Source organism: Cobetia sp. 4B, from assembly GCF_018831605.1.
Lineage (GTDB): Bacteria > Pseudomonadota > Gammaproteobacteria > Pseudomonadales > Halomonadaceae > Cobetia > Cobetia amphilecti.
In genome coordinates this window covers 918844-976212 of sequence record NZ_CP059843.1, presented here as the reverse complement: position 1 = coordinate 976212, position 57369 = coordinate 918844, and the positions used below count along the sequence as shown (strand labels likewise).

50 protein-coding genes and 1 tRNA gene (1 of these 51 only partly in view) are annotated in these 57369 nt (G+C 64.4%); 25 read left to right on the top strand and 26 right to left on the bottom strand.

Annotated features, from left to right (window positions below; genetic code table 11):
* The 5 genes from mrdA to H2O77_RS04125 all read right to left on the bottom strand — a co-directional run.
* Positions 1-1151 carry the 5' portion of a penicillin-binding protein 2 gene (gene mrdA, locus H2O77_RS04145; protein ID WP_215823973.1) on the bottom strand. The gene continues 796 nt to the left of window position 1, outside the view, so 1151 of the gene's 1947 nt are visible here — the first part of the coding sequence; the start codon lies at positions 1149-1151; its stop codon lies beyond the left edge, outside the window.
* 42 nt (positions 1152-1193) lie between these two features.
* Positions 1194-1661 (bottom strand): 23S rRNA (pseudouridine(1915)-N(3))-methyltransferase RlmH, encoded by a 468-nt coding sequence (gene rlmH, locus H2O77_RS04140; protein WP_043331959.1) that lies wholly within the window; start codon positions 1659-1661, stop codon positions 1194-1196.
* Between the two features lie 145 nt (positions 1662-1806).
* Positions 1807-2166 carry a ribosome silencing factor gene (gene rsfS / locus H2O77_RS04135; RefSeq protein WP_043331961.1) on the bottom strand — a complete coding sequence of 120 codons (360 nt, stop codon included), beginning with the start codon at positions 2164-2166 and terminating at the stop codon, positions 1807-1809.
* 230 nt (positions 2167-2396) lie between these two features.
* Entirely contained in the window at positions 2397-3032 is a 636-nt protein-coding gene (gene nadD, locus H2O77_RS04130; protein ID WP_107336631.1) for a nicotinate-nucleotide adenylyltransferase, read from the bottom strand.
* Positions 3033-3271: 239 nt separating this feature from the next.
* A complete protein-coding gene (locus H2O77_RS04125) occupies positions 3272-4555 on the bottom strand; it encodes a glutamate-5-semialdehyde dehydrogenase (protein WP_215823972.1) in 1284 nt (427 codons plus the stop codon).
* Between the two features lie 348 nt (positions 4556-4903).
* Between H2O77_RS04125 and H2O77_RS04120 the strand changes: the two genes are divergently transcribed.
* The 4 genes from H2O77_RS04120 to H2O77_RS04105 all read left to right on the top strand — a co-directional run bounded on the left by H2O77_RS04120 (position 4904) and on the right by H2O77_RS04105 (position 9365).
* Complete coding sequence (locus tag H2O77_RS04120) at positions 4904-5935, top strand: hypothetical protein (protein ID WP_215823971.1); 1032 nt, start codon at positions 4904-4906, stop codon at positions 5933-5935.
* The gene (locus H2O77_RS04115) at positions 5935-6894 is read left to right on the top strand and encodes a diguanylate cyclase (RefSeq protein WP_052384343.1); all 960 of its coding nucleotides are present in this window, start codon (positions 5935-5937) and stop codon (positions 6892-6894) included. The genes H2O77_RS04120 and H2O77_RS04115 overlap by 1 nt, the downstream gene beginning before the upstream one ends.
* Positions 6891-8363 (top strand): bifunctional DedA family/phosphatase PAP2 family protein, encoded by a 1473-nt coding sequence (locus tag H2O77_RS04110; protein WP_240548707.1) that lies wholly within the window; start codon positions 6891-6893, stop codon positions 8361-8363. The genes H2O77_RS04115 and H2O77_RS04110 overlap by 4 nt, the downstream gene beginning before the upstream one ends.
* 123 nt (positions 8364-8486) lie before the next feature.
* Positions 8487-9365 (top strand): DMT family transporter, encoded by an 879-nt coding sequence (locus tag H2O77_RS04105; RefSeq protein WP_215823970.1) that lies wholly within the window; start codon positions 8487-8489, stop codon positions 9363-9365.
* 143 nt (positions 9366-9508) lie between these two features.
* Here H2O77_RS04105 and H2O77_RS04100 read toward each other — a convergent pair whose 3' ends face one another.
* From H2O77_RS04100 to mpl, 3 genes are all read right to left on the bottom strand, one after another.
* Complete coding sequence (locus H2O77_RS04100) at positions 9509-10138, bottom strand: LysE family translocator (protein WP_213113369.1); 630 nt, start codon at positions 10136-10138, stop codon at positions 9509-9511.
* Between the two features lie 85 nt (positions 10139-10223).
* Positions 10224-10877, bottom strand: a complete 654-nt coding sequence (locus H2O77_RS04095; protein ID WP_215823969.1) for a flavin prenyltransferase UbiX — start codon at positions 10875-10877, stop codon at positions 10224-10226.
* Positions 10874-12316 carry a UDP-N-acetylmuramate:L-alanyl-gamma-D-glutamyl-meso-diaminopimelate ligase gene (gene mpl, locus H2O77_RS04090; RefSeq protein WP_215823968.1) on the bottom strand — a complete coding sequence of 481 codons (1443 nt, stop codon included), beginning with the start codon at positions 12314-12316 and terminating at the stop codon, positions 10874-10876. Before mpl ends, H2O77_RS04095 begins: the two co-directional genes overlap by 4 nt.
* A 194-nt stretch (positions 12317-12510) precedes the next feature.
* Here mpl and H2O77_RS04085 point away from each other — a divergent pair, with 194 nt between their 5' ends.
* A complete protein-coding gene (locus H2O77_RS04085; protein WP_043331973.1) occupies positions 12511-13773 on the top strand; it encodes a 6-phosphofructokinase in 1263 nt (420 codons plus the stop codon).
* A gap of 154 nt (positions 13774-13927) precedes the next feature.
* On the opposite strand, the gene H2O77_RS04080 is transcribed toward H2O77_RS04085, so the two are convergent.
* Positions 13928-14584: an NAD-dependent epimerase/dehydratase family protein gene (locus H2O77_RS04080; protein ID WP_215823967.1), complete on the bottom strand. Its 657-nt coding sequence runs from the start codon at positions 14582-14584 to the stop codon at positions 13928-13930.
* 47 nt (positions 14585-14631) lie between these two features.
* Positions 14632-16359 carry a bifunctional protein-serine/threonine kinase/phosphatase gene (locus H2O77_RS04075; protein ID WP_043331977.1) on the bottom strand — a complete coding sequence of 576 codons (1728 nt, stop codon included), beginning with the start codon at positions 16357-16359 and terminating at the stop codon, positions 14632-14634.
* A 266-nt stretch (positions 16360-16625) separates the two neighbouring features.
* On the opposite strand from H2O77_RS04075, the gene ppa reads away from it, so the two are divergent.
* Entirely contained in the window at positions 16626-17156 is a 531-nt protein-coding gene (ppa, locus tag H2O77_RS04070) for an inorganic diphosphatase (protein ID WP_043331979.1), read from the top strand.
* Positions 17157-17290: 134 nt separating this feature from the next.
* Here ppa and H2O77_RS04065 read toward each other — a convergent pair whose 3' ends face one another.
* On the bottom strand, positions 17291-18394 hold the full coding sequence (locus tag H2O77_RS04065; protein ID WP_043331981.1) for a DUF2333 family protein: 1104 nt from the start codon (positions 18392-18394) through the stop codon (positions 17291-17293).
* A 528-nt stretch (positions 18395-18922) separates the two neighbouring features.
* Between H2O77_RS04065 and dsbD the strand changes: the two genes are divergently transcribed.
* The 8 genes from dsbD (at position 18923) to purH (ending at position 27838) form a co-directional block, all read left to right on the top strand.
* A complete protein-coding gene (dsbD, locus tag H2O77_RS04060) occupies positions 18923-20950 on the top strand; it encodes a protein-disulfide reductase DsbD (protein ID WP_240548706.1) in 2028 nt (675 codons plus the stop codon).
* Positions 20951-21206: 256 nt separating this feature from the next.
* Positions 21207-21647 carry a type II 3-dehydroquinate dehydratase gene (aroQ, locus tag H2O77_RS04055; RefSeq protein ID WP_043331983.1) on the top strand — a complete coding sequence of 147 codons (441 nt, stop codon included), beginning with the start codon at positions 21207-21209 and terminating at the stop codon, positions 21645-21647.
* Between the two features lie 173 nt (positions 21648-21820).
* A complete protein-coding gene (gene accB / locus H2O77_RS04050) occupies positions 21821-22294 on the top strand; it encodes an acetyl-CoA carboxylase biotin carboxyl carrier protein (RefSeq protein ID WP_043331985.1) in 474 nt (157 codons plus the stop codon).
* Between the two features lie 19 nt (positions 22295-22313).
* A complete protein-coding gene (gene accC / locus H2O77_RS04045; RefSeq protein WP_043331987.1) occupies positions 22314-23654 on the top strand; it encodes an acetyl-CoA carboxylase biotin carboxylase subunit in 1341 nt (446 codons plus the stop codon).
* A gap of 123 nt (positions 23655-23777) precedes the next feature.
* Positions 23778-24692, top strand: a complete 915-nt coding sequence (gene prmA / locus H2O77_RS04040) for a 50S ribosomal protein L11 methyltransferase (RefSeq protein WP_215823966.1) — start codon at positions 23778-23780, stop codon at positions 24690-24692.
* Between the two features lie 178 nt (positions 24693-24870).
* On the top strand, positions 24871-25905 hold the full coding sequence (dusB, locus tag H2O77_RS04035; RefSeq protein WP_215823965.1) for a tRNA dihydrouridine synthase DusB: 1035 nt from the start codon (positions 24871-24873) through the stop codon (positions 25903-25905).
* 47 nt (positions 25906-25952) lie between these two features.
* Entirely contained in the window at positions 25953-26198 is a 246-nt protein-coding gene (gene fis / locus H2O77_RS04030; protein ID WP_225348107.1) for a DNA-binding transcriptional regulator Fis, read from the top strand.
* 62 nt (positions 26199-26260) lie between these two features.
* Positions 26261-27838: a bifunctional phosphoribosylaminoimidazolecarboxamide formyltransferase/IMP cyclohydrolase gene (gene purH, locus H2O77_RS04025; RefSeq protein WP_215823964.1), complete on the top strand. Its 1578-nt coding sequence runs from the start codon at positions 26261-26263 to the stop codon at positions 27836-27838.
* Between the two features lie 120 nt (positions 27839-27958).
* Here the strand turns inward: purH and H2O77_RS04020 are convergent, their stop codons facing one another.
* Positions 27959-29050: an amidohydrolase family protein gene (locus H2O77_RS04020; protein WP_215823963.1), complete on the bottom strand. Its 1092-nt coding sequence runs from the start codon at positions 29048-29050 to the stop codon at positions 27959-27961.
* Positions 29051-29111: 61 nt separating this feature from the next.
* On the bottom strand, positions 29112-29351 hold the full coding sequence (locus H2O77_RS04015) for a DUF2061 domain-containing protein (protein WP_215823962.1): 240 nt from the start codon (positions 29349-29351) through the stop codon (positions 29112-29114).
* A 350-nt stretch (positions 29352-29701) separates the two neighbouring features.
* Here H2O77_RS04015 and glsB point away from each other — a divergent pair, with 350 nt between their 5' ends.
* The gene (gene glsB / locus H2O77_RS04010) at positions 29702-30643 is read left to right on the top strand and encodes a glutaminase B (RefSeq protein ID WP_054555045.1); all 942 of its coding nucleotides are present in this window, start codon (positions 29702-29704) and stop codon (positions 30641-30643) included.
* A 666-nt stretch (positions 30644-31309) separates the two neighbouring features.
* Here glsB and H2O77_RS04005 read toward each other — a convergent pair.
* The 6 genes from H2O77_RS04005 to H2O77_RS03980 all read right to left on the bottom strand — a co-directional run bounded on the left by H2O77_RS04005 (position 31310) and on the right by H2O77_RS03980 (position 36563).
* Complete coding sequence (locus tag H2O77_RS04005; protein ID WP_043332412.1) at positions 31310-32767, bottom strand: NAD-dependent succinate-semialdehyde dehydrogenase; 1458 nt, start codon at positions 32765-32767, stop codon at positions 31310-31312.
* Between the two features lie 98 nt (positions 32768-32865).
* Positions 32866-33210, bottom strand: a complete 345-nt coding sequence (locus H2O77_RS04000; RefSeq protein ID WP_215823961.1) for a hypothetical protein — start codon at positions 33208-33210, stop codon at positions 32866-32868.
* A gap of 109 nt (positions 33211-33319) precedes the next feature.
* Positions 33320-33724, bottom strand: a complete 405-nt coding sequence (gene folX / locus H2O77_RS03995) for a dihydroneopterin triphosphate 2'-epimerase (protein WP_043332416.1) — start codon at positions 33722-33724, stop codon at positions 33320-33322.
* Between the two features lie 86 nt (positions 33725-33810).
* Positions 33811-34362, bottom strand: a complete 552-nt coding sequence (gene folE, locus H2O77_RS03990) for a GTP cyclohydrolase I FolE (RefSeq protein WP_043332418.1) — start codon at positions 34360-34362, stop codon at positions 33811-33813.
* Positions 34363-34677: 315 nt separating this feature from the next.
* Positions 34678-35775, bottom strand: a complete 1098-nt coding sequence (locus H2O77_RS03985; RefSeq protein WP_215823960.1) for a serine/threonine protein kinase — start codon at positions 35773-35775, stop codon at positions 34678-34680.
* Between the two features lie 182 nt (positions 35776-35957).
* The gene (locus H2O77_RS03980; RefSeq protein WP_215823959.1) at positions 35958-36563 is read right to left on the bottom strand and encodes a ComF family protein; all 606 of its coding nucleotides are present in this window, start codon (positions 36561-36563) and stop codon (positions 35958-35960) included.
* A 426-nt stretch (positions 36564-36989) separates the two neighbouring features.
* Here H2O77_RS03980 and bioB point away from each other — a divergent pair, with 426 nt between their 5' ends.
* From bioB to H2O77_RS03950, 6 genes are all read left to right on the top strand, one after another.
* Positions 36990-38168, top strand: coding sequence for a biotin synthase BioB (gene bioB / locus H2O77_RS03975; protein WP_215823958.1), 1179 nt, complete (start codon positions 36990-36992; stop codon positions 38166-38168).
* 6 nt (positions 38169-38174) lie between these two features.
* A complete protein-coding gene (locus H2O77_RS03970; RefSeq protein WP_240548705.1) occupies positions 38175-39533 on the top strand; it encodes an 8-amino-7-oxononanoate synthase in 1359 nt (452 codons plus the stop codon).
* Complete coding sequence (locus H2O77_RS03965; RefSeq protein WP_215823957.1) at positions 39530-40333, top strand: alpha/beta fold hydrolase; 804 nt, start codon at positions 39530-39532, stop codon at positions 40331-40333. The genes H2O77_RS03970 and H2O77_RS03965 overlap by 4 nt, the downstream gene beginning before the upstream one ends.
* A gap of 1 nt (position 40334) precedes the next feature.
* Positions 40335-41195: a methyltransferase domain-containing protein gene (locus H2O77_RS03960; RefSeq protein WP_215823956.1), complete on the top strand. Its 861-nt coding sequence runs from the start codon at positions 40335-40337 to the stop codon at positions 41193-41195.
* A 52-nt stretch (positions 41196-41247) separates the two neighbouring features.
* Positions 41248-42036 (top strand): dethiobiotin synthase, encoded by a 789-nt coding sequence (gene bioD / locus H2O77_RS03955; protein ID WP_215823955.1) that lies wholly within the window; start codon positions 41248-41250, stop codon positions 42034-42036.
* 99 nt (positions 42037-42135) lie between these two features.
* Positions 42136-42220 (top strand) — tRNA-Leu (locus H2O77_RS03950).
* A gap of 238 nt (positions 42221-42458) precedes the next feature.
* On the opposite strand, the gene H2O77_RS03945 is transcribed toward H2O77_RS03950, so the two are convergent.
* Both H2O77_RS03945 and H2O77_RS03940 read right to left on the bottom strand, forming a co-directional pair.
* Complete coding sequence (locus H2O77_RS03945; protein WP_215823954.1) at positions 42459-42830, bottom strand: hypothetical protein; 372 nt, start codon at positions 42828-42830, stop codon at positions 42459-42461.
* Between the two features lie 134 nt (positions 42831-42964).
* On the bottom strand, positions 42965-43351 hold the full coding sequence (locus H2O77_RS03940) for a YnfA family protein (RefSeq protein WP_318527676.1): 387 nt from the start codon (positions 43349-43351) through the stop codon (positions 42965-42967).
* Between the two features lie 171 nt (positions 43352-43522).
* Between H2O77_RS03940 and H2O77_RS03935 the strand changes: the two genes are divergently transcribed.
* Complete coding sequence (locus H2O77_RS03935) at positions 43523-43975, top strand: nucleoside diphosphate kinase regulator (RefSeq protein WP_153635215.1); 453 nt, start codon at positions 43523-43525, stop codon at positions 43973-43975.
* Between the two features lie 221 nt (positions 43976-44196).
* Complete coding sequence (locus tag H2O77_RS03930) at positions 44197-44742, top strand: Mpo1-like protein (RefSeq protein ID WP_153635214.1); 546 nt, start codon at positions 44197-44199, stop codon at positions 44740-44742.
* 138 nt (positions 44743-44880) lie between these two features.
* On the opposite strand, the gene H2O77_RS03925 is transcribed toward H2O77_RS03930, so the two are convergent.
* The 5 genes from H2O77_RS03925 to H2O77_RS03905 form a co-directional block, all read right to left on the bottom strand.
* Entirely contained in the window at positions 44881-46710 is a 1830-nt protein-coding gene (locus H2O77_RS03925) for an acyl-CoA dehydrogenase C-terminal domain-containing protein (RefSeq protein WP_215823953.1), read from the bottom strand.
* Between the two features lie 323 nt (positions 46711-47033).
* Positions 47034-48239 (bottom strand): uroporphyrinogen-III C-methyltransferase, encoded by a 1206-nt coding sequence (gene cobA / locus H2O77_RS03920; protein ID WP_346428199.1) that lies wholly within the window; start codon positions 48237-48239, stop codon positions 47034-47036.
* 248 nt (positions 48240-48487) lie between these two features.
* Complete coding sequence (gene serS / locus H2O77_RS03915; RefSeq protein ID WP_043332430.1) at positions 48488-49765, bottom strand: serine--tRNA ligase; 1278 nt, start codon at positions 49763-49765, stop codon at positions 48488-48490.
* 131 nt (positions 49766-49896) lie between these two features.
* Positions 49897-50274 (bottom strand): fluoride efflux transporter CrcB, encoded by a 378-nt coding sequence (gene crcB, locus H2O77_RS03910; RefSeq protein ID WP_215823952.1) that lies wholly within the window; start codon positions 50272-50274, stop codon positions 49897-49899.
* 255 nt (positions 50275-50529) lie between these two features.
* A complete protein-coding gene (locus H2O77_RS03905) occupies positions 50530-51414 on the bottom strand; it encodes a hypothetical protein (protein ID WP_131431404.1) in 885 nt (294 codons plus the stop codon).
* Between the two features lie 358 nt (positions 51415-51772).
* Here H2O77_RS03905 and H2O77_RS03900 point away from each other — a divergent pair, with 358 nt between their 5' ends.
* The gene (locus H2O77_RS03900; protein WP_215823951.1) at positions 51773-55015 is read left to right on the top strand and encodes an FAD-binding and (Fe-S)-binding domain-containing protein; all 3243 of its coding nucleotides are present in this window, start codon (positions 51773-51775) and stop codon (positions 55013-55015) included.
* Between the two features lie 280 nt (positions 55016-55295).
* A complete protein-coding gene (locus H2O77_RS03895) occupies positions 55296-57233 on the top strand; it encodes a sodium:proton antiporter (protein ID WP_215823950.1) in 1938 nt (645 codons plus the stop codon).
* The last annotated feature ends 136 nt before the right edge of the window (positions 57234-57369 follow it).

Sequence of the window (57369 nt, the reverse complement as noted above, 5' to 3'; positions counted from 1 at the left end):
ACCGCAATGCCACGCCGCATGTTGACGCGCCCATGCCCCCAGCGCAGCCAGTTGCGATACTTGTGGCTGTCATTGGGCAGCTGGAAATAGCCGGGATCGTAGAAGGTGGTGCTGGTGGTGATGGCACCGTTCTCCAGCCCCGCCAGCGACATGAAGGGCTTCACGGTCGAGGCCGGCGGGTACTGGCCGCGAATGGCACGATTGAACAGCGGCAGGTCGATATCATTCTGCAGCGCGCGATAGCTCTTGACGCTGATGCCGGTGACGAATTCATTGGAATTGAAGCCCGGCACGGAGGCCATCGCCAGGATGTCGCCCGTCTTAGGCTCGATAGCCACGATGGCACCACGCCGCCCCTTGAGCAGCCGATAGGCGAGATCCTGTAGGCCGCGGTCGATGGTCAGCGTCAGGTCCTTGCCCGGCACCGGGTCGATCCGCGACAGCTCACGCAGCACACGACCCCGCGCATTGGTTTCCACCTTGCGCAGGCCCGCCTGACCGTGCAGCTCCTCTTCATAGAAGCGCTCGATGCCGGTCTTGCCGATGAAGTGGGTGCCCGAATAGTTGCCCTTGTCGAGGGTCTTGAGCTCGGCCTGATTGATGCGCCCCACGTATCCCAGGGTATGCGACAGCGGCTTGGCGTCCGGGTAGTAGCGCAGCAGCTGCGCCTCGACCTCGACGCCGGGCAGGCGATAGCGATTGACGGCCAGACGCGCGATCTGCTCCTGACTCAATTCACTCATCAACAGGGCGGGCTGATAGGGGCGTTGACGCTGACGCGAGCGTTCCTTGAAGTCTTCGACTTCATCGGGCGGCAGATCGAGAATCTCGACCAGGCGCTCAAGCGTCGTCTCGAGATCACCGGCGCGTTCGCGCACGATGGTGAGATTGTAGTTGGGACGGTTTTCGGCGAGCAGCTGACCATTGCGGTCATAGATCAAGCCGCGCGTGGGCGGCAAGGGCTCGACACGCACACGGTTCTTGTCCGAGCGCGTCGTATAGATGTCGTGTTCCACGACCTGCAGGAAGAGCAGCCGCGCCAGCAGACATCCGGCCAGCACCAGCACAAGGCCGGCAGCCACGATGCTGCGAAGGCGAAAGATCCGCACTTCCTGTTGAGGATTCTTTATCGTCGCCCGGCGTTGGCGCATGGCGGGTCTCGCAACCAGTGTCGTGTCGCAAGCGGCAGGCGCTTACCGGTGATAGGGGTGCCCGACCAGCAATGTCCAGGCGCGGTAAAGCTGTTCCGCCAGCACGATGCGCACCAGGGGGTGCGGCAGCGTCAGTGCCGAGAGCGACCAGCGCTGATCGGCACGTGCCAGCAGGCGTGGGTCGAGCCCATCCGGACCACCGATGAGGATGGCCACGTCTCGCCCTCCCAGCCGCCAATCATCGGCATGCTGGGCAAGCTGCTCGGTACTCCAGGCCTTACCTAGGACATCAAGGGCGACAACATGTTCATTTCCCTTGAGTTTTTCAAGCATCCGGTCGCCTTCACTGGCCATGGCACGGGCGATGTCCGCATTCTTGCCGCGATTGCCGGGCGCCAGCTCGATGAACTCAAGCGAAAAATCCCGCGGCATGCGCTTGAGATATTCCCGGCTACCCTTCTCCACCCAGTCCGGCATCTTCTGCCCGACCGCCAAAACTCGGATCTTCATGTCCTGTCCCGTGCTGTGTCAGAACGACGGGCGAGCCCGCAGTCCTTCCATCGGATACTCCCTGCCCGCGACATCGCGACCGGCAAGGACGTAACGCGCGGTTGGCATGTCCCGACGAGCAACCCGTCGGGTCAGGCTGGCAGGATCAGTGGCTCTGCTCGTACTCTTCACGCGTTTCGCGGGGCAGATCGCTCCACAGGCGCTCGAGGTCGTACAGGGCACGGGTTTCGGCCAGCATGACGTGGACGACGACATCGCCCAGATCCAGCAGCACCCAGTCGGAGCCGTTGTCGCCTTCACAGCCCAGCGGCTTGACGCCGGCTTCTTTCACGGTGACCTGCACGTTGTTGGCCAGCGCGGAGATATGGCGGCTGGACGTACCGGTCGCGATCACCATCACATCGGTGACGCTGGTCAGCTTGGAGACATTGATCTCGCTGATTTCCTGGGCCTTGAGTTCTTCAAGGGCGTCGACAACCAGGTTTTTAAGAGCTTCGGTCTGCATGATTCCTCGGGAGTTTGTTCGGCAGGGGGCGCATTCTACCCGTTGGCGATGCGCGCGCCTATGGGCATCGTCATTTACTCGCCAAAGGGGCGCCACGCACGGCGATGCGGGATCGCGGCAGCGACGCCCCTCTCATGATGCCACGCTCGCACGCGACAAGACGTTCAGAGCCACAACGCTCAGCTCGATGATGGGCACAGCTCGATGATGGACTCGGGCTGATGATGGGCTCAGGTCGATGACGGACAATAGAGGCCATGCGCCTCGATATGACGGATCACCGCTTCCGGCAGCAGATAGCGCACGCTGTCACCCAGCGCGAGACGCTCGCGCACGAAGGTGGCACTGATGGCCATGCGCGTCGGCAGCGACAGGCGCAACAGGTGGCCACCCGGGCGTGCCATCAAGGCCGCCACCGAGTCGACCTCGCGCCCCTGGATCAACGCTTCGAGCGCCCGGGGCAGCGGTGCATCATGGTCCGGCCGCTCGATCACCACCACATGGGCATCATCGAACAGACGATCGGCGGCATGCCACTCCCCGAGCTTGAGGAAGGCGTCATGGCCGATGGCCATCACCAGCCGCGCCTGCGGGCCATATTCGGCGCGCAGACTGGCCAGGGTGTCGGCACTGTAGGAAGGCCCATCGCGCAGCAGCTCACGCCCATCGGCCTTGAGGCCCGGCTCTGCCTCTATCGCGGCTTCCAGCATCGCCAGCCGCTGGTCACTGCTGACGCCGGGCGCGGCGCGATGCGGCGGCTGATGCGATGGCACCAGCAGCACATGGTCCAGCCCCAGCGCTTCGCGCAGCTCGATGGCACTGCGCAGATGGCCGTGATGGATGGGATCGAAGGTACCGCCGAGCATGGCGACACGCGGTACCGGGCCGAGGCAGCCCTCGAAGCCCGGCTCCGCTGCCGTGTCAGTCCTTGAGCGCGAATCATGTGCCGACTCGGTGCCGTGATGCACGGCCTCACGCTCCTGCGCGAGACCATCGGCATTCAAGGGGCGCTGGGTATCCTCCAGCGCCTCGGGCGACAGGGCCTGCTCGTTCGTCAAGGTCTGCTCGGACGCAACCTGACCCTCGGCGGGTGAGACCTGGTCCTTCACTGGCGAATCTGCCCATCACCGAACACGATGTACTTGCGGGTCGTCAGGCCCTCAAGCCCGACCGGGCCACGCGCATGCAGCTTGTCGGTGGAGATGCCGATCTCGGCGCCTAGGCCATATTCGAAGCCATCGGCGAAGCGGGTAGAGGCGTTGACCATCACCGAGCTGGAATCGACTTCCGCCATGAAACGGCGCGCCAGCGCATAGTTCTCGGTGATGATGGCCTCGGTGTGCCCGGAGCTGTGACGTTCGATATGCGCCATCGCCTCATCGACGCCATCCACGACGCGAATCGCCAGAATCGGCGCCAGGTATTCGGTGTCCCAGTCTTCCGCACTGGCGGCCACGGCCTGCGGCAGCACTTCGCAGGTGCGCTCGCAACCGCGAATCTCGACTTCATGTGCCGCCAGACGCTCGGCGATACGCGGCAGGACCTCGGCGGCAACCGGCGCATCGACCAACAGAGTCTCCATGGTGTTGCAGGTGCCGTAGCGGTGGGTCTTGGCGTTCTCGGCGATCCGGACCGCCATCGCCAGGTCAGCCGTGGCATCGATATAGACGTGGCAGATGCCATCGAGGTGCTTGATGACCGGCACGCGCGCATCACGCGAGATACGCGAGATGAGGCTCTTGCCACCGCGCGGAATGATGACGTCGACGAACTCGGGCATCGCGATCAGCTCACCGACCGCGGCGCGGTCCGTGGTGGCGACGACCTGCACTGCCGTGGCCGGCAGTTCGGAGAGCACCAACGCCTCGCTGATGATCTCGCTCAGCGCACGGTTGCTGGACGCGGCCTCGGAGCCACCGCGCAGGATGCAGGCATTGCCGGACTTCAGGCACAGGCTGGCCGCCTCGATGGTCACATTGGGGCGTGACTCGAAGATGATGCCGATCACGCCCAGCGGCACGCGCATGTGACCGACCTGAATGCCGCTCGGACGCGAGCGCAGCCCATCGACCTCGCCGACCGGGTCCGGCAGCGCCGCGACCTGCTCGAGCCCTTCGATCATGCCGTCGATACGTGCCGGCGTCAGCGCGAGACGATCGACCATCGCCTCCGAGAGCCCATTGGCGCGTGCACGCGTCAGGTCCTCGGCATTGGCCTCTGCCAGTGTCTCGCGACGCTCATCGATCAGACGCGCCATGGTCTGCAGAGCACGATTCTTGATGCCGCTGTCGACGCGACGCATCACGACGCTTGCCGCGCGCGCTGCGTGCCCCAGACGATTCATGTACGCCACGACGTCCGTGGTGTCGTGCTTGCCCTGCTCACTCATGTGCCTAATCTCGCTGGTTGTCAGTGTCCACGTGCTCATTTCATCATCGGCCGGGCCCCGCGAGGGCATTCCCCAGAGAAGCCTCGACATGAAGCCCTGACGTACAGCCCGACGTGAAGGCCTGAGGTGAAGGCCAGACGTGGTGGTCGTATGTGAAAGCCTCAGAGGCGTAGACACTTTTGTCACTCGCCGTTTGGGGTATGCTGCCATTATTGCAGACGACGTTGCATGATCGGAGCACCGTCGCATCTTGCAAACGTGCAGGCAATGCCCACGTCACAGACCGTTCGGCCAGGGAATTCGGCCGATTTCGCGCCATCCACGGCAAAGGTGCCAATATAAGTCACCATGGAGATCAAGTTCAAAGTCCGTATCAGTCAGTTCGTCTGTCTGCTCGGCTCTGTATTGCTGCTGCTGGAAGCGGCACGACAGATCAGTATCGGCCTGACGCTCACTGCCCTGTTGCTGGCGGTGGGTGGCACGATGTTGCTGGTGGTCTCTCTCGCCCACGAGCTGTTCACCCTCCGCTGGTTCCGCACGCTGGTGATGCTCAGCGTCGCGCTGATCATGAGTGCGCTGGTACTGCTGGCCCCGCAGCAACACCTGATGTGGCTGTGGGGCTTTGCCGTCCTGCTGCTCTATCCGCGCCCGCGCTGGCTGGCACCGGCCTGCGCACTGATCGGGCTGGTCACCACCTGGCTGGCGCTCGCTCAGCTGGGCAGCGACTGGCTGAGTCTGGGCATCGGCATCACCGCGACCCTGATGGCACTCGGTGCCATCGGTGGACGGCGCCAGCAGCAGGTCTGGATGCAGCTGGAGCGTCGTGGTCGGCGTGATTCCAGCCGCGCGATCTGGTCACAATACCAGCTGAAGCGCGACCTGCCGCGGGAAATTGCCCGTGCCGATCGCGAGGACATCCATATCGAATTGATCCTGCTCGCACCGGTCAAGACCGGTCGTCTGGCCAATCGTCGCCTGATGAACACCCTTGACAGTGCCGCGCTACCACATGAGACCCGCTACCAGCTCGATGACGGGGCACTGGCCGTCTTGCTGGTCACCCGCGGCGAGCGCATGGCCAGCCTGCGCCGTCGTCAGTTGATCGAGCATCTCGCGATGCCGATTCGCGCTCGCGTGCAGCCTCTCAACGACAGTGACCCCAGTGCGCTGGACCTCAAGCGCCTCAGCGCCCACCTGAGCGATGAACCGCAGCCGATCACCCTGCTGCCGCCACTGCCTCGCAAGCCTGCCGACGCCGATGCCTCGTCAGACGAAACCTCGACAGACAACGCCCCGTCAGACCATGGGCGAGACACCCTCAAACCGGCCAGCGCGGCAGACAAGGTCGCCGTGGCACCGTCGCGGGGGAATGATCACTGATGTCTCCTCTGCACAGCCTGGCCCATCGCGAGCGTCGCGAACTCGCCAATCGCAAGACACTGATCATGCTGCTGGCCGCCGCGGTGATCGCCACCTATGCCCTGTGGCGCTATCTGGTGGGCGATTTCGAGCATATCCTGACGCCGGTGCTGGCCACCTTGCTGATGGCGATTGCCGCCGGCCTCAATCACCTCGATGATGAGCAGCCGCTGCCTTCCTATCTGACGCTGATCGCCAGCTACCTGATGCTGGCACTCGAGGCGCCGGGCACCTATCCGGGCATGTCGCTGTGGCTGGGGCTGCCCAGCGTGCTGACACTGCTGCTGTTGCCCCTGGCACCGGCGATGCTGCTCAATCTGGTGCTGGCGCCACTGTGGCTATGGCTATTGGGCCAGCAGGAAGACAACTTCGGCGAGATACTGCGCTACCTGTGTCTGCTGCTGGTGGCCAGCCAGCCGTTCGTCATCAACAGCCTGCAGGCGGGGGTCATGAGCCTGACCGCCAGCGAGGAAACCGAGTGCAACGCCTTCAATGCCCGCACCGGTCAGCAACGACTGATCAGTGAGGCGGCGCGTGCGCGGGCGCTGGACCAACCGTTCAGCATTCTGGTCGTCTATCTGCCGCAACTGGACATGCTCGGCGAGCAGTTCGGCGAAGACAGGCGCGTCGAATGCCTGGCGATGGCCTGCGACGTGATGCAGGAGGTCTCGCGCCAGGGCGACCTGCTGTGTCGCAGCGACAAGTCGTCCTTCTGGCTGATGCTGCCCAATACCGGCGAGGCGGGAGCGCTGATCATGCGCGAGCGCCTGACCGCGGCGCTGGCAGCGGCCACACAGCCGGAAACCGGCTCCATCATTGCCCGCGCGCGCCTGGTGACGTACAAGGCCGATGACACCACCCAGAAACTCGAGCAACGCCTGCTGGCCAGCCAGCTTGCCCTGATGGATCTCAATGAATGAGCGACACCCTTGCGTCACTGCTGCATTGGCTGAACCCCAGTGTGATGATCGACACCCTGATGACCACGCTGAGCGATCACCCGGCAGCCCTTGTCGCCGTCATCGGCCTGGTCTCACTGCTTGAATCTCTCGCCATCATCGGCCTGCTGGTGCCGGGCGTGGTCATTCTCACCGCCGGCGCCTCCCTGGCCGGCCATCTCGAACTCTCGCTGCCGATATTGCTGGCCGCCGGGGCGCTGGGCGCCATCATCGGCGATGGCGTGAGCTTCTGGCTGGGCATCCGCTATCGCGATCAACTGCCCGGCCGCTGGCCCTTCTCGCGCCATCCCGAGTGGATCGAGCACGGTCAGCAGTTCTTTCATCGCCACGGCAGCTGGTCGATCGCCTTCGGGCGCTTCGTCGGCCCGGTGCGCCCGATCATCCCGCTGGTCGCCGGCATGCTCGACATGCCGCCGGCGCGCTTCTTCCTGGTCAATGGCCTCTCGGCGCTGGCCTGGGCACCGGCCTACCTGCTGCCGGGCTATCTGCTGGGCCAGACCTGGCAGTCACTGTTCACCCTGCCGGAAGGGGCCGACGGCCTGCTGGTCGGCCTGGCCAGCGGCCTGATCGCCTGTGCCTTCGCCTTCTCCTTCCTGCGTCGTCAGCTGGGCCGCGAGGGCCGCCTCTATCATTGGCTGGCTCGTCGCATGCGTCGCAGCCCTTCCGGGCGGCGTCTGTGGTGGCAGCTGCGTCATCCCGACCCCGAGGGCGAGTTTCCGCTCGCCTCGATGGCGCTGCTGATCTTCGCGGTGATCAGCGTGCCCGCCATGAGCCTGGCGGTGCTGGCCCATCCCGAGCCGTGGTGGATCGACCGCGTGGCCGCCTCGCTGGCCGCAAGCCTCACCTCACTGATGCCCGAGGACTGGCTGCGCGAGGCAAGCCTCGGGCTGTCTCGCCTCGCCGATGGCACCGGCCTGGCGGCGCTCGTGGCTCCGTGGCTAGTGTGGCTGCTGCTCAAGGGTCGCCACGCAGTGTGGTTGCATCTGACGGCCGCCTGGCTGGGCATCGCCAGCGCCAATACCGTGCTCAAGCACCTGATCCAGCGCCCGCGACCGGATACCCCCGCCTTCCTGGAAGGGTCGATGTCGTTCCCCAGCGCCCATGCCGCCGGCAGCGTGGCGGTGTTCGGACTGGCCGCCGCCTTCATAGCCGAGCGCCAGCCCTCCTCGCGACGTCGCTGGATCTACTGGGCAGCCATCGCCGCCTGTACGCTCGTCGGCCTGTCACGCATCACGCTTGGCGTCCATTACCTCAGCGATGTGCTGGGCGGTGCCTGTCTGGGGCTGCTGGTCTGTGCACTGGTGCGCATCAGCTATCCCGCCTTCGTGCGCCAGCCCTCGGCACCCCTGGAATCGCCAGCCCCGCTGCTGTGGTTGAGCATGGCGAGCCTGCTGCTGTTGGCGGCACGCTTCGTCTGGCTGCCGCTCTAGTCTGTCGCGATCAGACTGCTGCCGCTCAGGCCGTCGCGATAACGTTGCCGTGATAGCGCTGTAAACCGATGAGCCGCCTGAGATGGCGGCTTTTTCACTACCCCCCTGATGACGAGGAACCTCATGCCCGGCCCTGCTGCCCCTCCCACCAACCAGCCCCAGGCGCTGATGTCGATTCATCTCGGCATCGCGCTGCTCGGCGGTACGGCGCTGTTCTCGAAAGGCGTGCCCCTCTCGGCGCTCGATATCACCACCTGGCGCAGCCTGCTGGCGGGGCTGTTCCTGCTGTGGCTGGCACGCCTGAAGTGGCATGTCTCGCTGCGTCTGAGCGGGCGCGACTGGGCCTTGCTGGGCATCGCCGCCGCGCTGATGGCCGCGCACTGGGTGAGCTACTTTCACTCGATGCAGGTGTCTTCCGTGGCCACCGGCATGCTGGCGCTGTTCACCTATCCCATCTTCATCGTGCTGCTGGAGCCCTGGGTGGAAGGCACGCGCCTGAAAGCGAAGGACCTGGCGGCAGCGGGGCTGGTCTGCATCGGCGTCTGGCTGCTCGTCCCCGGCGGCGACAGCAGCGCGCAGGGCGACAGCCTGGCGGGAGTGTTATGGGGCGTGTTCTCGGGCCTGTTGTTCGCGGCGCGCAATCTGCTGGTGCGCTACCGTCTCAGCCACCTCAATCCGGTACTGTCGATGAGCCTGCAGGCGCTGGGTGTCGTGGTGCTGACGCTGCCGTTCGTCTCCGGCGAGATCATGGATGCCAGCCCCTCGACGGGGATCGCCATGCTGGTGCTGGCCATCGTCTTCACGGCAGCGCCGCATGCACTGATGACCTTCGCCCTCGGTGGCCTCAAGGCCAAGACCGTCGGCATGATCGGCTGCCTGCAACCCGTCTACGGCGTGCTGCTGGCGTGGTTGATTCTCGGCGAGGTGCCCACCTGGCTGACGCTGGTCGGCGGCAGCTTCATCGTGGCGGCGGCAGCACTTGAGACACTGCGTCGCAGCTGAATCGAAGTCACAGCTGAACCGAAGTCGCAGCTGAATCAGCGCCGCAGCTGAACCAAAGCCACGCCCCTGAATGCATCAAGGCCCGCCAATGGCGGGCCTTGATGTGTTTTCAAGCTGCAATGCCTGACTCAGTCATGCCGACATCAACCGGTCGCGAGCCAGATTCCCACACCGATCATCAGCGTACCGGCCACGCGGTTCATCAGGCGCACACGCGAGCCACGCCCCAGCCAGCGCGCCAGGCTGCTGCCACCGCCGGCGTAGAGCAACAGGCAGGTGAATTCCAGCGTCAGGATGATGCCGACCAGCGCGATCAGCTGCGGCGCCAGCGGCAGGCTGGCATCCAGAAATGGCGGCAACAGGGCGATGAAGAACGCCCAGCCCTTGGGGTTGGCAATCGCCGTCACGAACCCCTGAACCGCCAGTTCACGGCGCGAGGCGCGCGGTGCCGCCGCATCCTCCCCTGCTACCCCCAGGGCCAGGCGGCCACGTGAACGCCACATCTGGATCCCCAACCAGGCCAGATAGGCGCCCCCCGCCAGCTTGAAGGCCGAGAACACCATCGGATAGCGCAGCATGATGGTCGCGACGCCGATCACCGCCGACACCGCCACCAGCCCGACGCCCAGCAGTTCGCCCACCATCATCCACAGGGTGCGCTTGACGCCCTGGGTCATGCCCAGGGTCATCGCCAGCGTCATGCACATGCCCGGCGTCAGCGAGACCAGAAAGAACGTCGGCACGAACACCGACAACAATGACCAATTCAGCATTCCCTGCTCTCCTTGCACAGTCTGATGCAGTGCCAGAGGGATGCCTCTGACAAGCTCTCACCCGAGCGGATCGACTGACCGCCCCTCAATCGCCGCTGACATGCCCCTCGCCCCAGCGCGGCATCAGCGTATGCGAGATTCCCAGCTGGTTGAGAATGCGCGCGACGATGAAATCGATCATGTCATCGAGGGTCTGCGGACGATGATAGAAGCCGGGCGCGGCGGGCAGGATGACGGCGCCCATGCGCGTCAGACTCAGCATGTGTTCGAGATGGATGGCCGAGAACGGCGTCTCGCGCGGCACCAGAATCAGCGTGCGACGCTCCTTGAGTGCCACGTCGGCGGCGCGCTCGATCAGGTTGTTGCTGGCCCCGGTCGCGATCGCGGACAGCGAGCCGGTGGAACACGGACACACCACCATGGCGCTCGGCGCGCCGGAGCCGGAGGCCACCGGGGCCATCCAGTCCTCGCGTCCGAAGCAGCGAATCTGGCCGGGCCTGGCGGCGTAGCGCTGCGTGAGCACCTCGGTGAGACGCGCCGGGCGTGCCGGCAGCTCCTCGTCGGTCTCGGTGGCGATCACCATGTGCGCCGCCTTGGAGACCATCACCATCACTTCATGACCGGCCGCGACCAGACACTCGATCAGGCGCAGGCCGTACTGGGCGCCGGAGGCCCCGGTCAGCGCGACGGTGACCGCCGACTTGAACTCGCCCTCTGGGGCTGTCGCTTGCGTTTTCATGCTTCACCTTCACGTGTTGCCAGCGCCGCAAGAAGGCGCTCGTGGATACCGCCGAAGCCGCCATTGGACATCACCACCACCCAGTCGCCGGCGCGGGATTGATTGGCGATCTTCGCGATCAGGGTGTCGAGGTCCTGCTCGACCTCCGCCTCCACGCCGAGCGCGCGGCACTCGCTGACCGTCTCCTCCAACGACCAGCCGAGGCTGGGGCCCGCGAACCAGCTGACGCGGTCGGCCGCGGTCACTGAAGCCGGCAGACGCGCCTTCATGGTGCCGAGCTTCATGGTATTGGAGCGCGGTTCGATCACCGCCCACAGGCGACCGCCCTGCCCTTCGGCCGCAACGCCCGGCGCCAGGCCCTCGAGCGTGGTGGCGATGGCGGTCGGGTGGTGCGCGAAGTCATCGATGACCTTGACGCCTGCCACCTCACCGCGCAGCTCCTGGCGACGCCTGGGCGGCGCGAAACGCGCGAGCGCCTCCAGTGCCACCTCGAGACTCACGCCGCATTCGACGGCCGCGGCCACGGCGGCGCAGGCATTGGCCACGTTGTGGCGTCCGCGCATCGCCCACTGGCACTCGACGAAGCGATTCGTCTCGCCTGAGTCATCGACCGGCGGTGCCAGCGCGAAGTGGCTGCCATCGGCACTGATCAGGCGATAGCGCCAGTCGCCACCGGCATTCTCGATACCGCTCTCATCGCCGAAGCGCGTCACCGGCGTCCAGCAGCCTTGATCCAGCACGCGCTCCAGCGCCTCGGCTCCGGCGACGGCGTCCGCCGCGACCACCAGCTTGCCGCCAGCCGGCACGGTACGTACCAGATGGTGGAACTGACGCTCGATGGCGGCGAGATCCGGGAAGATATCGGCGTGATCGAACTCGAGGTTGTTGAGCACGGCGATGCGCGGACGGTAATGCACGAACTTGGAGCGCTTGTCGAAGAAGGCCGTGTCGTATTCATCGGCCTCGACCACGAAGGGCGCCCGAGGATCGCCGATACGCGCGGAATCGCCCAGCTGCGGCGGCACGCCACCGATCAGATAGCCCGGCGCGAGGCCCGCGCATTCGAGAATCCAGGCGGTCATGGTCGCGGTGGTGGTCTTGCCGTGGGTGCCGGCGATGGCGATCACCGGACGGCCGGTCAGCACCTCGTCACACAGCCATTGCGGGCCGGAGGTATAGGCCAGACCACGCTCGAGCAGCGCCTCGACTTCGGGGTTGCCGCGCGAGACGGCATTGCCGACCACCGCAAGATCAGGCGCGGGGACGAGATTGTCGGCCGCATAGCCTTCCATCAGGGTGATACCGGCCTCGGCCAGCTGTGTGCTCATGGGCGGATAGACGTTGGCATCGCTCCCCGTGACGCGATGACCGCGTGCGCGCGCCAGCAGCGCCAGAGAGCCCATGAAGGTACCGCAAATACCGATGACGTGAAGGTGCATCTGTTTCTCCAATCCGGAAGCCCGAGCAGCCTAGCATGCCCGCCAGGCGGCGAGTAGCGCGCGACCTGTCAGGGATGGACGACACCCCCAGTGGCATTCGGGCGTCGTGCAGGGGTCATGTCTTTCGGATATGATGCGGCGGGTAAGCGCCAGCCCGTTCAAGACCATGACAAGGAAGCAGAGACGAGAAGCCCATGCCCCAGCACAATGCCTTCTACGCCCAGTCCGGTGGCGTTACCGCCGTCATCAACGCCAGTGCCTGTGGCGTCATCGAAGCCGCTCGTGAAAACGGCGACCAGATCGGCAAGCTGTATGCCGGTCACAACGGCATCATCGGTGCCCTGACCGAAGACCTGATCGACGTCAGCCAGGAAAGCGACGAGAACATCGCCGCGCTGCGCCACACGCCGGGCGGTGCCTTCGGCTCCTGCCGCTACAAGCTCAAGAGCATCGAGGACCACCGTACCCAGTACGAGCGTCTGATCGAGGTGTTCAAGGCCCACGACATCCGTTACTTCTTCTACAACGGTGGCGGCGACAGCGCCGATACCTGCCTGAAGGTCTCTCAGCTGGCCGAGACCATGGGCTACCCGATCCAGGCCATCCACGTGCCGAAGACCGTGGACAACGACCTGCCGATCACCGACAACTCGCCGGGCTTCGGCAGCGTGGCCAAGTACATCGCCACCTCCACCCGTGAAGCCGGTCTCGACATCGCCTCCATGTGCGCCACCTCCACCAAGGTGTTCATCCTGGAAGTCATGGGCCGTCACGCGGGCTGGATCGCCGCTGCCGGCGCCCTGGCCGGTGAAGATGCCACCCAGCCGCCGCACATCGTCGTCTTCCCGGAAGTCGCCTTCCACCGCAAGGAATTCATGGCGCGCGTCGATGCCTGCGTCAAGGAACACGGCTACTGCGTGGTGGTGGTCTCCGAAGGTGCGCGATACGAAGATGGCACCTTCCTGGCCGATGCCGGCAACACCGATGCCTTCGGCCACCGTCAGCTGGGCGGCGTCGCGCCGACACTGGCCGGCATGGTCAAGCAGGATCTGGGCTACAAGTACCACTGGGCGGTGGCCGATTACCTGCAGCGCGCAGCGCGTCACATCGCCTCCAGGACCGACGTCGAGCAGGCCTACGCCACTGGCCGTGCCGCCGTCGAGATGGCCTTGGCCGGCAAGAATGCCGTGATGCCGGCGATCCGTCGCCTCGGCGATGGCGCTGACTACGCCTGGGACATCATCGAGGCGCCGCTGGAGCAGATCGCCAACCACGAGAAGTTCATGCCGCTGGAGTTCATCACCGAAGATGGCTTCTACATCACCGACGCCTGCCGCGAATATCTGTCGCCGCTGATCCAGGGTGAGGACTTCCCGCCGTTCGTCAATGGCCTGCCGGCGGTCGCCAGGCTCACGCTGGCCAAGGTCGAGAAGAAGCTGACACCGTTCACGATCTGATCGCCTGGCGCTGATGCGCCTGACTGGTCCGTCGCTGATACGGCCGGTCGCTGACAGTACCGGTCGCTGACAGAGCCGGTCGGTGACAGTGAAGCGAGTGTAAAAAAAGCCCCGCACAGGCGACTGTGCGGGGCTTTTTGATGGCTGGCAGTTGTCATTCGGGGGGACGGGGAAACACCTCCTCCAGCCGGTACACCGCATGCGCCTGCTGCTGACGCTGGCTGACCTCGACCATACGCGCCGCCACCTGAGCGCCACGGATCGGTCGATAGCACTGCAGGCCCGGCAAGCGGGTGAGCACCGGCAACAGATAGCGACCCAGCGTCTCGCCCAGGCGGAACTCGCTGCGCTCCCCCACCAGCAATGACGGCTGGAAGACACTGATACGCGCAAAGGGCAACGCCTTGATGGCCATTTCCAGCTCGCCCTTCATCCTGAGATAGCCATTGCGGCTCGCGTGATTGGCGCCGCTAGAGGAGGCCAGCAGGTAGTGCGTCACTCCCTGGGCGGCCGCCAGCCGGGCGGCACTCAGTTGATGATCGATGTCGACACGCCGCTGGGCCTCGAGCGACCCCGCCTGCTTGAGCGTGGTGCCCAGGCACGAGAACAGCAGGTCTGCCTGGAAACAATCGGCCCAGTCTTCCAGCCGCGCGAAGTCGACCACATGGTTCTCGACCTTGTCAGAGTCGCCAGGCGCCGGCCGGCGCGTCAGCGTGACGACTCGGGCGATGGCCTCGCAGGCGATGAGTTCAGCCACCACCTCGCGCCCGACCACGCCGGTCGCCCCGATCACGATCGCGGTCTGTCCCATACACCTCTTCCTCCCACCATGGCCTTGAGCCCCATCAGGCTCTGCACTCATTTCAGCAGCCAGGACAGCACCAGCAGCAACAGCAGGATGCCGGCGACGCCCTGCCAGAAATTGGCCGGTTCACGTATCGCCTCTGAGGGCGTCAGCGCCTTGCCGGGGTCCTGCTGCGGCAGGCGCAGCGCGTAGAGCAGCTCAGACAGGCGGCGATAGCGCAGGGTGCGTTGCGGGTCCAGGGCGCGCCTGAGGGCGTCGTCCAGGATCTGTGGCACCTGGGGATTGCGCATGCGGGCTGGCTGATACTCCAACAGCTCGAGGTCGGTGTGGGTGCGCAGCTGCTCCATCGACTGGGCGTAGGGCTGCATGCCGGTCAGCAGCCAGTAGATCACCGAGGCCAGGCCGTATTGATCGCTGCGCCGACTGACATCGGCGCCAAGGGCATATTCCGGCGCGCTGTGTTCGGTGAGGCCGACCTGACGCGCCAACGGACCGGCGCTCTCATGGCCATCCCCCTCACGCAGATGGCAGGCGCCGAAATCGACCAGCACCACCTTGCCATGACGGTCGATCATCACGTTGTCGGGGTGAATCAGCTGGTGCAGCACCTCACGACGATTGAGGGCATGCACGGCCTTGCCGAGCTGACGCGCGATGTCGAGACGCTGCTCGAGATTGGCCTGCGGGTGCATGCGTGCCCATTCGGTCAGTGTCTGCGCCTCCAGATGCTCGAGCAGATAGTAGAGATGATCACGCGGGCGTGACGGCTCCACCACCTTGACCACGAAGGGCGAGCTGACGCGGTCCACCACCCACTGCTGTAGCAGGAAGTGCTCGAGATAGGCATTCTTGAGCGACAGCTCCGGGCTGGGCGCCTTCATCACCATCACGCGTCGGCTCTTGAGGTCACGCACCTTGTAGACGCGTACCCGCGCGCTGCGTGACATGACCTCCATCACTTCCAGGCCATCGATGCGGTCGCCCGGCTCCAGCTCACGCGGTACCGGCAGGTCGCCATAGACGCGCCCCGGCGTATCGTCAGAAGCAGTCGCCAGGCGATCGATGCGCACCAGCTGGAAGCAGAACTGATCGGCCGTGTAGCCGCGCTCATCGGCGCGATCCGCCGCGGCATGCGCCAGGCGTTCACTGGCAGCATCGAGATCCGAGACGTCATCGCGAATCAGTGACACGAAATCGGAAGGCAGCAGGGTGCCGCGCACCGCCTGGGTGGTGAACAGGAAGATATCGCCCTGCTTGAGCGGCAGCTCGATGTAGTCGATGTCGAGGCTGACATCCATGCCCAGCGCCCGCGACGGATATCGATAGCCGCCGAGATCGGTGACATGGTCGCGCGAGATCTGCTCGAACTCGCCGCCACGCAGCCGGAAGACCACCGTGTCGCCGGCATGGAACAGATGCGCCGACTGGCCCCGGAAGACGACGGCGGAAATCGAGGTCACGTAACTGCCGCCCCGCACGAAGCGGCTCTGGCTGTAACACCAGCTGTTCAGCGCCCGCAGCACGCGGGTCGCGGAATACTTGACGCTCCAGTTGTCGGGCGTGGCGAAGTAATCGGCCAGAAAGCCACGCACGGCAAGGTCGCCGGCCTGCTTGGCAATCGCGTTCTTGCTGGTGGTGTCGGCGATCAGCGCACAGCCGCCCTTGGCCGCCAACGGGCCGCGCTCCAGCGGTATCTCCAGCGACATCGAGCTGCGATGACGCTTGCGGTCGGGAGCCACGAAGGCCTGACCGTAACTGAGTGAAAGCTCTGCATCCGCCAAGGCGGTCTCCTTGCGTCTCGATCCTGCCGTTACGTTTCATGCATGCGGTGGTGACGCTGCGCCAGCCCGACGCTGAAACACGCAATCGCCGCTGCGCCGCGCTGGACGGCCCCAAGTGTTACCCGAGTCAACCTGCAGTGCCACCACTCGTTGGTGCAACGCAAGGCGATCGAGCGTGGCATAATGGCAAAACGGTCTGCCAGTTCGTATAATTCAGCGGAATTTTGACCCGCAGGCCTTCAACCCGCAAACCCAAGGACTCGACAATGAGTTTCGACAAGATCCCCGCTGGCAAGGAATTGCCGAACGACGTCTACGTAGCGATCGAGATTCCGGCCAATCACGCGCCGATCAAGTACGAGATCGACAAGGACATCGATGCGCTCATGGTGGATCGTTTCATGGCCACCCCGATGTTCTACCCGGCCAACTACGGCTACATCCCGAACACCCTGGCCGACGATGGCGATGCCCTCGACGCGCTGGTCGTGACCCCGTATCCGGTCGCACCGGGCAGCGTCATCCGTGCGCGTCCGGTCGGCGTGCTCAACATGAGCGACGAAGCCGGTGAAGACGCCAAGCTGGTCTGCGTCCCGCACCAGAAGCTGACCTCCCTGTACGACGACGTCCAGGAAGTCACTGATCTGCCGGAACTGCTGCGTCAGCAGATCGCGCACTTCTTCGAGAACTACAAGGATCTCGAGAAAGGCAAGTGGGTCAAGATCGATTCCTGGGACGGTGCTGATGCCGCCCGTGCCGCGATCGAGAAGGCAGCCGCTGCCTACCAGAAGGACTGAGTCCTTCTGAGGTGATGCGCGATTCAGGCATCACGATGCAAAAAAGCCCCCGTCATTGACGGGGGCTTTTTCGTTTCCGGCTCACGCCCGACACCGGTGAGGAGAACCCTCAGGCGACATCGGGCGTCACGGGATCAGCCCTTCTCGAGCAGGCTGCGCAGGTCACTGATCGCGGAGTTGGCACGCGCGACGTAGTTGGCCATCACCAGCGAATGGTTGGCGAAGAAGCCAAAGCCGGAGCCATTGAGAATGATCGGGCTGCCGATATCGGTCTGGGTCGCTTCCAGCTCACGGATGATCTGGTCGATGGAGGTCAGCGCGTTCTTGTCTTCCAGTACGCCCTGGAAGTCATGACGCACTGCCTTGAGCAGATGGATCAGCGCCCAGGAGGTGCCGCGTGCCTGATAGAAGACGTCGTCGATCTCGAGCCACGGCGTCTTGATCTCTTCTTCCGTCTGGGTGCTCTTGGCCGAGGTGGCGCTCTTGTCGCCGGCCAGGCTCAGGTTGAGCTGCGACTTGCCGACACTGGCCGACAGGCGCTGGGACAGGGAACCGAGGCGATTCTCGACATCGGACAGCCAGGCCACCAGGTTGTCCGCACGCGCGTAGAACTGGCCGTTGTTCTGGGTGTCATCGCTCAGACGCTTGAGGTAGTCGCCCAGCTCACGGTTGGCGTCGGCATATTCATGCTCGGCTTCCGGCAGCATCCAGGCATTGGCATCGATGAACAGCAGGGATTCGGCCTTGCCCAGTGCCTTGTCATCGCTGGACTGGGACTGCGAACGGCTGAATTCCTTGCGCAGCTCACGCGTCATGTCGCGCACCTGTACCAGCACGCCATATTCCCAGTTGGGCATGTTGTCGAGCATCAGCCCCGGCGGCGCCACATCATTCTTGAGATAGCCACCCGGCTTGTGCAGCAGGGTGTCATTGAGTTTCATCAGGGTGGCGACGGTCGCGGTGCCTGTCGGCAGTGTCTCGAATGCCGGTGCCGGCTCTTCGCCCTCGACCTTGGCCACCGGTGCGGCCAGCCCGTGCACGCGAGCCAGTTCGGTGCGCGTGGCCTGATCGATGTTGAACTCGTCCGGTTCACTGCTCCAGTAGATACCAAGGCCAACGCAGACCAGCAGGTAAATGACGAACAGCCCGATCAGTGGTTTCCAGATCCAGCCATACTGAGGCGTTTCCAGCACATCGCGATTGGCGCCGCGCTTGCTGCCTTTACCGAATAGGGCCATGCGTTCTTCCTTGTATGAAGCCTTGTAGAAAAAGCCGTGTGAGAGACGAGTCAGACCTGCCTGAACGGATGTGAGCCGCGCCGATGCATCCAGCGCCGCTACTCATGACGTACGTCCTATCCTATCATGCGCCCCTGCACGTGCCAGTCGCACTCGGTGAAGTGCCGGTTCTGTGACAAGGTGCGATGCGCTCCGGATTGCGGGCCTGGTCGTGGACCGAGCCGAGGACCGAGCCGCGGGCTGAGTCGCGGTACGAGCCGAGGGCCAGACTGCCGCCCGCGCAGGCGGCTTCACCACTCGAGCCCGATATGTCCTCACACACCCTCACACGAGCGGATGTCTGCTACATGGTGGCACATTCATCCGCGTGCAAGTCGTGCGCGGCGATGATGGGCCTGCTCTCGATCCAGCGCTCGCCCCCGAGCAGGATGATGGCGGCGCGAGACTGCGGTGCCTTGAGGCCTGCAGGATGTTCTTTCGGCACTGTATAAGGATGCTTCCGTGCTTCGTTCGTTCTTGAAAGTCAGCATGGCGCTGCCAACGGGCCGCGCACGCCCCTCCGCGTTCTCACGCCTGCTGGGCCCTGCATTGCTGGCAACCCTGCTGGCAATCGCTCTGGTGGTCGCGCAGGCAATGACGGCGCTGCCCGCCAATGCCGGCCTGTTCAGCTCAGACTCAGGCTCAGGCTCAAGTTCAAACGCCGGCAGCGGCTCCAGCAGTGCGACGTCCAGCCTGTTCGGCGGCGGCAATCAGGGCGATTTCCTGCCGGTCAATGAAGCCTTCAAGCCGCGCAGCTGGCGCGAGGGCGACACCCTGTATGTCGGCTTCACCAGTGCCGAAGGCTATTACCTCTATCGCCATCAGTTCAGCTTCTCGACCACCAGCGACCAGGTCGTGCTGGGCGACGCCGTCCTGCCGCCGGGAGAGCTGAAGAACGACCCCTACATGGGCGAGGTGCATGTCTTCCACGATGCGCTGGTCATTCGTATCCCACTGACCAGCGCCTCCTCTGGCAAGGCAGTGCATGACGACACACCGGCCAGCGGCCCGATCCCGCTCTCCATCACCTTCCAGGGCTGTGCCGATGCCGGGCTCTGCTATCCGCCGGAGACCGTCACGCTACAGGCCGGTGAGCAGAGTGCCCCTGCCCCCTTCGCGCAGCTGATGCCGTCCGCCAGCCAGCCGAGCGATACGACGGCGTCGACGGAAAGTCGCACTACAACAGCCCCGATCAGCGGCACCGATTCCGGCTTCAGCGCACTGTTCGCGGATGCCAGCCTGCTGACGACTCTGGGGCTATTCTTTCTCGCCGGCCTCGGCCTGACCTTCACGCCCTGCGTGCTGCCGATGATTCCGATCCTGAGTTCGATCATCGTCGGTCAGCGCCCCAGCCGCCCGCGCGCCTTGCTGCTCTCCACGAGCTACGCCCTGGGCATGGCCCTGACCTACGCCGCGGCTGGCACACTGATGGGACTGTTCGGGGCGGGGCTCAACCTGCAGGCGCATCTACAGGCGCCGGCCGTACTGATTCCCTTCGCTGCGTTGTTCGTGCTGTTCGCGCTGGCCATGTTCGGCGCCTTCAATCTACGCCTGCCAAGCGGCATGCACTCACGGCTCGACGCGCTGCAAGGGCGCCTGATGAACGCCGGCCCCGGCGGACTGGCGCTGGCGGGCGCGTTATCGGTACTCGTGGTATCGCCCTGCGTCTCGGCACCTCTGGCCGGTGCGCTGGTCTATCTTTCCGCCAGTGGCGATGCCCTGACCGGCGGGCTGGCACTCTTCGCGCTGGGGCTGGGCATGGGCGTGCCGTTGATTCTGGTCGGCACCTTCGGCGCCAGCCTGCTGCCCAGGGCCGGCGGCTGGATGGAGGGCATCAAGCAGGCCTTCGGCATCCTGCTGCTGGGGGTGGCGCTGTGGCTGGTGGAGCGCTTGCTGCCGGCCTCGCTGGCAGTGCTGGGCTGGGCCATTCTGGCCATCGGCACCGGCGTGGCGCTGGGGGCGCTCAGCACACAGACCCGAGGCTGGGCGCGTGCCCGTCAGGCACTGGGACTGGTCGCGCTGGGCTGGGGCATGATCAGCCTGCTGGGCGTGGCAGGCGGCGCAAGCGACCCGCTGCGCCCGCTGGCCCCCTTCACTAGCGGCACATCATCCGGGCAGGCCGCCGAGACGTCACTGGACTTCACCACCGTCAGCGACATGAACGAGCTCGAGCGAGAACTGGCACTGGCCGCCAGCCGCGGCCAGCCGGTGTTCGTCGACTACTACGCCGACTGGTGCATCTCCTGCAAGGTGATGGAGCGCGAGGTCTTCCCCAAAGTCGCCAGCCAGTTGCGCCAGTTCCACCTGATTCGCGCCGACGTCACCAGTACCGGGGCCGCGACCCAGGCGCTGCTCAAGCAATTCGGCCTGTTCGGCCCTCCTAGCCTGCTGTTCTTCGCCGATGAACGCGAGCTCACGGCGGCGCGCATTCAGGGGGAGGTCAACGCCAGTCAGCTCGGCCAGCACCTGACAGCGGTGCTGGATCAGCTGCGCGGCACGTCACAGCGCGCGAACTGAGCGGCGTGTCTGCCACAGGCCCGGCGCGGGGCAGTTGCTGCCGAGACGCACGCGAGGACGAAGAATGCGGCAAAATCTTCGGTTCAGTGCCAAACTGGACAGCGTTCGAGAATTTCGGCAGAATCCGCGTCACTACGGCAACAGCCTACGCTCAATAGGTAAACGTCGTGGATAGTGACGGTATCTTTGCATTTTCTTCATGGGTTAACAGCTCAATGAGCCTGGTGCTCGAGCACGGCTGACACAAGGGACTTTCATGGCGCGCATCCTGGTACTCAACGGCCCCAATCTCAATCTTCTGGGGACCCGTGAACCCGAGGTGTATGGCACCACCACGCTGGAGGATATCCACCAGCGTCTGGTCCAGCGCGCCAGCGCGGCCGGCCATCAGCTGGACTGGCTGCAGTCCAATGCCGAGCATGTGCTGATCGAGCGTATCCACCTTGCCCGTGAAGATGGCACCGCCATCATCCTGATCAATCCGGCGGCCTTTACCCATACCAGCGTTGCGCTGCGCGATGCGCTACTCGGCGTCGCACTCCCGTTCATCGAGCTGCACCTTTCCAACACCCATGCCCGCGAGCCGTTCCGCCACCATTCGTATCTTTCCGATGTGGCACGCGGCGTGATCATGGGCTTTGGCGCTCGAAGCTATGACATGGCGCTTGACGCCGCCCTGGACGATCTCGCGCAGTAAGGGCACGTCCAGAGCGGTGTTCACGCACCGCCATCAGGCCTCATCACTGCCTGATACCAGGATTCACCGGCCATCGCCATGGTCGGGACAGCCGTCGGGGCTGTCGCCCGCAGCCGCCGCTATCACGGCTGCACACCCCCATTTCCAGCCACATTTACATCGGGATTAATTTCATGGATATCCGCAAGGTCAAGAAGCTGATCGAGCTGCTCGAAGAGTCCAACATCAGCGAAATCGAGATCCAGGAAGGCGAAGAGTCCGTTCGCATCAGCCGCCATCCGCAGGGCTTCGCCCAGCAGCCGATGATGCAGGCCCCGATGATGATGCAGCAGCAGCCGATGCAGCAGGCCGCTCCGGCAGCCGCTGGCGCCGCTGAAGCACCGGCCGCTCCGGCAGCACCGGCTGCGCCGCAGGGCCACACCATCAATTCCCCGATGGTCGGCTCCTTCTACCGTTCTCCGGCGCCGGGCTCCAAGGCCTTCATCGAAGTCGGCCAGAGCGTCAAGAAAGGTGATACCGTCTGCATCGTCGAAGCCATGAAGATGATGAACCAGATCGAAGCCGACAAGGATGGCGTCGTCGAAGCCATTCTGATCGAAGACGGCGAGCCGGTTGAATTCGACCAGCCCATGATCGTCATTTCCTGATCCCAACGGACACGTCACCATGCTCGACAAGGTACTGATTGCCAACCGCGGCGAGATCGCCCTTCGCATCCTTCGCGCCTGCAAGGAACTGGGCATCAAGACGGTAGCGGTGCACTCCAAGGCCGACCGCGACCTGATGCACGTCCGCCTGGCGGATGAAGCTGTGTGCATCGGCCCGGCCTCCTCTGCCAAATCCTATCTCCACATCCCGGCGCTGATCGCAGCCGCCGAGGTGACGGACGCCGACGCCATCCACCCGGGCTACGGCTTCCTGTCGGAAAATGCCAACTTCGCCGAACAGGTCGAACGTTCCGGCTTCGCCTTCATCGGCCCGCGCGCTGACACCATCCGCATGATGGGTGACAAGGTCGCGGCCATCGAGGCGATGAAGCTGGCCGGCGTTCCGACCGTGCCGGGTTCCGACGGCCCGGTGCCGGAAGACGAAGACGAGATGTACGCCATCGCCGAGCGCATCGGCTATCCGGTGATCATCAAGGCCGCCGCTGGCGGTGGTGGTCGCGGCATGCGCGTGGTGCACTCCAAGGCCAGCCTGCTGTCCTCGGTGAGCATCACCCAAGGTGAAGCGGCCGCGGCCTTCGGCGACGGCACGGTGTACATGGAGAAATTCCTCCAGAACCCGCGTCACGTCGAAGTCCAGGTACTGGCCGATGGCCAGGGCAACGCCATCCATCTGTATGACCGCGACTGCTCCCTGCAGCGTCGTCACCAGAAGGTGCTGGAAGAAGCACCGGCGCCGCAGCTGGACGAAGAAGCGCGTGCCAAGGTACTCAAGTCGTGCACCGATGCCTGCATCGAGATCGGCTACCGTGGCGCCGGCACCTTCGAGTTCCTGTACGAGAACGGCGGCTTCTACTTCATCGAGATGAACACTCGTGTTCAGGTCGAGCACCCGGTGACCGAAATGGTCACTGGCATCGATATCGTCAAGGAACAGCTGCGCATCGCCTCCGGCCTGCCGCTGTCCGTGAAGCAGGAAGATATCGAGCTGCGCGGTCACGCCTTCGAGTGCCGCATCAATGCCGAGGATTCGCGCACCTTCATGCCGTCTCCGGGCAAGGTCGAGCTCTATCACGCGCCGGGCGGTCTGGGCGTGCGCATGGACTCGCACCTGTACTCCGGCTACACCGTTCCGCCGCACTACGACTCCCTGATCGGCAAGCTGATCACCTGGGGCGAGAGCCGCGAGATCGCACTGACGCGCATGCGCAATGCCCTCGACGAGCTGCTGGTGGAAGGTATCAAGACCAACACTGACCTGCAGAAGGATCTGGTGCGTGATGCCGGCTTCCAGGAAGGTGGCGTCAACATCCATTATCTGGAGAAGAAGCTGGGCCTGTAAGACGCCCCGCTTGAGATCGGTGACGTGGTTGCCGATAGACGCACGACAGAAGGGTGGCCTCGGCTGCCCTTCTGTCGTCTGTGCCCTCCTCCCCTTTCTTATCGCCCATCGACAGGAGTCACCATGTCCTGGCTGCAACTCAAGGCGCGTATCGCCCCCGACCACGCCGAGATTCTCGAGCATCTGCTGATGGAAGAAGGCGCCTGCGCCATCACGCTGCAGGATGCCGAAGACCAACCGCTGTTCGAACCGGACCTCGGCAGCACGCCGCTGTGGAGCGAGACTGTCCTCACTGGCCTGTGGGATGGCACCGAAGGCATCGAGGCCATGCGCGAGCGGGTCAAGGCCGGCTGGGCGGCGCTGATTCCCGATGAGCCCTGCCCGGAGATCGAGGTCGAGATCCTCGAGGACCGTGACTGGGCCCGTGAATGGATGGACGGTTTCGAGCCGCTCAAGATGGGCCAGCGCCTGTGGATCGTGCCCAGCTGGCACGATGCGCCGGAGCAGGACGCCGTCAACCTGATGCTCGACCCCGGCTTGGCCTTCGGCACCGGCACCCACCCGACCACCGCCCTGTGCCTGGAATGGCTCGATGGGCTGGCCGTCGATGGCAAGCTCGCCCAGTACAGCGTGCTCGACTTCGGTTGCGGCTCCGGCATTCTCGCCATCGCCGCGCTCAAGCTCGGCGCAGTGGATGCGCTGGGCACCGATATCGACCCGCAGGCGCTGCAGGCCTCGCGGGAGAACGCCCAGCGCAATGACGTCAGCGACCAGCTGACCCTGTGCTACCCGGACCGCCTGCCGGACGCGGGCTATCAGATCGTGGTCGCCAACATCCTGGCCGGCCCGCTGGTCGAACTGGCCCCGCAGATCGCGGGCAGCGTCGCCCCGGGTGGCCTGCTGGCGCTCTCCGGCATTCTCGCGCCCCAGGCGGGAGAGGTGCTCGATGCCTATCGTGAAGCCGGCCTGATCATGGAAGAGCCCACCGAGCGCGATGGCTGGGTACGCCTCAATGGTCAGCGTCCACTGATGGGCTGAGCCACGCCATGAGCCATGCCATGAGCGCCGCAGCCGCGCAGGGAGAACGCATCCGCGACGCATTGTGGATGAAATAGCCCTTCAAACCCTGCGGCGCTCTAGGTATCATGACGCCCCCGCGAATCCCTGACACGACAGCGGCTCGCGCGCCTGACACCACTCGCATGACACGAGACCCATGACCGATACCCCGCTTCCCGCCGACCTGCCCCGCATCGGCGTACATCAGCTTCCCAATCGCGTGATTCTGGCCCCGATGGCCGGCGTCACCGATCGCCCGTTCCGACAGCAATGTCGTGAGCTGGGCGCCGGGCTGGTGGTATCGGAGATGGTGACCAGTGACAAGCGGCTGTGGAATACCGTCAAGTCCCGCACGCGCATGAACCATGCCGGCGAACCCGGCCCGCGTGCCGTGCAGATCGCCGGCGGTGATGCCGCCATGCTGGCCGAGGCCGCGGCGCTCAACGCCGAGATGGGTGCCGAGATCATCGACATCAACATGGGCTGCCCGGCCAAGAAGGTCTGCAACAAGGCCGCCGGCTCTGCCCTGATGCGCGACGAGAAGCTCGTCGGCGAGATTCTCGATGCCGTAGTGCGCGCCGTGGACGTGCCGGTCACGCTCAAGATGCGCACCGGCTGGTGCGAAGAGACGCGCAACGCCATCGCCATCGCGCGCATGGCCGAGAACGCCGGCATCCAGGCGCTGTCCGTGCATGGTCGCACTCGCCAGCAGAAATATACCGGCGAGGCCGAATACGACACCATCGCCGCCGTGAAGGCCGCGGTGTCGATTCCGGTCTTCGCCAATGGCGATATCGACAGCGGCGAGAAGGCGCGACATGTGCTTGACTATACGGGCGCCGACGCCGTGATGATCGGCCGTGCGGCCCAGGGCAATCCCTGGATCTTCCGCGAGATCAATCACTACCTGGCCACCGGCCAGGTAGCCTGTGGCCCGAGCGATGCGGAGCGCGCCCTCGTGATGCGCACCCACCTCGAGGCCCTGTACGAATTCTACGGTGACTACATGGGAACGCGCATCGCGCGCAAGCATGTGGGCTGGTATCTGGCGACGCGGGAGGATGGCAGTGAGCTCAAGCGCCACTTCAATCCCCTCGAGGAGCCGGAACAACAGCGCCAGTTCCTGACCCGCCTGTTCGGCGAGCCGGAAGGCATCGCCCGCACCGAGACGCAAGGAAGTCACGCAGCATGACCAGCAGGCACCCTCTTTCACCCGACGACGCAAGCCAGGCCACCCTGATGACGCCCGTGCGGCACCATCAGACCCTGCGCGAGGCGGTCGAGCACTCCATGGCGCGCTACTTCGCCCACCTGGATGGCGAGCAGGTCACCGACCTGCATGCCATGGTGATGGCCGAGGTCGAGGCGCCGCTGCTGGAGGCGGTGATGGCCCACGCGCAGGGCAACCAGACCCGCGCCGCCGACATGCTGGGCCTCAACCGAGGCACACTGCGCAAGAAGCTCAAGCAGTTTGATCTGATCTGACCCCGCCGGGGCACCTTGACAGGTGCCCCGGCGTCTTTTTGTTGATCCACGAGTGGAGCATCATGCAAGCCAAGCCCCAAGCCATCCGTCGCGCCCTCCTGAGTGTTTCCGACAAGACCGGAATCGTCGAATTCGCTCGTGCCCTGGACGCCCGCGGCGTCGCCCTGCTGTCCACTGGCGGTACCTTCCGCCTGCTCAAGGACAACGGCCTTGCCGTGACGGAAGTGTCCGAGCACACCGGTTTCCCGGAAATGATGGATGGCCGGGTCAAGACCCTGCACCCCAAGATCCACGGTGGCATTCTCGGCCGTCGCGGCCAGGATGATGCGGTGATGGCCGAGCACGGCATCGACCCCATCGACATGGTCATCGTCAATCTGTACCCGTTCGCCGCTACCGTGGCCAACCCGGATTGCTCGCTGGAAGACGCCATCGAGAACATCGATATCGGCGGCCCGACCATGGTGCGTTCCTGCGCCAAGAACCACGCCCACACCACCATCGTCGTCAACGCCTCGGATTATGACCGCGTGATCGCCGAGATGGATGCCAACAACAACGCCGTCAGCGATGGCGCGCGCTTCGATCTGGCCGTGGCCGCCTTCGAGCACACCGCCGCCTACGATGGCGCCATCGCCAACTGGCTGGGCCAGCGTGTCGAAGGCGGCTGCGAAGGCCTGCCGCGTCAATACAACGTCAGCCTGAGCAAGAAGCAGGACATGCGTTACGGCGAGAACCCGCACCAGAAGGCGGCCTTCTACGTCGAGGACGGTGCCGCCGAGGCCAGCGTCGCCACGGCCGTGCAGGTACAAGGCAAGGCGCTGTCCTACAACAACGTCGCCGACACTGATGCCGCCTTCGAGTGCGTCAAGGCCTTCGACGAGACCGCCTGTGTCATCGTCAAGCACGCCAACCCGTGTGGCGTCGCCATCGGCGAGTCTGCCCTGGCCGCCTACGAGCGTGCCTTCCAGACCGACCCGACCAGCGCCTTCGGCGGCATCATCGCCTTCAACGTGCCGCTGGACGCCGAGACCGCGCAGGCCATCGTCTCGCGTCAGTTCGTCGAGGTGATCATCGCCCCGGGCATCAGTGAAGAGGCGGCGGCCATCGTCGCCACCAAGGCCAATGTGCGCCTGCTCGACGTCGCGGATGCCTGGGCGGCCGAGCGTACCGGCGGTCACGACTTCAAGCGTGTCACCGGCGGTCTGCTGGTCCAGGACCGCGACCAGGGCATGGTCGGCCGTGACGAGCTCAAGGTCGTCACCGAGCGTGCACCGAGCGAGCAGGAACTCAACGACCTGACCTTCGCCTGGAAAGTGGCCAAGTTCGTCAAGTCCAACGCCATCGTCTACATCAAGGATGGCCAGACCATCGGTGTGGGCGCCGGCCAGATGAGCCGCGTCTATTCCGCCAAGATCGCCGGCATCAAGGCCGCCGATGAAGGTCTGGAAGTGCCGGGCTCCGTGATGGCCTCCGATGCCTTCTTCCCGTTCCGCGACGGCATCGATGCCGCTGCGGCGGCCGGCATCACTGCCGTCATCCAGCCGGGTGGCTCCATGCGCGATCAGGAAGTCATCGATGCGGCCAACGAAGCCGGCATCGCCATGGTCTTCACCGGCATGCGTCACTTCCGTCACTGATCAGACATCGCTAGTCTGCACGGGTACCTGTACTGCTACCTAAGCTAGCGCCCACGCAGAAGCCCCCGCCAGCGACATGCTGGCGGGGGCTTTTTCATGCGCATCTGACAAGAAACGCGGTCATTCGACCGGCAGGTCGACCCAGCGCAGGAAGTTGTCGCGCGCGACATTGCGCGCCGCCGGTGGCGACAGCGCATCGAGGAAGGGCGTATAGCTGGCGAGGATATCGCCCACCGAGCCGAAGCGCCCGACCACATCACTGCCGAGCACGAAGCGCTGTGGGAAGCGCTCGACCAGCGCCACCCAACGCGAGCGCGGCTGCCCTTCATCATCCAGCAGGTAGGGTTCCAGCACCGACCAGGACAGGTCGATATTCAGGTTGGGATAGGTTTCCAGCATGCGCTCGATCTCGCCGTGCAGCCAGGTCATGCGCCCCAGACGACGATTGAGCTCGGCACTGGTCCCGGCGTGTGCCCAGATGAAGGTCGTGTCCGGATTGTCGCGCACCGCACTCTCGAATTCCTCGAGATACAGGCCCTCATGCCCTTCCCGCTTGCTGGTGATGTTGGAATGCACCATCACCGGCAGCCCCTTCTCCGCCGCCAGCGCATAGACCTTCATCAAGGCCGGATGATTGGCGCGCGGCGTCTCGCCTTCGGTCAGGCGCGTCAGGTCGTCATGGCGCGTGAAGACCTCCCCGATGCCCTTCCAGAAGCCGGGATAGATCGCCATCAACTGGCGAATCTCGTCGGCAGCGTTCAGATCGGTGGGGTTGAAGCCGGTGATGAACGGCGAGAAACGCGCCTGTACCGGCTCGGGCGCGCGAGTCAGCGCCTCGGCCAGGATGTAGTCGGTACCGGAATACCAGTAGACCGGCGCATCATCGCCCATGTAGTAACGTGGCTTCTTGGGTGCGTCCTGCTGCCACTTCTTGGCGACGCCGATGCCCGTGACCAGGGCGTGATCGACCTGCGCCTCGTCCATGGCATCCAGCAAGGCCCCCAGACCATCACCCTGCTGGAAGAAGTCCACGAAGTGCAGATGGGCGTCGCTGTAGTGATAATCACGCGTTTCGTCGGCTGCCACGGCCTCGAGGCCAGCCAGGCTGCCGGCAAGCCCCAGCAGCAACGCCAACGCCCCCTGGACGAGAGGACGTTGGCGGGCGCGGGCAGGAAGAGAGGCACGGACGATGCGAGGGGCAAGCTTCAGCATGGGGAGCTCCGGGAAAAGGTCGCTCGATTCTGCGGCGCATCCCTGCCACGCGCAAGCAGCCTCAGCCCGCCAGTGCCGCCCCGCTCATGGCGTTTCGCGAATTCGCCTGCTGCTCAGCAGCCTGCTGGCGGCGCGCGGTGACACGGCTCCAGACCTTCTCGTGGAAGAAGAAGGCGACGGTGTTGACCGCCGGCTCGACGATGGCGACCAGGCCACCGACCACGATATCGCCGGTCAGCAGGTAGGTGACACCGAAGGCGATGGAGAAGTGCATGCTGGCAAAGGTCAATGTCTTGATCATGTTGGCTGCCCTCCGGGCGGTCTACTCAGCGAGACGCTGAGCCTCAGCGCGTCGCATGTCATGGGGTCAGGCAACTGCGTGCTGCCTTGATGAACCAATAATAACGATTCTCAACTGCATGTAGAAATCACTTTGCACTACCTGGCTGATAAGCGTCAACTATCACGCGATTGAGCCGGCCTGACGGTACGCCCTGCCAGCGGCATCGAGCGCGCCAGCTGCGGTCATATCCGCTAGAATGCCCTGCCGGTCCCTCGCGCCACTCTCGGTCTGATGCCCGATGGCGCCGTTGTCACGAGAGCCCGGCCAGCTTCGCGCCCTTTTCCCTCCACCGCTGCTTCAAGGTTGCCATGACGCCGCCACTCGACCCCGATGCTCTCCAGACACTGCTCGAACGCCTGTCCGATGATGCCAGCCGCTGCTTCAACGAAGGCAAGGTCGCGGACTATATCCCGGCACTGGCGCAGGTCGACCCTGACCAGTTCGGCATCGCCGTCTGCCATGTGGATGGCCGTGTACAGTACGCCGGCAGCGCGCATACTCGCTTCTCGATCCAGTCGATCTCCAAGGTGCATGCGCTGGTACTGGCGATGCAGCGTCTTGAGAGCGACGAGATCTGGTCGCGCGTCGGTCGTGAACCCTCCGGCCAGGCCTTCAACTCGATCATGCAGCTGGAGGTCGAGAACGGCATTCCGCGCAATCCCTTCATCAATGCCGGTGCCCTGCTGATCACCGACCTGCTGGTGTCGCGCATCGTCTCGATCCAGAACACCCTGCGTGAGCAGCTCAGGCGTCTGTCCGGCAGCGACGATATCGGCTTCGATGAAAAGGTCGCGCGCTCGGAAATGGACCACAAGGCGCGCAATGCCTCGCTCGCCTACCTGATGCAGGCCTACGGCAATGTGCATTCCGATGTGGATGACCTGCTGGACACCTACTTCCACAGCTGCTCGGTGTCGATGAACTGCGTGGAACTGGCGCGCAGCTTCGCCTTCCTCGCCAATCGCGGCGTCAATCCGCTGGATGGCAAGGAAGTGGTCTCGCCGCTGGAGACACGCCAGCTCAATGCGCTGTTGCTGACCTGCGGACTTTACGACGCGGCAGGCGACTTCGCCTGGCGAGTGGGGCTGCCGGGCAAGAGTGGCGTCGGCGGTGGCATCATCGCCATCCTGCCGGGACAGATGAGCATCTGCGTCTGGTCACCACGCCTGGACGGCTACGGCAACTCGATTGCCGGGCGACATGCACTGGAAGGCCTGGTGGCGGGCATGGGGCTTTCGCCACTGGGGTGAGACATGCGAGCCGAGAAGTGAGGACTGAAATGGGAGGGTTGAGAAGTAAGCGTTGCGGCATGAGGATTGCGGCACGAGAGCCAAGATCCGAACCCGAGATCAGAGATCCGGCAATAAAAAAGGGCGAGTCGCGTCCGCCACGCCACTCGCCCTGTCTTCAATCCTTGAAGACTATCACCACAGGTCCCGCTCTTTGACTGTAGCGTAAATAAGCATATGCACAAGTAAGAGAATGCCGACAAAGCACGCCTGTCTTTGGCCCTGATCTGCGGAAAAAGACCGCGGCATACCGCTTTGGTCTGACACGTGCAGCGCCATCAATCTCCGAGACTCTCCATCTCTACGACCAATGACTCATGCGCCTCTTGTCGCGAGCTTGCCCGCCTCTCGCGCATGCCGTTCTCTCATCAGCAACGAAAGATCGCTCTCATCAGCAGCGAAAATTCCATGGCCAGTTGCAGGCACACTCGGCGCAGACAGGTGGAATAAATGCATGGCATGAAAAAGCCCGCCCGGTTTCCCGGGCGGGCTTTTTGCCAGCTGATGGCGTGTCCGATCATTGCATTGAGCGCTGGCCATCAATCAGCGATGCAAAGTTCCAGGAGGCAAGGCTCAAGGATGCAAGGCTCAAGCAGGGATCGTCAGCGTAGACCCGATGACGATGCATCAGCCAAGTGAGAGACACAGATACTTGGTTTCCATGTATTCCTCGAGGCCATACTTGGAGCCTTCACGACCCAGCCCCGATGCCTTGGTGCCACCGAAGGGCGCCGCGGCGTTGGAGATCAGCCCGGTATTGATACCGACCATGCCGTAGTCCAGACCTTCCGAGACGCGCCAGACACGCTTGAGGTCGCTGCTGTAGAAATAGCTGGCCAGACCGAATTCGGTGTCGTTGGCCATCTCGATCGCCTCTTCCTCGCTCTCGAAGGGGAAGATCGCCGCCAACGGACCGAAGGTTTCCTCACGGGCGACCTTCATCTCCGGCGTCACCTGCGAGATCAGGGTCGGCGTGAAGAAGCTGCCCCCCAGCGGATGCGGATGGCCGCCCAGCAGCAGTTCGGCACCCTTGTCGAGGGCATCCTGCACGTGCTCGGTGACCTTCTCGACGGCATCGCCATCGATCAACGGACCGACCTTGACGCCCTCTTCCAGGCCATTGCCCACGGTCAGCTCGGCGTTCATGGCGGCGGCCAGTTTCTCGCTGAAGGCATTGACCACGCTGGACTGCACCAGGAAGCGATTGGTGCAGACGCAGGTCTGGCCGGCATTGCGGAACTTGGCTGCCATCGCGCCTTCCACCGCCGCATCGAGATCGGCGTCTTCGAACACCAGGAAGGGTGCGTTGCCGCCAAGCTCCAGCGAGATCTTCTGGATGTGCTGCGCGGCATTTGCCATCAGGCCTCGCCCGACTTCCGTGGAGCCGGTGAAGGTCACCTTGCGCACGATGCTGGAATCGGTCATCGCCTTGGCGATGTCCTTGGCCGAGCCCGGCACGACGTTGAAGACGCCGCGCGGCACGCCAGCGCGTTCCGCCAGCACCGCCAGCGCCAGCGCCGAGAACGGCGTCTGGCTGGCCGGCTTGACCACGATCGGACAGCCCGCGGCCAGCGCGGCGCCCGCCTTGCGGGTAATCATCGAAGCCGGGAAGTTCCACGGCGTGATCGCCCCCACCACTCCGACCGGCTGCTTGAGCACCAGGATGCGCTGGTCACGCTTGGCGGCCGGAATGGTGTCGCCATACACGCGCTGACCTTCTTCGGCGAACCAGCGCAGGAAGCTGGCCGCGTACTGGATTTCACCGGCGGCTTCGGCGAGGGGCTTGCCCTGCTCCAGCGTCATGATCTGCGCCAGGTCATCCTTGTGCTCCAGCATCAAGGCGTACCACTTCATCAGGATGTCAGCGCGCTCCAGCGCCGGCGTCTCCTTCCAGTCCGCGAAGGAGTGCTGCGCCGCCTCGATGGCGCGTTCGGTCTCGGCGTAACCCAGCCGAGGCACGCGGCCGATGATCTCGCCGGTGGCAGGATTGTCGACCTCGATCTGCTCGCCGGAATCCGCGGCTACCCAGCCACCGTCGATATAGGCAAATGGACGAAACAGACTGGTATCGTTGAGATGTTCCATGAAGACTCCCGAGGCGTGCTTGTGGGTCAAGGCAGTGATTCCCGGCTAACCGAGACTACTCAAGACTAACCTGATATAGCCTAGATGCGGGCGTGGCGCTAGATCCACAACCCTGCCAGTACTAGTACCACGATGGCCAGCCCGGCGAGCCACCAGCGCTTGCGCGTTGCTGGCCTGGCGGCGTCAGCCTTGGCCCCGGGGGCCTCGCCGGCCTCGCTCTCGGGCGGCATCGAGACGACTCGCCGCGCCTTCTGTTGCTTGATCCGCGCATTGAAGACCTGCACTGCACGCCCGTCGCGAAGCTCGAAGTCCACCGCCAGCCCCGGCCCCGGCAAGCCACGCCCGCGCCAGCCGACCAGATCGAAGGCGTGCTCGCCGCCCTTCTCGTCCCGAATGGTGCCCTGCTGTTCTGCATCATCGAAATGGATGATTTCCCCGATCACATCATGTCTCCCGACTCTTCAGGCTTCTGCGCCTGACTGTCTCGATATCTGAGCTTCTCGACATCTGACTTTCTCGACATCTGGGCTTCTCGACGCCTGCCCCGGCTGACTAGTCATGTGCTTCGCGACTGTCCGAGAGGGTGATAGACACCGAGTCCGAGAAGCGCAAGGCATGCGGCTTGTCGATCTCGACCTGCGCCGTCAGCACCTGTTCGTGCGCCATCACGATATCCAGCACCTCACGGGTCATGCGTTCGAGCAGCGCGAAGCGCCCTTCCTCGACATGACGGATCAACTGCTTGGTGATGGTGCGGTAATTGAGCGCTTCACTGATGTGATTGAACTGCACGGCGCGTGCCGCGCGATAGCGGATCACCACGTTGATCACGACATCCTGGCGGTTCTGGATCTCGTCTTCATTGATCCCGATATAGGTTCTCAGGCGCAGATTCTTGATGCGAATGGTGGCGAGATCGTGATCGAGATGTTCATCGTGCAAGGCATGCATCGGCATCGGCAGGGACTCCTGATCAAGGGAAACGCGCGAGATGACTCCCAGACAAGAACGCCGCCTCGAAAGGCGGCGTCTTCACTCTGCTGTCAGCTGATCAACGTCAGGAATTCCTGACGGGTCGGCTGATTGTCGCGGAAGGCGCCCAGCATCACGGACGTCTTCATGCTGGAATTCTGCTTTTCCACCCCACGCATCATCATGCACATGTGACGCGCTTCGACCACGACGGCCACACCACGTGCACCGGTGACCTGCTGAACGGCCTCGGCGATCTGCTTAGTGAGGTTTTCCTGAATCTGCATGCGACGCGAATACATGTCGACGATACGCGCGAACTTGGACAGACCGAGCACCTTGCCAGACGGCAGATAGGCGATGTGGCACTTGCCGATGAACGGCAGCAGGTGATGCTCGCACATCGAGTAAAGCTCGATGTCCTTGACCAGTACCATCTCGTCCGTATCGGAGGTGAAGACAGCGCCGTTGACGATCTCCTCCAACGACTGTTGATAGCCATGAGTCAGGTACTGCATGGCCTTGGCCGCGCGCTTGGGCGTATCCAGCAGGCCCTCACGCTCTGGATCCTCACCCAACGCGGTGATGATCTGGCGGTAGTGGTTGGCAATCTCTTCGGTCATCCGTCTGCCTATGGTATCGGTCAGGGGCGCGCACTAGCGCACGCATAGCAGGGGTAAAGCACAAAAGTCATACACAAGCGATCAGATGGCAAGAAATCGTATAACTTCGTGTTCAATGTCAGGGCCAGATTCTACCTCAGGCATGCCGTCAACGCAGGTCTGTTCACGCGATTGTCGTATCCGTGCAACACATGCGCCCCCATCGGTAACCGATGGGGGCGCATGAAGGGGCGATGTCACTCACTTCGCCAAAGGGGCTCAGGCCTCGCGACGACCTTCAGGTCATTTCACGACTGCCAGGCCATGTCGCGATCACTAGGCCAGCCAACGCGGCGCAGACAGCGCGACGCGCTGCTGCTCCAGGCTGCGAATGTGGTCGTCCCAGTAGCCCAGGCTCGCCACGTGCGAGAAGGCCTGCGGGAAGGCGGGGTCCGACCAGCGCCGCACCACCCAGGCACTGTGACGCACCATGCGCAGTGTGCGCAGGGTCTCGATCCACTTGAGCTCGCTGCGATTGAACTCACAATGCTGCTCGTAGCCCTCCAGCACCTCGGACAGCTGCATGTGCAGCTCCGGGTCGCTCTGACCGGTCAACAGCATCCACAGGTCCTGCACCGCCGGAGCGCTCAGGCAGTCATCGAAGTCGACCAGCGCAAAGCTGTCATCACGCCCCAGCATGTTGCCGATGTGGCAGTCGCCGTGGGTACGGATCAAGGCGCTTTCCGGCCAGCTCTGCTCCGCGACCAACGGGCGCAGCGCCTCGATGACACGCTGGTAGCTGTCGCGCTGGCGCTCACTCAGCCAGTCGGAGGCCAGCACGCTGGCGCAGCTCTCTTCCAGAATCCGCAGCGGCGAGAGCGTCTCCCGCTGGCGAAACGCGCTCTTGCGCCCCACCGCGTGCACGCGACCGATCAGCTCGCCCAGCTGATAGAGATGCTCGGCAGATTCAAGCTCCGGCGCGCGCCCCACCACATGCGGGAAGAGAGCGAAGTCGAAGCCCTCGAATCGATGCAGCGTCTCGCCGGCCTCGTTCGCCCACGCGGGCGCCCCGGGGACACCGGCCTCATCCAGCTCGGCCAGGAAGGCGTGCTCCTCGAGAATCTGGGCACGGCTCCAGCGCTCGGGGCGATAGAACTTGGCCACCCAGCGGCGTCGGTCATCATCGGCGAGATGGTAGACACGATTCTCGTAACTGTTCAGCGCGAACGGCTCGCCGGGCAACCAGAAGCCCAGCGATTCGACAGCGGCCACGACACGGTCCGGCGCGAGAGCATCGAAGGGATGAAAACGCGTGTCTCCATGGCCCTGTGGCGCGGATGTCGTCGACCAGGTGTTGCCATTGGAGCGCGCATCCAACTCGCGCGAGGTGCCGGAAGATTGCGAGTCATCGGGGGAAACAGGATCAATAGGCATGGCAATTCCTCGGGCATGGACCAGCAAACGGCTGCCGGACCTTGCATGCTATGAGATTAGACCCTCTGCACGCCAGTCTTCTCCCTGATTGACCCCGCCTGCCCGCTGAGTTCAACGCCCGTTTCGAGGCTCAGCCCCGGCGGCATGTGTCGGGCAGCTCTACTTCGTGTCGCATTTACGGGTCACAGCGCCCCGCGCAAGGCCAGGGGAGTCCGCGCCAGCACGCAGGCATCGACCTCACGGGCACCGGCTCGCAGGCAGGCCTGTGCAAGACTGTCGAGCGTCGCACCGCTGGTCATGACGTCATCGATCAGCAGCACATGCTCGGGCAAGAGGCCATCAATGTCATAACGCCCACGCTGCGCTTTCAGACGCCCGCGCCTATCCCGCAGGCGCTGATCCGGCGCTGCCCTGGCCACCGCGACTGACGCCTCGTGCGGCATGCGCCTGTCGCGCACCCGCGCCATATCCCGCGGATGGCCAGCAATGACGGGGCCCAGCCCGCGACACAGTTCCGCCAGCGCATCATGGCCGCGCTGGCGACGACGATAGGCATCTGCCGGTACCAGCAATACTGCGCCGTGAGGGTGCGTCTGGCGCCACTCGCGGCAGAAGTGCGCCAGCTCCCGCTGCATGAGCTGGCGCAACAGTCGCCCGGCGCGGCGCTGATGCTGGTCCTTGTAGCGCTGGAACAGCCCCGCCAGCAACCCTTCATACCGCAGCGGCGCAAAGCAGCGTGCAAAGGCGGGCGGTGATGACAGGCACCGCGCACAGGCCTGCTGACTCAAGGCCAGTGAGACGACAGGCTCAGCACAACGCGGACAGGCATGCTGATTGCGCGCGATTCTCGCCTCGCAGGCGTCGCACCACTCGCGGCGCGATGACAGCTCTCGCTCATCAGGCGAGCGAGTCGCTAGAGAGGGAAATGAAGGGGGAGGTGAAACTGAAGCGCTCTGCCGTTCGGTCGCGCCGGGCATGGCTGTCGTCAGCTGACGCTGACAGAATGCGCAGGGTCGCGAGAGCTGCCAGTGGTCAACCAGCAGAGTTCTCATCGTTGACAGCGCCCGCGGAAACTCTATCATCTCAGTTAACCTGACCTTACTCGATGCGTTGACTGGCCACTTGCCAGCTCGGCTGCCGACTCCCGGACTCACCCACGGATGACCGGCTCAGCGCGCTCTCGCTCTGCCCGCCTGATGAAGGACCTCAAGCTCATGACCGTAGAAGCCTCCCGCGTGACCACACAAGCCACGAATATCCCTGCGCCTGCCGATGACAGCGTGGTACGCCATGACTGGAGCGTCGCGGAAATCGAGGCGCTGTTCGCCCTGCCCTTCAATGACCTGCTGTTCCGTGCCCAGCAGGTGCACCGTCAGCACTTCGATCCGAATGCGGTACAGGTCTCCACCCTGCTGTCGATCAAGACCGGCGCCTGCCCGGAGGACTGCAAGTACTGTCCGCAGTCCGGCCACTACAACACCGGCCTTGGCAAGGAAAAGCTGATGGAGATCGAGAAGGTGGTCGAGCAGGCACGTGCCGCCAAGGACGCCGGCGCCAGCCGCTTCTGCATGGGCGCGGCCTGGAAGAGCCCGCGTGAGCGCGACCTCGAAGTGGTCACCGAGATGGTGCGTCAGGTGAAGTCGCTGGGACTCGAGACCTGCATGACGCTGGGCATGGTCGATACCGATCAGGCCAGAAAGCTCGCGGATGCCGGCCTCGACTACTACAACCACAATCTGGACACCTCACCGGAGTACTACGGCGAGATCATCACCACGCGCAGCTACAGCGAGCGCCTGGATACCCTGGCCAGCGTGCGCGAAGCCGGCATGAAGGTGTGCTCCGGCGGCATCCTCGGCATGGGCGAGACCACCACCGACCGTGCCGGCCTGCTGCGTCAGCTGGCCAATCTGGAGCCACAGCCGGAATCGGTGCCGATCAACATGCTGGTCAAGGTGGCGGGCACGCCGCTGGAGAATGTCGATGACCTCGATCCCATCGAGTTCATCCGCGCCATCGCCGTGGCGCGCATCATGATGCCGAAGAGCCACGTGCGCCTGTCCGCCGGCCGCGAGCAGATGGACGATTCCACCCAGGCACTGGCCTTCCTCGCCGGTGCCAACTCCATCTTCTATGGCGAGCGTCTGCTGACCACCGGCAACCCGCAGGCCAACCGTGACCGCGAGCTGTTCGAGCGCCTCGGCCTGCACCCGGAGACCCGCCAGGAAGTCGCCAGCGACGAAGTGCGCGAGGCCGCCCTGAAGGCCGCCATGGAAGAACAGGCACGCGCCAATGTCGAGGGCAGCCTGTTCTATGACGCCACGCGCGAGGCGACGCCCGCCAGCAGCGAAGGCCAGGTGCGCGAACGCAAGCCCTGCGGCCTGGTGGTGTGATCGCTCGTGGCCACCGATACGCCCGCCAGCGCGCGCTTCAGCCCTCAGTCCAGCGCCAGCTTCACGCATCTGGAGGACCTGCTCACTCAGCGTGAGCGGGTCGGCCGCTATCGCCGGCGCCTGACGCTGGATTCCCCCCAGGGCCCCCACGTCAGCCTCGCCGGGCAGGCAGCCGATGCAGAGGCGCGCCCGCTGCTCAACTTCACCGCCAACGACTATCTGGGGCTGGCCAACCACCCGGCACTGGTCGAGGCCGGCTGTCGCGCGGCGCGCGAATTCGGTGTCGGCAGCGGCAGCGCACACCTGGTCAATGGCCACCAGCTCGCTCACCACCAGCTGGAGGCTCGCCTGGCCGAGCTGACCGGGCGGCCGCGCGCGTTGCTGTTCTCCACCGGCTTCATGGCCAATCTGGGCGTGATCGATGCACTGGCGAGCGCCTCGCGCGAGGCCGGTCGCAGCCTCGAGATCTTCCATGATCGCCTCAATCACGCCAGCCTCCTCGACGGCGCGCGCCTGGCATCCTCCGGCACCACTGCCGTACGCTCGCGTCGCTTCCACCATCGCGATCTTGAAGACCTCGAGCGCCAGCTGGCGCGCTCCCGGGCCGACGACACGCTGGTGATCAGCGATGGCGTGTTCAGCATGGATGGCGACTGCGCCGATATCGCGGGCCTGAGCCAGGCCTGCGCCCGGCACGGCGCCTGGCTGATGATCGACGATGCCCACGGACTGGGCGTGCTGGGCGAGCATGGCGAAGGACTGGTCGGGCGCGATACCCCGCTGGCTGACGTGCCGGTATTGGTCGGCACCCTGGGCAAGGCGCTCGGCAGCAGCGGCGCCTTCGTCGCCGGCAGCGATGCGCTGATCGAGAGCCTGATCCAGCTGGCGCGCCCCTACATCTACACCACCGCGCAACCGCCGCATGTCGCCGCCGCCACCCTGGCGGCGCTGGAAATCGTCGCGCACGAACCGCAGCGCCGTGAGCAGTTGCAGGCGCGCGTGCAGCAGTTCCGTGATGGATGTGTCCATCTGCTGGCGGGCAGTGGGCTCGCGCTCGGGCTGTCGTCAGCCGACAGGGAGGCATTCTCTGCCACGCTGACCCCGATTCAGCCGCTGATTCTGGGCAGCGAAGCGCGGGCATTGGCCTGGAGCGCGGCACTGCGCGAGCGCGGCGTGCTGGTCTCGGCCATCCGCCCGCCCACGGTGCCCGCCGGCAGCTCGCGCCTGCGCTTCACCTTCTCCGCCGAGCACACGGCCGAGGATATCGCGGCACTGCTCGACGCTCTCGAAGCGGTATTGGCAGCGGAAAAGGCCCAGCCCCGCTCGGCTTCCCCAACCATCAGCCCAGAAGGAGTCACGCCATGACATTGACTCGTCTGGTGCTGTTCAGCGGCTGGGGTATCGATGCGCGCATCTGGCAGCCCTTGATCACCTGCCTGCAAGCACGCCTCGCTCACGTCACTGAGACGGATGATCAGGCAAAGAGTTGCCCGCTGGAGATCATCGCGCCGGATTGGCCAGAAGAAGGCCCGCAGGCCGATTCACGGGCAGGCTCAGAACCGACAGCCTTGCAAGCCTCACTGGGCGGCGCCGATACCCTGTGGCTGGGCTGGTCGCTGGGTGCCCTGCGGGCCGAGGCGCTGGCGAAGGAGCAGGCGCCGGCCGTCCTTGTCTCGCTGGCCATGGGGCCAAGCTTCATCGACCAGGCCCCATCTGAACAGATGATTCCCGCCCTGGCACCAGAGGTGCTGAACGACTTCCGCACAGCCTTCGCGCGCAACCCCACCGCCAGCTGGCAACATTTTCTGCGCTGGCAGGCCAGTGGTGAGGCCTCTGCGCGTGACTGCCTCAGACAATTGCGCGAACTGATCGGTCGTCACCCCGTCAGTCGCGAAGCGGTGCTGGCGACAGGACTGGCGGAACTGGCCAGCCGCCAGATGTCGCTGGCACCTCAATCAGAGTTACCGCTCGAGTTCTGGCTCGGCAAGCAGGACCCGCTGCTGGCACCGGGCCTGAGTGCGGCGCTGCGCGCGCAGGGCCAGGTAGTCGCGGAATTCGAGGGTGGCCACTGCCTGCCATTGAGCGCGACCGAGGCGCTTGCCGATGCCCTGCTCGCGCGCATGGGCCTCGCCACCCACCTCAAGCACATCAGCGAGGAGGCCTGAGATGTCGATTGCCGTCAGCGTGCCACCTGCAGAGCTTGCAACGCCCCCGCTCACGCCTGCCACGAGCCGTCAGCAGGTTGCCCGCGCCTTTGATCGCGGCGCTGCCGACTACCTCACGCTGGCGCAGGCCCAGCACGCCATGGCGGCCACCCTGTTCGCCTCGCTCCCTGAGCGGCTGCCGGCCGCCGCCCGTGTGCTCGATCTCGGTTGTGGGCCCGGACATTGGACCCTCGAACTGGCGCAGCGCTACTCTGGGGCTTGCTGCATGGGGCTGGATCTCTCGCTTGAGATGCTGCGTGAAGCCGCACACCAGACGAGCGAGCTTGCGAGTGGCAGCCCTGAACGCCTGTACTGGCTACGCGCCGATGCCGAGCGCCTGCCACTGGCCGATGCGAGTCTGGACCTGGTGTTCTCGAGCCTCGCCGTGCAATGGTGCGACAGCCCTCGGCAATGGCTCGCGGAACTATCACGCACCTTGAAACCCGGCGCTCGAGCGCACATCAATACTTTGGGGCCCGGCACCCTCAAGGAAGTACGCCATGCCTGGCAGCGCGCGGATGATTCCGTGCGTCACTTCCCCAGCGCCACCCATCTTGCACGCCATGCAGAAGCCGCCGGGTTGCGCTGCCACTGGCAATTACGCCCGCGGGTATTTCACTATCCCGATGTCGCCGCGGTCATGGCCTCGATCAAGGGCATCGGGGCACAGACCGCCAGTGGCCGGCGCTTGACACGCGCCGAGGTGCAGCAGGCCAAGGCGCGGCATGAAACGTTGCGTACCGCGAAGGGATTGCCTGTAAGCTATCAAGTCATTGAACTTGTGCTCGAAAAACCGTTCAGAATTGCGTACGGACAACACTGATATTTTGCTTGAAGGCAATTACCTGCCTCGCTCGGATACAATGAAAACTGATATGAAAACCGCGGACAGCTCGTCACGGGACACTGCTACACCTGCGCGAGCCGAACATGGCATCGCCGCCTTCGTGACCGGTACCGATACCGAAATCGGCAAGACCTTCATCGCCAGCGCCCTGCTGGCACGTGCTCGCCTGCGCGGCCTGACCACGCTGGGCCTCAAGCCCGTGGCCTCTGACTGCTTCGAGAATCACGATGGTCTGGTCAACGCCGACGCCCTGTCATTGCAGGCGCAGTGCGAACCGGAAGCGGATTATGAAAGCATCAACCCCTGGCGCTTCGCGCCGGCCATCGCGCCGCACATTGCCGCGCGTCAGGTGGGCGTCAATCTCGAGGTGGCGAAAATCGCGGCGCATGTGCGGGGCCAGCAGACAAGCGCACAGCGCGACCTGCTGCTGGTGGAAGGCGCTGGCGGCTGGCGGGTACCGCTGAATGACGATGAGGATTTCTCGGACCTGGCCATCGAGCTGGGCTTGCCGGTGATTCTGGTCGTCGGGCTACGCCTGGGCTGCATCAATCATGCGCGCCTGACGCTTGAGGCCATCGAACGCGATGGGCTGGAGATCGCCGGCTACGTCATCAACCATCTGGAAGCGGATATCGAGGTCAGCGAAGACAACATGGCGACGTTGTCACGCACGCTGCGAGCCCCCTGTCTGGGTGTCGTTCCGTGGATGTGCGATGAAGATCTTTCCAATACACGCCACGCCGCCGAGCGCGCCGCCAGCTATCTGCAACTGCCCTGCGGGCTGGAATCACGTAGCGTGCATGTCGTACAGGAGTGAGGCGCTGAAGGCGCAGCACAAGGCGGGAAAATTCAGGGGATAATCGACACAAGCGATTGACTTGAAAGGCGTCACAGGTAAAATGCAGCCCTGCTTCTCGCGGAAGTGGTGGAATTGGTAGACACGCCAGATTTAGGTTCTGGTGCCGCAAGGTGTGGGGGTTCGAGTCCCCCCTTCCGCACCATCAGCAAGCCTTTGCTGATGCTCCCCAACTGCCTCGCGCAGTCAGCAAGTCCTCTCGCTTTTGTCTGTCGTGCATGCGTCGTGTCATCTGATGCCTTCTGCACCAATCGTCGTCGGTGCCTTTCCGTCGGTTGCTATACCCGTTTCACGCCCTCTCTCTGCGTTACTCTGCTTTGCAAACAACCTGCTTTGCGACCCCGGCCGATCTGCGGTGCGGTATTCGCGCGTCTGGACGAATCTCAGCGTCGTCTTAGGCTGTCCTGCAGATTGGCCAGGCTGACACGCGCCTGATCCAGCAACAGCTGGCGCTCTTCACGGTCATGATGCGCGGCATGCGCCGCGGCAAGCTGCAGGTTCACGTATTCGATCCCGCTGGTAAAGCGATAGAACTCGCGACGCGAGGCCACCTGGCGAAAGGCGTCGAGCAGCGAGGGATCAAGTGCCAGCCGCTCACCACGCGCAACGTCTGGCTCCGCCTCCACCAATGCCGATAGCAGTGGTTGCACGGCCTGATTCCATTCCTCTCTGCGCGACCGCCAGCGACCGAGCCAGAAGCCGATGAAACCGCCGATGCCAAGGCCGCCCAGCCCCCATAACCATTCCCACTGCATGCTGGTGCCTCATTGCGTCAGATCGAATTCCGAGGGTCATTGCCTCATCTTCGCGCAGTATACCCAACAATGAGCGCTCTCATGCTCAACGCCCGACATATTTAATGAAATACTAATAAACAAGGCATTTGCGCTCATTGCGCACGGGCGCCCAGCACGATGATGGCGCTACCCGCCAGGCAGACCAGTGTCCCCAGCAGGTCCCAGCGACTGGGCAACTGCTGCTCGACCAGCCACAGCCAGGCCACTGACGCGGCGATATAGACACCGCCATAGACAGCAAAGGCGCGCCCGGCGTGACTGACGTCGACCAGTGAAAGCAGCCAGGCGAACAGCGCCAGGCTGAGCATGCCGGGAATCAGCCAACCGGGGCTGCGTTCCAGTTTCCACCAGGCCCAGAAACTGAAGCAGCCGGCGATCTCGGCGAGCGCCGCCAGCGGATATATCCAGAGAATCGACATCGATGAGTCTCGCGTGAGATTGGCAGCCCTGGGTGACAGCGCCATGAAAGTTGTCGGCATCAGACGACTCCCGCACCCCGTCAAAAGCCGCTAGGATTAATTAGCGGACAATCCATGGACAATCACGGCCAATGGATTCCCTGTCCGTCTCTCCGTATTGACCAAGCCAGGATTGGCGCCGTCTTGCTGCGCATGATATCGCGCAGTGACTCGATAACAAGGAACCCCACGATGACTCGGCAACGACTGATCATCAACCGCCTGGATGCTGACCGCCTCCAGCGCCTGATCGACGCTCAGCAACACGATGATGAGCTGTCCCTTCGCCTCGAAAGCCGCCTGATCCAGGCAGAGATCGTGCCCCCCGATGACTTCCCCGAAGACCGCGTCAGCATGCGCAGCCGCCTGCGCCTCAAGGGGTCGCGCTCCGGCGATAGCGAGCTGACACTGCACTACCCTACCCCGGAGGATGGTGAGTGCATGTCGCTGCGCAGCCACCTGCCGCAACCCGAAGAGCAAGAGACCTCACTGGCGCTGTGCATCATGTCACCACTGGGCATCGCGCTGCTGGGAATGGCGGTTGGCGAGCAGATCACGCTGCCCCGGGAAGATGGCCAGAGTGACGTCATCCGTCTGGAAGCCATCCTGCATCAGCCGGAAGCCTGCGGTCAGTTCCATCTCTGAAGGGCCAGGGCCACTTGATTCACGCCTGAAAAGTGCCGGGTTCGACAGTCAGCCCTGTGCTGACACAGGCTGGCAGCGCAGCAATACGCTACGCTGACAGGAGCCAGCAGGGTTGCCGGACCCTGCTGGCTCACGCCATTGCTCCTTGACATAACACGCCATCGATCCCGCTGCGCACCTGCGCATGCGGGCATTTTCAATGTCTGTCTGGAGAATGCCTCATGGGTATATTATCGCACCCTCATGTCAAGACAGCCGCTCACCGGCGCCTGCATGAAGCTCTCGAGCACTACGCGGCCAGTCATCAACATCGTGAGAACATCCGCATGCATCTTGTCTGCGTGCCTATCATCTTCACTGCCAGCTTGATCCTGCTGTGGAGACTGCTCGGGGGGCAGGGGCTATCGAGTGAACCGGGGCTAGGTGTGTGGATGCTGCCCGGTGGCGTGGTCACCCTGGCGGTCCTGGCCGTCTATGCGCGCTTCTCCCTCAGGGTACTTGGCGTGATGGCCGTCTGGGCCCTGGCAAGCCTGGCGCTGATGTTCGTGATGCTCGGGCTCAACTGGCCGGTGACACCGATGATGCTGGCGGCCTTCGTGGTCGCCTGGGTCGGTCAGGTCGTCGGCCATCGTATCGAGGGCCGCAAACCGGCCTTCCTCGATGATCTGCGTCAGCTGCTGATCGGACCGCTGTTCGTGCTGGTCGAGCTGTTCCCCGCCATGCGTGACTGGTTGCTGAAGCAGGATGAGCCGACCGAGCGGTCATGAGCGTCCAGAGGGCATGCAGCTTGCCGACACGCCCCGATGGACAGGGATTCCGACAACACAAAAAAGCCCAGCGACCTGACACGGTCGCTGGGCTTTTCATTGGACTCTACTGACGGTCACGGTGTCTTGTGGCTTGCGTCATTGCTCCGGCGCGAAATCCTCGAGGCTGAAGGCCATCAATGGCGCGGCGCCAGCGCTGATCTGGGCCTCAATGGCGACGGCGCGCGGCAGCACGCGTGCCACGAAGTACTCCCCGAGTGCCAGCTTGCGGCGATAGAAGCCCTCACCGCTGACACCTGCTTGCGCCAGTCCACGCGCCGCAGCACGCGCCATGCGCAGCCACAGATAGCTGTAGACACACAGCCCTGCCAGGTAGAGATAGTCACAGGCCGCTGCGCCCAGCTCTTCCGGGTTGTCATCGGCGCGGGCCAGCAACTGTTCCGACACTCGCTCCAGGCGCGCAAGCTCCGTCTTGCAGGCCTCGGCGAACGGGCGGGTCTGGGCGTCATCGGCCTGACGCTCAAGCTCGGCTCGCACCAGGGCGGCAAAGCTCGCCACATGGGCGCCACGGTTGCGGTAGAGCTTGCGCCCGACCAGATCCATCGCCTGAATGCCGTTGGTGCCTTCGTAGATCATCGCGATGCGTGCATCGCGCACGTACTGCTCGGCGCCCCACTCCACGCAGTAGCCATTGCCACCATAGAGCTGCTGCGCCATGACGGTGGCATCGAAACCACGGTCGGTCAGCAGCGCCTTGGCGATCGGCGTCATGAATTGCACCAGCGCATCCGCGTCGGCCTTCACCGCGTCATCGGCGTGATATTTGACGCGGTCCAGCTGCTGGCCCACGAAGACGGCAAAGGCGCGCCCGGTCTCGTTCCAGACGCGCACCTCAAGCGCCATGCGGCGCACGTCGGGATGCACCAGAATCGGGTCGGCCGGCTTGTCAGGCGCCTTGGCCCCAGTCGGTGCCCGGCTCTGCAGACGCTCGGCGGCGAAGTCCATCGCGCTCTGATAGGCCACCTCGCCCAACCCCAGCCCCTGCAGACCGATGGAAAGACGCTCGTAGTTCATCATGGTGAACATCGCCGCCAGCCCCTGATGCGGCTCGCCGATCAGCACGCCTTCGGCACCGTCGAAGTTCATCACGCAGGTCGCACTGCCCTTGATGCCCATCTTGTGTTCGATGGAGCCACAGCTGACCGCATTCGGTGTCGCCGGCTGGCCATCGGCATCAAGCAGGTGCCTGGAGACCAGAAACAGCGAGATGCCGCGTGTCCCCGGCGGCGCATCCGGCAGCTTGGCGAGCACCAGATGCACGATGTTGTCGACCATGTCGTGCTCGCCGCCGGTGATCCAGATCTTGGTGCCGGTGAGGCGATAGCGCGGCAGCCCCAGCAGCGGGTCATCGCCCTCGAGGGGTTCGGCACGGGTGCGGATCAGGCCGAGGTCCGTGCCGCAATGCGGCTCGGTCAGACACATGGTGCCCAGCCAGTCGCCGGCATACATGCGCGGCAGAAACACCTGCTTGACGGACTCCGGCGCGTGGCTGTCCACCGCCAGACAGGCACCGGCATTCAGCGCCGGATAGAGCGCGAAGCTGGTATTGGTGGCGTAGAGCATCTCTTCAAAGGCCACGGTGAGCATCTTGGGCATGCCCTGACCACCATATTCAGGATTGCCACCCAGCCCCATCCAGCCGCCTTCAGCGAGCACCCGATAGGCCTCCTTGAAGCCCTTGGGTGTCGTGACGTGGCCATTCTCGAAACGCGCGCCCTCGGCGTCTCCGCTCAGGTTGAGTGGCAGCAGCTCGGCCTGGGTCACGCGCGCACCTTCCTCGAGAATCGCCTCGGCCAGCTCGACATTCACCTCTTCGGTGGCTGCCATACCCGCCCATTCCTGCTCGGCGGCGAACACCTCATCGAGAATGAAGCGTGCATCCTTGAGTGGCGCCTGATACTTGGCCATATCACTGTCCTCACTGACTCATGTGCTAAGGGCTTTCGCGAAAGACTTGCCTCTCACCCCGTGATGAACGACGGGCTTCGCTCAGCAGAATTCAAACGATTGCTTGAAACAATAGGCGCAATCAGATGCCACGTCATCTCGACCTTGGCCCAAGAGCCGCCCAGCCATGCGCCAGCACGATGACCAGGCCAACGATGGTCAGGCCAACGACCACCAGCCCCTCCGTGACCAGCGACACAACGCAAGACGCCGCCCCGGGGTTACCGAGGCGGCGTCTTGTCACTGCTCATGTCGCTGCTTTCAGCGCTTTCGCTACGGTCGCTCTAGACCGATACCACATTGGCCAGCGGCGTCGGGTGCTTGCCATCTTCCCACCCCAGGCTGCTGTCGGCATTCGGCGAGAACCACTTGAGCGAATCGTGCAGCTTGACCACATCCCCGACGATGATCAGCGTCGGCGGCTTGAGGCCCTGACCGGCGATCTGCGCCGGCATGTCGGCCAGCGTTGCCACATGCACACGCTGACGCGCGGTGGTGCCCTGCTCGACCAGCGCGATCGGCGTGGACGCCGCCAGACCATTGGCGATCAACTGCTCGCAGATCAGCCCCAGGCTGCCGAGCCCCATGTAGAAGACCAGCGTCTGGGCCGGGCGCGCCAGCGCCTCCCAATCCAGGTCACAGCTGCCATCCTTCAAGTGGCCGGTGACGAAGCGCACCGACTGGGCGTGGTCGCGATGAGTCAGCGGAATACCCGCGTAAGCCGCGCAACCGGAAGCCGCCGTGATGCCCGGCACGACCTCGAAGCTGATGCCGGCACCGGCCAGGGTCTCGAGCTCTTCCCCGCCGCGCCCGAAGATGAAGGCGTCACCGCCCTTCAAGCGCACTACGCGATGCCCGGCACGGGCGTAATCCACCAGCGCCTGATTGATGCCTTCCTGCGGCACGCTGTGATCGCTGCGCGCCTTGCCGACATACAGGCGACGCGCCTCCGGATTGGCCAGCGCCAGAATCTCGTGACTGACCAGGCGATCATGAATGATGACATCGGCCTGCTGCAGATGGCGCAGCGCCTTGAGCGTCAGCAGCTCCGGATCGCCCGGCCCCGCGCTGACCAACGCCACCTGGCCCTGCGTGCCCGTGAAGCGGTCCTCCTCCTTCACGGGCAATACCGCCTCGCCGGCCACCAGGCGCGGCGGAAGGCGCACGCTGGAGTCCCGGGGGTGGCTCGGCGCGAACACCATCACGTGCTGCTCGCGCGCATGACGCAGGATGCCGCGATCGCGCCCTTCGCTGCCGGTGGCGACCAGCCATAGCTGGCCGGGGGCCGGCACGGGCAACAGGGTATCGGCAACCTCCCAACCTTCACGACCACACAGGGTCTCCAGCATCGGCATGCGGGCATCGCCGTAGACACACAGGTCTGCACCGAGGCCGGCAAAACGCTCGGCCAGCGCGACAGCCTCCTGGCCGCCACCGATCAGGCACAGCTGGAGTCGTGAGGGGTCACAGGAGAGATTGAGAAATTCCATGGGGCACATCCACAAACGCGGCGAGGCTGGGGAGCAGCCTTCGATGGGTCGCATTTTAGAGCATAAGAACTACTCTCTAAAATAACCAATAAGAATAACAACCCTGATGCTACGTTGTAGTCGCGCAGAGGGAATAACGAGTGGTGCGATCGGGCAAGGCCTCTGTCTCCGCGATAAACGAAGGCCCCCGCTTCCATGGGAAAGCGGGGGCCTTGACTACGCGAATCCACTACGGCGATTCACGCACCTCAGACGTTGATGGTTTCCACCCCGCCCATGTAGCCACGCAGCGCCTGCGGCACAGTGATGGAGCCATCGGCGTTCTGATGGTTTTCCAGCACGGCGACCAGGCAGCGGCCCACGGCCAGACCGGACCCATTCAGGGTATGCACCAGCTGCGGCTTCTTCTGACCTTCGACACGCACACGCGCCTGCATGCGGCGCGCCTGGAAGTCACGGCAGTTGGAGATGGAGGAGATCTCGCGGTAGGTCGCCTGGCTCGGCAGCCAGACTTCCAGGTCATAGGTCTTGGCGGCGGCAAAGCCCATGTCGCCGGTGCACAGGGTCACGGCACGGTACGGCAGTTCCAGCGCCTGCAGGATGGCTTCGGCGTGGCCGCGCATCTCTTCGAGGGCTTCGTCGCTCTTCTCCGCCGCGACGACCTGTACCATCTCGACCTTGTCGAACTGGTGCTGGCGAATCATGCCGCGGGTATCACGGCCATAGGCACCGGCTTCACTGCGGAAGCACGGGGTATGGGCGGTGAACTTGAGCGGCAGACTGCCGGCGTCGATGATCTCGTCGCGCACCATGTTGGTCAGCGGCACTTCGGCGGTCGGGATCAGGAAGAAATCTCGATCATCGTTGAGCTTGAACAGGTCTTCCTCGAACTTGGGCAGCTGGCTGGTACCCATCAGGGAATCGCGGTTGACGATATAGGGTACGTAATATTCTTCGTAGCCATGCTCCAGCGTCTGCTTGTCGAGCATGAACTGCACCAGCGCACGGTGCAGACGCGCGATGGAGCCATGCATCACGGCGAAGCGTGAACCGGTGATCTTGACCGCCAGCTCGAAGTCCAGCTGGCCCTTGAGCTCACCGAGGTCCACGTGGTCGCGCACGTCGAAATCGAACTCACGCGGCGTGCCCCAGCGGTGCAGCTCGACGTTGTCGCTTTCGTCAGCGCCTTCCGGCACTTCGGCGTCCGGCAGGTTCGGCAGGCTGGCCGCCATGGCGTCGGCCTTGGCCTGCAGCTCATTGAGCTCGGACTTGGCGGCGTCGAGACGCTCGCCCAGATCACTGACTTCTGCCAGCAGCGGCGCGATGTCTTCGCCGCGTGCCTTGGCATTACCGATGGACTTGGAGCGGGTGTTGCGCTCGTTCTGCAGGGATTCCGTCTCGACCTGCAGGTCACGGCGGCGCGCTTCCAGCGCGGCAAAGGCTTCGGTATCCAGCTGATAGCCACGACGTGCGAGGCGCTCGGCAGTCGCTTCAAGATCAGCGCGCAGAAGTTTCGGGTCCAGCATGTGGGAAGGCTCTCTCGTCGGATCACTCAGGCCGCATCGCGGCGCGGAAAGGTTATGCGCACTAGTCTACCTCAGCCATGCCCTGCTTCGCAGCCGCCCAGGCGACAGGATGGCGCGCCCGGGCGCGGGAATCACAGCAGAACGCGTGCGATCTTCATGCCCAGCGCGACCATGCCCAGACACGCCACCACACTGACGGCGACATAGACCAGCCCCGCGAGCATGCGTCCGCTCATCATCAGATTGAGCGCCTCGAGGGCAAAGGTGGAAAAGGTGGTGAAGGCGCCGGTGAAGCCGGCCACCATGATCGCCTGCCAGACGGGGGCCAGCTTGAGCTCCTGGGTCACCCAGATGAACAGGAACCCCATCAGGCAGCTGCCGATCAGATTGACGCCGAGGGTCCCCCACGGGAAACCACGCCCGGCGGCGGCGCCGATCCAGCCACTGACAAGATACCGTCCCAGCGCCCCGATGGCGCCGCCCGCTGCTACTGCCAACCAGGTTCCCATGTGCCTTGTATGCCCCGTGCTCGATTCATTGCGAGTGAGCGCTGGGCAACGCCATGGATCGGCCGCCAGCCACTCTGGCACCCGAGGGTGCCGCCTAGCGCTCTATTGTAGGAAAATCGCCAGCCACGGGGAATCCACGACTCACGAAAGGCAGGTTGAACAAAGCACGACACCCGCGATGCGCCTCCTGACCAATGGGCATCGCGGGTGTCTGAGGGGTGGCTGAGAGCGGAAGACATCAGGCGGCAGAGCGTCTCATTCACTGCCGGGGGACGCACTGCCCTGCTCGATCTCCGCGCGCAGTTGCTCCAGCACATGCTGCCATTGGCGGTGTGCGCCTTCCTTGCCCCCCAGCTGCTCCAGACCGCGTGCCGTCCAGGTGCCGGGGGTGCCGATACGCGAGGCAAGCTCGCCGGGCGGAGTATCGGGGTGGGCTTCCATCAAGGCCAGCGCATCACGCAACTGCGCCATCAGCAACAGGCGCGCCTGGGGGCCGCTCATGCCGGGCACCGTCTGGAACCAGTCGAGCAACGCCTGCTGTTGCGCCATCTGCCAGGCATTCACGCAGACCGCCAGCATGCTGGCCTCGAAGGCCGCTTCATCATCGAAGGCGATGATCTGCCGGACCGCCGGCCCGAGCAGGTCGCGCGTCAGCGGGTCTTCCGGATAGAGCGTGAGGGCGCTCTGCCCTTCACAGACCGCCAGCCCCGTCATCACCCGCACCACTCGCGCCGGCGCGAACCAGCGCTGCAGCTGCTGCAGTGGCACCCCGGCCGCCAGCACCATCAGGTGATGATCCTTGCTCAGCGCGTGGCTTTCACGCAGCTCACTTGCCAGTGCCTCGAGCTGCTCTGGCCGCACGCCGACCAGCAGGCACAGGCTCGATTCACACACCGCGACATTGCTTACGTGGCGGATGGCACCGAAACGCCAGCCCAGACGGTGACTGCGCACGTCGTTGCGCGGCGAGAGATGAAATTCCAGATCATGCCGCGAGCGGCCTTCGCGCTGACAACCGCGCGCCAACGCGACCAGCAATGACTCCGCCAACTCCCCCACCCCCAGCACTCCCAATCGCGTGGGCGGCTGGCGAGACTCGCGATGACAGGTGGAGGTCGAGGAATAGGTGGACGATGCCATGAGCTAACTCCTGATGACTCAGCGGAAGAGGGAAGACAGCTTCAAGGGAAGAAACGGAGGGGATATGCCATGACGGCCTGCCTTGCGATGGCTGACGGTACCACTGAAGCGGCGACTGACGCCTGACAATCGCCCGCAGCATGTGCACATCATCCCCCTTGCTGCTTGCATTCGGGCGCACACACCTTGATTTGATGACTCCTCACAGCGTAGTCATTCCTCACTCCTTTCACCTGAATTCCCGTCTCGCGAGTGACGCAATGCCGCGCTGGGCTGGGGCCACACGCCCAGCTCAGGTAAGCTTAGGCCCATTGGCCCTGGATGCCTGCCTGACGCGACTCACTGCCCGAGCGAGATCATGACCGAACGCCTGCTGGATATGCCCGCCCCCGTCGATTCCCTCTATCTGGACTTCCTGGCCGCCCTGCGAGATGCAGGCTTTGCCGGTGACATCAGTCCGGACTACGCCAACCGCACCGTGTTGTCGACCGACAACTCGCTCTATCAGGTGCTGCCTCAGGCCGTGGTCTACCCGCGCCATGCCGAGGATGTCCAGCGCATCGCGCGCCTCTCCCACGAGCCACGCTTTTCGGGCGTCACCCTGGCGCCACGCGGCGGCGGTACCGGCACCAATGGCCAGTCGCTCAATGATGGCGTGCTGGTGGATGTCTCGCGGCACATGAACCGCATTCTCGAGATCGATGTCGAGAACCGTCGCGTGCGCGTCGAGGCCGGCGTGGTGAAGGACCAGCTGAATGCCGCGCTCAAGCCGCATGGGCTGTTCTTCGCCCCGGAGCTCTCGACCTCCAACCGCGCCACCATTGGCGGCATGATCAATACCGATGCCTCCGGTCAGGGCAGCTGCGAATACGGCAAGACGCGTGACCACGTGCTGGCGCTCGACAGCGTCCTGCTCGACGGGACACGGCTGTCGAGCCATGCCATCGATGATGCCGAGCTCGAGACACTGTGTGCACGTGAGGATCGCGTCGGTGAGGTCTACCGCACCGCACGCGCGATCGCCGATGAGCGCGCCGAGGAAATCGCCGACATCTTTCCGCCGCTCAACCGCTGCCTGACCGGCTACGACCTCGCCCACCTGCGCGAGGCCGATGGTCGTTTCAACCTCAACAGCCTGCTGTGCGGCGCCGAGGGCACGCTGGGCTTCGTGGTCGAGGCCGAGCTGAATGCGCTGCCCATCGCGCCCTGCTCGACGCTGATCAACCTGCGCTACGCAAGCTTCATGGACGCACTGCGCGACGCCAAGGCGTTGATGTCGGTCGAGGGCAATCGCCCGACCTCCATCGAGACGGTGGATGACACCGTGCTCAACCTCGCCATGCAGGACTTCGTGTGGGATAGCGTCGAGGAATTCTTCCCGGCCAGCGCCGAAGGCACCCCGGCCATCGGCGGTATCAACCTGATCGAATTCAATGCCGACAGCGAAGAGGTGCTGGATGCCAAGGTCCGCGCCTTCAGCGAGCACCTGGCCAGCGATACCAGCGTCGAGCGTCTCGGCTTCACCGAAGCCCGCGGTCGCGCGCAGATCGGTCGTGTCTATGGCATGCGCAAGCGCTCGGTGGGCCTGCTGGGCAATGTCGACGGCGAAGCCCGCCCGCTGCCCTTCGTCGAGGATACTGCCGTTCCGCCGGAACATCTGGCCGACTACATCGCCGAATTCCGCGCCGCGCTGGATGCCCGTGGCCTGCGCTATGGCATGTTCGGTCATGTCGATGCCGGCGTGCTGCACGTGCGCCCGGCGCTGGACATGAAGGACCCCGCCCAGCAGGCAATGATCCGCGAGATCTCCGATGAGGTCGCAGCCCTCACCCACAAGTACGGTGGCCTGCTGTGGGGCGAGCACGGCAAGGGCGTGCGCTCCGAGTACTCCCCTCGCTTCTTCGGCAGCCTCTACGGCGCGCTGCAGGACGTGAAGGCGGCCTTTGACCCGCACAACCAGCTCAATCCGGGCAAGATCGCCTCCCCCCGCCTGTCAGTGGCGCTGGTCGAGGACGCTGGCGCCAGCGAAGGGGGCAGCGAAGAGGGCAGCGAAGGGAGCAGCCAAAGCGCCAAGCGTGATCGCGCTGACAGCGCCGTCGAGGCCTTCGACCCCCGCTTGATGCGCATCGATGACGTGACCATGCGCGGCGATCTCGACCGTCAGATCGATGAGCGCGTGTGGCAGGAATACGCCAGTGCCGTCTACTGCAACGGCAATGGCGCCTGCTACAACTACGACCCCAACGACGCCATGTGCCCGTCGTGGAAGGCGACTCGCCAGCGCATCCACTCGCCCAAGGGGCGTGCCAGCCTGATGCGTGAATGGCTGCGCCTGGAAGGCAACGCCGGCCGCGACGTGATCGCCGAGGCCCAGGCCACGCGTATGCCGGGCCTCAAGGGCACCGGCATGTGGCTGGCGCGTCTGCCGGCGCGCCTCAGCGCCTCGCTCAAGGCACGCCGTGCCGGCACCGCACAGACTGAGGGTCAGTCTGACGCCAACTTCGACCAGCAGGTCTACGACGCCATGTCCGGCTGCCTGGCGTGCAAGTCCTGCGCGGGCCAGTGCCCGATCAAGGTCAACGTGCCCGATTTCCGCAGCCGCTTCCTTGAGGTCTATCACCATCGTTATCAGCGTCCGCTGCGCGATTACCTGATCGGCAGCCTCGAATTCGTGCTGCCGTGGGCCGAACGCGTCACGCCGCTCTATAACGGCCTGCTGACCAACAAGCTGGTCAGTCGTCTGCTGGAAGGCCCGATCGGCATGGTCGATGCGCCGCGCCTGTCACGCGCCAGCCTGCGCAGACAGCTCAAGAGCTGGGGCGTGTCCGAGGCGACGCCGACCCAGCTGGGCCGTCTGACCGAATCCCAGAAGGCCAGAAGCGTGATCCTGGTGCAGGACGCCTTCACCAGTCACTTCGAGGCCCAGCTGGTGATCGACATCATCGAGCTGCTGTCGCGACTCGACATCCATGTCTTCGTCGCGCCCTTTGCCCCCAACGGCAAGCCGCTGCAGGTGCAGGGCTTCACCGGCGCCTTCCAGCGTACCGCGCGTGCCCAGGCCGAGCGTCTCAAGGCGATCGCCGACTTCGGCGTGCCGCTGGTCGGCATCGACCCGGCGATGACCCTGACCTATCGTCAGGAGTACGTGAAGACCCTCGGCCCGGACGCGGTGCCTGATGTCCTGCTGCTGCAGGAATGGCTGATCAGCCTGCGCAAGCTGCTGCCGGTCGGCGTCACCAAGACGGTGCTGGGCAAGATGGACCCGGGCATGAAGCTTCTGAGCCACTGCACCGAGAGCACCAATGCCCCGGGCTCGGCCAAGGCCTGGCAGCAGGTCTACTCCGCCTTCGGCCTCAAGCTCGAGACCATCGCCACCGGCTGCTGCGGCATGTCCGGTACCTACGGCCACGAAGCGCGCAATCTCGAGACCTCGCGTGCCATCTATGACCTGTCGTGGAAGGCCGTGGTCGAAGACGACGCCAATCAGGGCAAGCTGGTCGCCAGTGGCTATTCGTGCCGCAGTCAGAGCAAGCGTTTCTCCGGCAGCCAGTTGCCGCATCCGCTGCAGGCATTGCTGCCACTGCTGCGTCGCGCCCAATGAGTGATCGCGTCTGCCCGACGCCATCACGTGGGCACGACAGAGAAAGGAAATGAGGAGAGCGCGATAAGGCAACGCGACGTTGCATACCACGGAATCAATCGCTAGGCTGCGCCCTTTCGGCCTGCCGCGCGGCAGCTGAGTGGCGCCTGCCCCTGCTTCAAGCCTGTGCAGACCAGCAGGGGCAAGGGCCACTGACAGACGGCTGAGACACAACGAAACGATGAGCGGTGACCGCAACAGTGGCACCGCTCATTTTCGCTGACTCCAAGGAAGACACCCGATGACCGAACCTGCTCTGGCCCTGACCCTGATCGGTCTGATGGCCCTCGGCTGCCAGTGGCTGGCCTGGCGCATGCGTCTGCCCGCCATCCTGCCGCTGTTGATCGTCGGCATCCTCGCCGGCCCCGTCACAGGTTGGCTGAAGCCGGATGAGCTGCTCGGCGATCTCTTGTTCCCGCTGGTCTCGCTGGCGGTGGCGGTCATCCTGTTCGAGGGCAGCCTGACGCTGGACTTCAAGGACCTGCGCGGCCATGGCCATATCGTCAGGCGACTGGTCACCACCGGCGTGGTGATCACCGGCGTGATCGGCACCGTGGCCGCCCACTATCTGCTCGACATGCGCTGGGAGATGGCCGCCGTGCTCGGCGCCCTGCTGGTGGTGACAGGCCCGACGGTGGTGATGCCATTGCTGCAGACGCTGCGCGCGCGCGGCAACCTGACCCAGATCCTGCGCTGGGAAGGCATCATGATCGACCCGGTCGGCGCGCTGCTGGCGGTACTGGTCTATGAGTACGTCGCGCTCGGCATGACCGGCAATGCGGCCTCGCATACCCTGTTGCTGTTCGCCCAGACGGTGGGCCTCGGGCTGGGCATGGGGGCACTGGGTGGCTGGTGCTGGGGGCTGGTGCTGCGTCATTTCTGGCTGCCGCAGAAGCTGCACAACTTCGGCACCCTGATGGTGATGCTGGGGCTGTTCGCCATCTCCAACACCCTGTTCCATGAATCCGGCCTGCTGACCGTCACCGTGATGGGCGTGTGGCTGGCCAACATGCGCGGCGTGCCGACCCAGCAGATCATCGAGTTCAAGGAGACCCTGACGGTTCTGCTGATCTCGGGACTGTTCCTGCTGCTGGCGGGGCGCCTGACCGTCGAGCAGCTGTCCCTGCTGTCGTGGCCGGCGTGGATCTTCCTGGCGGTATTGATGTGGGTCGCACGCCCCCTGACGGTCTGGCTGTGCACCCTGGGCAGCGGGCTGACGCTGCGCGAGAAGGCCCTGCTGGCCTGGCTTTCACCGCGTGGCATCGTCGCGGCAGCGGTCGCCTCGCTGTTTGCCCTCAAGCTCGAATCCCAGGGCATCGAGGGCGCCGAGATGCTGGTGCCGATGACCTTCCTGGTCATCATCGGCACGGTGGTGGTCCAGAGTCTGCTGTCGCGTCCCATCGTCAAGGTGCTGGGCGTCGGCGAGCCACCGCCCTCGGGGTTCCTGATCCTGGGCGCCAACTCGGTGTCGCGCCAGGTCGCCCGTGAACTGGTCGATGCCGGCTTCTCGGTGCGCCTGACCGATACCAACTGGGACGCCGTGCAGGAAGCGCGCATGGCGGGCCTGCCGGTCTACTACGGCAATCCGCTCTCCGAGCATGCCGCCCAGCATCTCGAGCTGACCGGCATCGGCCACCTGATGCCGCTGTCGCCCTATCGCGAACTCAATAGCCTGGCCGCGCTGCACTTCGAGCACATCCTGGGTCATGGGCGTGTCTTCCGACTCGCCGAGGACAATGGCAAGAATGCCAAGCGCCAGCAGGACCAGGCGCTGGGGCATCTGCCGCTGCTGTTCGATGGCAAGATCACCTATGCCAAGCTGGCGAGCCTGCTTTCTCAGGGCGCGCAATTCCGGCGTGCGCGTATCACCGAGAGCTTCAGCCTCGAGGATTACCGCAGAATTCATGAAGAGCGCCTGCTGCCGCTGTTCTGCATCAGCAGTCAGGGTCGCATCCGGATCGCCAACACGGCCGTGGCGCTGGAGCCCAAGGCCGGCGAGACGCTGATCAGCCTGATCCATGCCGACTCGCCGGAGCTGAACAAGACCTCCCAGCCCAGGACCGACAAGGCCGAAGCTCCCCAGGCCGACAAGGGCGCGGGCAGCAAGTCATCACAGACGCCGCCGGGCTCGGGGTCAGGCCCCCTGCCGGCCAGTCGATTGCCGGGTGCCGGCACCTGACAGCAGGCATAGTCAGCATCACGTCGGAATATCACGACGGAAGGCATGAGGCTCGCCCATGGCGGGCCTCGTGCGTGTTGACGCAGGTACGCCTCGCGCGATTCACAAAAAATCCGTCAAACGTTAGTGGCAGACT

Excerpts from the sequence above, each read along its gene's own strand:
- rlmH (WP_043331959.1), bottom strand. The coding sequence starts at position 1,661 with ATGAAGATCCGAGTTTTGGCGGTCGGGCAGAAGATGCCGGACTGGGTG.
- rsfS (WP_043331961.1), bottom strand. The coding sequence starts at position 2,166 with ATGCAGACCGAAGCTCTTAAAAACCTGGTTGTCGACGCCCTTGAAGAA.
- nadD (WP_107336631.1), bottom strand. The coding sequence starts at position 3,032 with ATGCTCGGCGGTACCTTCGATCCCATCCATCACGGCCATCTGCGCAGT.
- H2O77_RS04125 (WP_215823972.1), bottom strand. The coding sequence starts at position 4,555 with ATGAGTGAGCAGGGCAAGCACGACACCACGGACGTCGTGGCGTACATG.
- H2O77_RS04120 (WP_215823971.1), top strand. The coding sequence starts at position 4,904 with ATGGAGATCAAGTTCAAAGTCCGTATCAGTCAGTTCGTCTGTCTGCTC.
- H2O77_RS04115 (WP_052384343.1), top strand. The coding sequence starts at position 5,935 with ATGTCTCCTCTGCACAGCCTGGCCCATCGCGAGCGTCGCGAACTCGCC.
- H2O77_RS04110 (WP_240548707.1), top strand. The coding sequence starts at position 6,891 with ATGAGCGACACCCTTGCGTCACTGCTGCATTGGCTGAACCCCAGTGTG.
- H2O77_RS04105 (WP_215823970.1), top strand. The coding sequence starts at position 8,487 with ATGCCCGGCCCTGCTGCCCCTCCCACCAACCAGCCCCAGGCGCTGATG.
- H2O77_RS04100 (WP_213113369.1), bottom strand. The coding sequence starts at position 10,138 with ATGCTGAATTGGTCATTGTTGTCGGTGTTCGTGCCGACGTTCTTTCTG.
- H2O77_RS04095 (WP_215823969.1), bottom strand. The coding sequence starts at position 10,877 with ATGAAAACGCAAGCGACAGCCCCAGAGGGCGAGTTCAAGTCGGCGGTC.
- mpl (WP_215823968.1), bottom strand. The coding sequence starts at position 12,316 with ATGCACCTTCACGTCATCGGTATTTGCGGTACCTTCATGGGCTCTCTG.
- H2O77_RS04085 (WP_043331973.1), top strand. The coding sequence starts at position 12,511 with ATGCCCCAGCACAATGCCTTCTACGCCCAGTCCGGTGGCGTTACCGCC.
- H2O77_RS04080 (WP_215823967.1), bottom strand. The coding sequence starts at position 14,584 with ATGGGACAGACCGCGATCGTGATCGGGGCGACCGGCGTGGTCGGGCGC.
- ppa (WP_043331979.1), top strand. The coding sequence starts at position 16,626 with ATGAGTTTCGACAAGATCCCCGCTGGCAAGGAATTGCCGAACGACGTC.
- H2O77_RS04065 (WP_043331981.1), bottom strand. The coding sequence starts at position 18,394 with ATGGCCCTATTCGGTAAAGGCAGCAAGCGCGGCGCCAATCGCGATGTG.
- dsbD (WP_240548706.1), top strand. The coding sequence starts at position 18,923 with ATGGCGCTGCCAACGGGCCGCGCACGCCCCTCCGCGTTCTCACGCCTG.
- aroQ (WP_043331983.1), top strand. The coding sequence starts at position 21,207 with ATGGCGCGCATCCTGGTACTCAACGGCCCCAATCTCAATCTTCTGGGG.
- accB (WP_043331985.1), top strand. The coding sequence starts at position 21,821 with ATGGATATCCGCAAGGTCAAGAAGCTGATCGAGCTGCTCGAAGAGTCC.
- accC (WP_043331987.1), top strand. The coding sequence starts at position 22,314 with ATGCTCGACAAGGTACTGATTGCCAACCGCGGCGAGATCGCCCTTCGC.
- prmA (WP_215823966.1), top strand. The coding sequence starts at position 23,778 with ATGTCCTGGCTGCAACTCAAGGCGCGTATCGCCCCCGACCACGCCGAG.
- dusB (WP_215823965.1), top strand. The coding sequence starts at position 24,871 with ATGACCGATACCCCGCTTCCCGCCGACCTGCCCCGCATCGGCGTACAT.
- fis (WP_225348107.1), top strand. The coding sequence starts at position 25,953 with ATGACGCCCGTGCGGCACCATCAGACCCTGCGCGAGGCGGTCGAGCAC.
- purH (WP_215823964.1), top strand. The coding sequence starts at position 26,261 with ATGCAAGCCAAGCCCCAAGCCATCCGTCGCGCCCTCCTGAGTGTTTCC.
- H2O77_RS04020 (WP_215823963.1), bottom strand. The coding sequence starts at position 29,050 with ATGCTGAAGCTTGCCCCTCGCATCGTCCGTGCCTCTCTTCCTGCCCGC.
- H2O77_RS04015 (WP_215823962.1), bottom strand. The coding sequence starts at position 29,351 with ATGATCAAGACATTGACCTTTGCCAGCATGCACTTCTCCATCGCCTTC.
- glsB (WP_054555045.1), top strand. The coding sequence starts at position 29,702 with ATGACGCCGCCACTCGACCCCGATGCTCTCCAGACACTGCTCGAACGC.
- H2O77_RS04005 (WP_043332412.1), bottom strand. The coding sequence starts at position 32,767 with ATGGAACATCTCAACGATACCAGTCTGTTTCGTCCATTTGCCTATATC.
- folX (WP_043332416.1), bottom strand. The coding sequence starts at position 33,724 with ATGCCGATGCATGCCTTGCACGATGAACATCTCGATCACGATCTCGCC.
- folE (WP_043332418.1), bottom strand. The coding sequence starts at position 34,362 with ATGACCGAAGAGATTGCCAACCACTACCGCCAGATCATCACCGCGTTG.
- H2O77_RS03985 (WP_215823960.1), bottom strand. The coding sequence starts at position 35,775 with ATGCCTATTGATCCTGTTTCCCCCGATGACTCGCAATCTTCCGGCACC.
- bioB (WP_215823958.1), top strand. The coding sequence starts at position 36,990 with ATGACCGTAGAAGCCTCCCGCGTGACCACACAAGCCACGAATATCCCT.
- H2O77_RS03965 (WP_215823957.1), top strand. The coding sequence starts at position 39,530 with ATGACATTGACTCGTCTGGTGCTGTTCAGCGGCTGGGGTATCGATGCG.
- H2O77_RS03960 (WP_215823956.1), top strand. The coding sequence starts at position 40,335 with ATGTCGATTGCCGTCAGCGTGCCACCTGCAGAGCTTGCAACGCCCCCG.
- bioD (WP_215823955.1), top strand. The coding sequence starts at position 41,248 with ATGAAAACCGCGGACAGCTCGTCACGGGACACTGCTACACCTGCGCGA.
- H2O77_RS03945 (WP_215823954.1), bottom strand. The coding sequence starts at position 42,830 with ATGCAGTGGGAATGGTTATGGGGGCTGGGCGGCCTTGGCATCGGCGGT.
- H2O77_RS03940 (WP_318527676.1), bottom strand. The coding sequence starts at position 43,351 with ATGCCGACAACTTTCATGGCGCTGTCACCCAGGGCTGCCAATCTCACG.
- H2O77_RS03935 (WP_153635215.1), top strand. The coding sequence starts at position 43,523 with ATGACTCGGCAACGACTGATCATCAACCGCCTGGATGCTGACCGCCTC.
- H2O77_RS03930 (WP_153635214.1), top strand. The coding sequence starts at position 44,197 with ATGGGTATATTATCGCACCCTCATGTCAAGACAGCCGCTCACCGGCGC.
- H2O77_RS03925 (WP_215823953.1), bottom strand. The coding sequence starts at position 46,710 with ATGGCCAAGTATCAGGCGCCACTCAAGGATGCACGCTTCATTCTCGAT.
- cobA (WP_346428199.1), bottom strand. The coding sequence starts at position 48,239 with ATGGAATTTCTCAATCTCTCCTGTGACCCCTCACGACTCCAGCTGTGC.
- serS (WP_043332430.1), bottom strand. The coding sequence starts at position 49,765 with ATGCTGGACCCGAAACTTCTGCGCGCTGATCTTGAAGCGACTGCCGAG.
- crcB (WP_215823952.1), bottom strand. The coding sequence starts at position 50,274 with ATGGGAACCTGGTTGGCAGTAGCAGCGGGCGGCGCCATCGGGGCGCTG.
- H2O77_RS03905 (WP_131431404.1), bottom strand. The coding sequence starts at position 51,414 with ATGGCATCGTCCACCTATTCCTCGACCTCCACCTGTCATCGCGAGTCT.
- H2O77_RS03900 (WP_215823951.1), top strand. The coding sequence starts at position 51,773 with ATGACCGAACGCCTGCTGGATATGCCCGCCCCCGTCGATTCCCTCTAT.
- H2O77_RS03895 (WP_215823950.1), top strand. The coding sequence starts at position 55,296 with ATGACCGAACCTGCTCTGGCCCTGACCCTGATCGGTCTGATGGCCCTC.